General features: G+C 67.2%; 50 protein-coding genes, 2 pseudogenes and 2 riboswitches (1 of these 54 running past the window's edge). Of the genes and pseudogenes, 23 read left to right on the top strand and 29 right to left on the bottom strand.

The features are described from left to right. Window positions 1-89: 89 nt before the first annotated feature. The 5 genes from DACI_RS21825 to gcvT all read right to left on the bottom strand — a co-directional run bounded on the left by DACI_RS21825 (window position 90) and on the right by gcvT (window position 7813). Complete coding sequence (locus DACI_RS21825) at window positions 90-827, bottom strand: RluA family pseudouridine synthase (protein ID WP_012206133.1); 738 nt, start codon at window positions 825-827, stop codon at window positions 90-92. A 5-nt stretch (window positions 828-832) separates the two neighbouring features. After that, window positions 833-3052 carry a PAS domain-containing hybrid sensor histidine kinase/response regulator gene (locus DACI_RS21820; RefSeq protein WP_043783594.1) on the bottom strand — a complete coding sequence of 740 codons (2220 nt, stop codon included), beginning with the start codon at window positions 3050-3052 and terminating at the stop codon, window positions 833-835. 153 nt (window positions 3053-3205) lie between these two features. Next, on the bottom strand, window positions 3206-6097 hold the full coding sequence (gene gcvP, locus DACI_RS21815) for an aminomethyl-transferring glycine dehydrogenase (RefSeq protein WP_012206131.1): 2892 nt from the start codon (window positions 6095-6097) through the stop codon (window positions 3206-3208). Between the two features lie 71 nt (window positions 6098-6168). Further along, window positions 6169-6543 carry a glycine cleavage system protein GcvH gene (gcvH, locus tag DACI_RS21810; RefSeq protein ID WP_012206130.1) on the bottom strand — a complete coding sequence of 125 codons (375 nt, stop codon included), beginning with the start codon at window positions 6541-6543 and terminating at the stop codon, window positions 6169-6171. A 136-nt stretch (window positions 6544-6679) separates the two neighbouring features. Next, window positions 6680-7813: a glycine cleavage system aminomethyltransferase GcvT gene (gene gcvT, locus DACI_RS21805; protein ID WP_043782255.1), complete on the bottom strand. Its 1134-nt coding sequence runs from the start codon at window positions 7811-7813 to the stop codon at window positions 6680-6682. Between the two features lie 59 nt (window positions 7814-7872). Then, a riboswitch (glycine riboswitch) is annotated at window positions 7873-7991 on the bottom strand. A 15-nt stretch (window positions 7992-8006) separates the two neighbouring features. Continuing rightward, window positions 8007-8118: riboswitch (glycine riboswitch) on the bottom strand. Between the two features lie 169 nt (window positions 8119-8287). Here gcvT and DACI_RS21800 point away from each other — a divergent pair. After that, window positions 8288-9892 carry a fatty acid--CoA ligase gene (locus tag DACI_RS21800; protein WP_012206128.1) on the top strand — a complete coding sequence of 535 codons (1605 nt, stop codon included), beginning with the start codon at window positions 8288-8290 and terminating at the stop codon, window positions 9890-9892. A gap of 15 nt (window positions 9893-9907) precedes the next feature. Here DACI_RS21800 and DACI_RS21795 read toward each other — a convergent pair whose 3' ends face one another. Beyond that, window positions 9908-10837, bottom strand: a complete 930-nt coding sequence (locus DACI_RS21795; protein ID WP_012206127.1) for a LysR family transcriptional regulator — start codon at window positions 10835-10837, stop codon at window positions 9908-9910. Between the two features lie 98 nt (window positions 10838-10935). Here DACI_RS21795 and DACI_RS21790 point away from each other — a divergent pair, with 98 nt between their 5' ends. Continuing rightward, window positions 10936-11427, top strand: a complete 492-nt coding sequence (locus tag DACI_RS21790; protein ID WP_012206126.1) for a DMT family transporter — start codon at window positions 10936-10938, stop codon at window positions 11425-11427. 51 nt (window positions 11428-11478) lie between these two features. On the opposite strand, the gene DACI_RS21785 is transcribed toward DACI_RS21790, so the two are convergent. Then, window positions 11479-13200: a sensor histidine kinase gene (locus tag DACI_RS21785; protein WP_373785782.1), complete on the bottom strand. Its 1722-nt coding sequence runs from the start codon at window positions 13198-13200 to the stop codon at window positions 11479-11481. 367 nt (window positions 13201-13567) lie between these two features. Between DACI_RS21785 and DACI_RS21780 the strand changes: the two genes are divergently transcribed. The 3 genes from DACI_RS21780 to DACI_RS21770 all read left to right on the top strand — a co-directional run bounded on the left by DACI_RS21780 (window position 13568) and on the right by DACI_RS21770 (window position 15238). Further along, complete coding sequence (locus DACI_RS21780) at window positions 13568-14023, top strand: Lrp/AsnC family transcriptional regulator (RefSeq protein ID WP_012206124.1); 456 nt, start codon at window positions 13568-13570, stop codon at window positions 14021-14023. A gap of 5 nt (window positions 14024-14028) precedes the next feature. After that, window positions 14029-14796, top strand: coding sequence for a DUF6597 domain-containing transcriptional factor (locus DACI_RS21775; protein ID WP_012206123.1), 768 nt, complete (start codon window positions 14029-14031; stop codon window positions 14794-14796). A gap of 85 nt (window positions 14797-14881) precedes the next feature. Then, on the top strand, window positions 14882-15238 hold the full coding sequence (locus tag DACI_RS21770) for a VOC family protein (RefSeq protein WP_012206122.1): 357 nt from the start codon (window positions 14882-14884) through the stop codon (window positions 15236-15238). Window positions 15239-15291: 53 nt separating this feature from the next. Here DACI_RS21770 and DACI_RS21765 read toward each other — a convergent pair whose 3' ends face one another. After that, on the bottom strand, window positions 15292-16773 hold the full coding sequence (locus DACI_RS21765; RefSeq protein ID WP_012206121.1) for an amino acid permease: 1482 nt from the start codon (window positions 16771-16773) through the stop codon (window positions 15292-15294). Between the two features lie 255 nt (window positions 16774-17028). Beyond that, the gene (locus DACI_RS21760) at window positions 17029-17919 is read right to left on the bottom strand and encodes a LysR family transcriptional regulator (RefSeq protein ID WP_012206120.1); all 891 of its coding nucleotides are present in this window, start codon (window positions 17917-17919) and stop codon (window positions 17029-17031) included. Window positions 17920-18012: 93 nt separating this feature from the next. Here DACI_RS21760 and DACI_RS21755 point away from each other — a divergent pair, with 93 nt between their 5' ends. The 3 genes from DACI_RS21755 (at window position 18013) to DACI_RS21745 (ending at window position 20809) form a co-directional block, all read left to right on the top strand. Continuing rightward, window positions 18013-19473 carry an MFS transporter gene (locus tag DACI_RS21755; protein ID WP_012206119.1) on the top strand — a complete coding sequence of 487 codons (1461 nt, stop codon included), beginning with the start codon at window positions 18013-18015 and terminating at the stop codon, window positions 19471-19473. A gap of 60 nt (window positions 19474-19533) precedes the next feature. Then, the gene (locus DACI_RS21750) at window positions 19534-20346 is read left to right on the top strand and encodes an AraC family transcriptional regulator (protein ID WP_012206118.1); all 813 of its coding nucleotides are present in this window, start codon (window positions 19534-19536) and stop codon (window positions 20344-20346) included. A 76-nt stretch (window positions 20347-20422) separates the two neighbouring features. Further along, window positions 20423-20809, top strand: coding sequence for a cupin domain-containing protein (locus tag DACI_RS21745; RefSeq protein WP_012206117.1), 387 nt, complete (start codon window positions 20423-20425; stop codon window positions 20807-20809). A gap of 67 nt (window positions 20810-20876) precedes the next feature. Here DACI_RS21745 and DACI_RS21740 read toward each other — a convergent pair whose 3' ends face one another. From DACI_RS21740 to DACI_RS21725, 4 genes are all read right to left on the bottom strand, one after another. Beyond that, window positions 20877-21671 (bottom strand): ABC transporter ATP-binding protein, encoded by a 795-nt coding sequence (locus tag DACI_RS21740; RefSeq protein ID WP_012206116.1) that lies wholly within the window; start codon window positions 21669-21671, stop codon window positions 20877-20879. 169 nt (window positions 21672-21840) lie between these two features. After that, on the bottom strand, window positions 21841-22725 hold the full coding sequence (locus DACI_RS21735; protein ID WP_012206115.1) for an ABC transporter permease: 885 nt from the start codon (window positions 22723-22725) through the stop codon (window positions 21841-21843). A gap of 123 nt (window positions 22726-22848) precedes the next feature. Beyond that, entirely contained in the window at window positions 22849-23820 is a 972-nt protein-coding gene (locus DACI_RS21730; RefSeq protein ID WP_012206114.1) for an ABC transporter substrate-binding protein, read from the bottom strand. Between the two features lie 404 nt (window positions 23821-24224). After that, the gene (locus tag DACI_RS21725) at window positions 24225-25925 is read right to left on the bottom strand and encodes an electron transfer flavoprotein-ubiquinone oxidoreductase (RefSeq protein ID WP_012206113.1); all 1701 of its coding nucleotides are present in this window, start codon (window positions 25923-25925) and stop codon (window positions 24225-24227) included. Window positions 25926-26142: 217 nt separating this feature from the next. Between DACI_RS21725 and DACI_RS21720 the strand changes: the two genes are divergently transcribed. Then, the gene (locus tag DACI_RS21720) at window positions 26143-26580 is read left to right on the top strand and encodes an acyl-CoA thioesterase (protein WP_043782252.1); all 438 of its coding nucleotides are present in this window, start codon (window positions 26143-26145) and stop codon (window positions 26578-26580) included. Between the two features lie 148 nt (window positions 26581-26728). On the opposite strand, the gene argC is transcribed toward DACI_RS21720, so the two are convergent. Continuing rightward, on the bottom strand, window positions 26729-27703 hold the full coding sequence (argC, locus tag DACI_RS21715; RefSeq protein ID WP_012206111.1) for an N-acetyl-gamma-glutamyl-phosphate reductase: 975 nt from the start codon (window positions 27701-27703) through the stop codon (window positions 26729-26731). Window positions 27704-27822: 119 nt separating this feature from the next. Here argC and DACI_RS21710 point away from each other — a divergent pair, with 119 nt between their 5' ends. The 3 genes from DACI_RS21710 to DACI_RS21700 all read left to right on the top strand — a co-directional run bounded on the left by DACI_RS21710 (window position 27823) and on the right by DACI_RS21700 (window position 30648). Further along, complete coding sequence (locus DACI_RS21710) at window positions 27823-28707, top strand: LysR family transcriptional regulator (RefSeq protein WP_012206110.1); 885 nt, start codon at window positions 27823-27825, stop codon at window positions 28705-28707. Between the two features lie 322 nt (window positions 28708-29029). Continuing rightward, window positions 29030-29956 (top strand): NAD-dependent epimerase/dehydratase family protein, encoded by a 927-nt coding sequence (locus tag DACI_RS21705; RefSeq protein WP_012206109.1) that lies wholly within the window; start codon window positions 29030-29032, stop codon window positions 29954-29956. Next, window positions 29953-30648 carry a type 1 glutamine amidotransferase domain-containing protein gene (locus DACI_RS21700; RefSeq protein ID WP_012206108.1) on the top strand — a complete coding sequence of 232 codons (696 nt, stop codon included), beginning with the start codon at window positions 29953-29955 and terminating at the stop codon, window positions 30646-30648. The genes DACI_RS21705 and DACI_RS21700 overlap by 4 nt, the downstream gene beginning before the upstream one ends. 25 nt (window positions 30649-30673) lie before the next feature. Here the strand turns inward: DACI_RS21700 and DACI_RS21695 are convergent, their stop codons facing one another. After that, window positions 30674-31168 (bottom strand): MerR family transcriptional regulator, encoded by a 495-nt coding sequence (locus DACI_RS21695; protein WP_012206107.1) that lies wholly within the window; start codon window positions 31166-31168, stop codon window positions 30674-30676. Window positions 31169-31390: 222 nt separating this feature from the next. Between DACI_RS21695 and DACI_RS21690 the strand changes: the two genes are divergently transcribed. Continuing rightward, window positions 31391-31882, top strand: a complete 492-nt coding sequence (locus DACI_RS21690) for a hypothetical protein (RefSeq protein ID WP_012206106.1) — start codon at window positions 31391-31393, stop codon at window positions 31880-31882. A gap of 86 nt (window positions 31883-31968) precedes the next feature. Here the strand turns inward: DACI_RS21690 and DACI_RS21685 are convergent, their stop codons facing one another. The 5 genes from DACI_RS21685 to DACI_RS21670 all read right to left on the bottom strand — a co-directional run bounded on the left by DACI_RS21685 (window position 31969) and on the right by DACI_RS21670 (window position 35510). Continuing rightward, window positions 31969-32577 carry a DUF4337 domain-containing protein gene (locus DACI_RS21685; protein WP_012206105.1) on the bottom strand — a complete coding sequence of 203 codons (609 nt, stop codon included), beginning with the start codon at window positions 32575-32577 and terminating at the stop codon, window positions 31969-31971. Window positions 32578-32678: 101 nt separating this feature from the next. Then, entirely contained in the window at window positions 32679-32858 is a 180-nt protein-coding gene (locus tag DACI_RS31590) for a DUF2256 domain-containing protein (protein ID WP_013801983.1), read from the bottom strand. Between the two features lie 20 nt (window positions 32859-32878). Continuing rightward, window positions 32879-33937, bottom strand: coding sequence for an NAD(P)/FAD-dependent oxidoreductase (locus DACI_RS21680; RefSeq protein ID WP_043782249.1), 1059 nt, complete (start codon window positions 33935-33937; stop codon window positions 32879-32881). Next, window positions 33934-34566 (bottom strand): lipocalin family protein, encoded by a 633-nt coding sequence (locus tag DACI_RS21675; RefSeq protein WP_043782247.1) that lies wholly within the window; start codon window positions 34564-34566, stop codon window positions 33934-33936. The genes DACI_RS21680 and DACI_RS21675 overlap by 4 nt, the downstream gene beginning before the upstream one ends. Continuing rightward, on the bottom strand, window positions 34527-35510 hold the full coding sequence (locus DACI_RS21670) for a MerR family transcriptional regulator (RefSeq protein WP_050771865.1): 984 nt from the start codon (window positions 35508-35510) through the stop codon (window positions 34527-34529). Before DACI_RS21670 ends, DACI_RS21675 begins: the two co-directional genes overlap by 40 nt. A gap of 259 nt (window positions 35511-35769) precedes the next feature. Between DACI_RS21670 and DACI_RS32760 the strand changes: the two are divergent. Next, window positions 35770-37344, top strand: a pseudogene (locus tag DACI_RS32760) (methyl-accepting chemotaxis protein). An 85-nt stretch (window positions 37345-37429) separates the two neighbouring features. Here DACI_RS32760 and DACI_RS32755 read toward each other — a convergent pair. Beyond that, a pseudogene (locus DACI_RS32755) lies at window positions 37430-37627 on the bottom strand (hypothetical protein); the annotation flags it as partial. A 310-nt stretch (window positions 37628-37937) separates the two neighbouring features. On the opposite strand from DACI_RS32755, the gene DACI_RS21655 reads away from it, so the two are divergent. The 3 genes from DACI_RS21655 to DACI_RS21645 are packed head-to-tail and all read left to right on the top strand — an operon-like array spanning window position 37938 to window position 42515. Continuing rightward, window positions 37938-39245 (top strand): dicarboxylate/amino acid:cation symporter, encoded by a 1308-nt coding sequence (locus DACI_RS21655; protein WP_043782245.1) that lies wholly within the window; start codon window positions 37938-37940, stop codon window positions 39243-39245. 46 nt (window positions 39246-39291) lie between these two features. Beyond that, window positions 39292-41172 (top strand): sensor histidine kinase, encoded by a 1881-nt coding sequence (locus DACI_RS21650; RefSeq protein ID WP_012206097.1) that lies wholly within the window; start codon window positions 39292-39294, stop codon window positions 41170-41172. After that, window positions 41169-42515 carry a sigma-54-dependent transcriptional regulator gene (locus DACI_RS21645; RefSeq protein ID WP_012206096.1) on the top strand — a complete coding sequence of 449 codons (1347 nt, stop codon included), beginning with the start codon at window positions 41169-41171 and terminating at the stop codon, window positions 42513-42515. Before DACI_RS21650 ends, DACI_RS21645 begins: the two co-directional genes overlap by 4 nt. 47 nt (window positions 42516-42562) lie before the next feature. Here the strand turns inward: DACI_RS21645 and DACI_RS21640 are convergent, their stop codons facing one another. Both DACI_RS21640 and DACI_RS31585 read right to left on the bottom strand, forming a co-directional pair. Beyond that, the gene (locus DACI_RS21640) at window positions 42563-42895 is read right to left on the bottom strand and encodes a hypothetical protein (protein WP_225970975.1); all 333 of its coding nucleotides are present in this window, start codon (window positions 42893-42895) and stop codon (window positions 42563-42565) included. Between the two features lie 83 nt (window positions 42896-42978). Then, window positions 42979-43437, bottom strand: a complete 459-nt coding sequence (locus tag DACI_RS31585) for a T6SS effector amidase Tae4 family protein (protein ID WP_080518216.1) — start codon at window positions 43435-43437, stop codon at window positions 42979-42981. A 95-nt stretch (window positions 43438-43532) separates the two neighbouring features. Between DACI_RS31585 and DACI_RS32210 the strand changes: the two genes are divergently transcribed. Next, window positions 43533-43754 (top strand): hypothetical protein, encoded by a 222-nt coding sequence (locus tag DACI_RS32210; protein ID WP_157059692.1) that lies wholly within the window; start codon window positions 43533-43535, stop codon window positions 43752-43754. A gap of 97 nt (window positions 43755-43851) precedes the next feature. On the opposite strand, the gene DACI_RS21635 is transcribed toward DACI_RS32210, so the two are convergent. Next, entirely contained in the window at window positions 43852-45009 is a 1158-nt protein-coding gene (locus DACI_RS21635) for an L-talarate/galactarate dehydratase (protein ID WP_012206093.1), read from the bottom strand. A gap of 43 nt (window positions 45010-45052) precedes the next feature. Then, window positions 45053-46021 (bottom strand): Bug family tripartite tricarboxylate transporter substrate binding protein, encoded by a 969-nt coding sequence (locus DACI_RS21630; protein WP_012206092.1) that lies wholly within the window; start codon window positions 46019-46021, stop codon window positions 45053-45055. Window positions 46022-46250: 229 nt separating this feature from the next. Here DACI_RS21630 and DACI_RS21625 point away from each other — a divergent pair, with 229 nt between their 5' ends. Then, window positions 46251-47255 (top strand): LacI family DNA-binding transcriptional regulator, encoded by a 1005-nt coding sequence (locus DACI_RS21625; RefSeq protein WP_012206091.1) that lies wholly within the window; start codon window positions 46251-46253, stop codon window positions 47253-47255. Between the two features lie 4 nt (window positions 47256-47259). Here the strand turns inward: DACI_RS21625 and DACI_RS21620 are convergent, their stop codons facing one another. After that, window positions 47260-48054, bottom strand: coding sequence for an arylamine N-acetyltransferase family protein (locus DACI_RS21620; protein WP_012206090.1), 795 nt, complete (start codon window positions 48052-48054; stop codon window positions 47260-47262). Between the two features lie 96 nt (window positions 48055-48150). Between DACI_RS21620 and DACI_RS21615 the strand changes: the two genes are divergently transcribed. Continuing rightward, a complete protein-coding gene (locus tag DACI_RS21615) occupies window positions 48151-49644 on the top strand; it encodes an aminotransferase-like domain-containing protein (protein ID WP_012206089.1) in 1494 nt (497 codons plus the stop codon). Here the strand turns inward: DACI_RS21615 and DACI_RS21610 are convergent. Both DACI_RS21610 and DACI_RS21605 read right to left on the bottom strand, forming a co-directional pair. Then, window positions 49613-50194 (bottom strand): peroxidase-related enzyme, encoded by a 582-nt coding sequence (locus tag DACI_RS21610; protein ID WP_013801997.1) that lies wholly within the window; start codon window positions 50192-50194, stop codon window positions 49613-49615. The two genes, DACI_RS21615 and DACI_RS21610, sit on opposite strands and share 32 nt — an antisense overlap. Before the next feature lie 120 nt (window positions 50195-50314). Next, the gene (locus DACI_RS21605; protein ID WP_012206087.1) at window positions 50315-51241 is read right to left on the bottom strand and encodes a LysR family transcriptional regulator; all 927 of its coding nucleotides are present in this window, start codon (window positions 51239-51241) and stop codon (window positions 50315-50317) included. Window positions 51242-51374: 133 nt separating this feature from the next. Here DACI_RS21605 and DACI_RS21600 point away from each other — a divergent pair, with 133 nt between their 5' ends. Both DACI_RS21600 and DACI_RS21595 read left to right on the top strand, forming a co-directional pair. Continuing rightward, window positions 51375-52277: an alpha/beta fold hydrolase gene (locus DACI_RS21600; protein WP_012206086.1), complete on the top strand. Its 903-nt coding sequence runs from the start codon at window positions 51375-51377 to the stop codon at window positions 52275-52277. A gap of 431 nt (window positions 52278-52708) precedes the next feature. Next, complete coding sequence (locus tag DACI_RS21595) at window positions 52709-54262, top strand: YdgA family protein (RefSeq protein ID WP_012206085.1); 1554 nt, start codon at window positions 52709-52711, stop codon at window positions 54260-54262. A 40-nt stretch (window positions 54263-54302) separates the two neighbouring features. Here DACI_RS21595 and DACI_RS21590 read toward each other — a convergent pair whose 3' ends face one another. Beyond that, entirely contained in the window at window positions 54303-55091 is a 789-nt protein-coding gene (locus tag DACI_RS21590; RefSeq protein WP_043782242.1) for an IclR family transcriptional regulator, read from the bottom strand. A gap of 127 nt (window positions 55092-55218) precedes the next feature. On the opposite strand from DACI_RS21590, the gene DACI_RS21585 reads away from it, so the two are divergent. Continuing rightward, window positions 55219-55293, top strand: partial view of a Bug family tripartite tricarboxylate transporter substrate binding protein gene (locus tag DACI_RS21585; RefSeq protein ID WP_012206083.1) — the beginning only. Its footprint extends 927 nt past the window's final position; the window shows 75 of its 1002 coding nt (coding positions 1-75); its start codon is at window positions 55219-55221; its stop codon lies off the right edge, out of view.

Genomic DNA, 55293 nt, shown 5'->3' with positions numbered 1-55293 from the left:
ACCGACTGCAAGAAGGGGAAACACGTACACGGAATGTTGCATTGCAGCAACGCGCCAGAGGGCGCCGGTTTCCGTGTTTCTGCGGTGGATCAAAACGGCACGGCGGATTCGAAACGCAGCGTTTGGCCCGACAGGGGATGGGCCAGCTCCAGCTGGTGCGCATGCAGCAGCAGGCGCGGCGACAGGGCCTGCACGGCGGCATCGGCATAGAGCGCATCGCCCAGGATGGCATGGCCCAGCGCCGCCATGTGCACGCGCAACTGGTGGGTGCGGCCCGTCACGGGCTGCAGCTGCACCCGCGTGGTGGGTGTGTCATGGCCTTCGGTGGCTGCGGGCATGGCGCGCCACAGGGTCTGGCTGGGCTTGCCCTGCAGGGCGTCGATGATGCGCAAGGGGCGCCGCTCCCAGTCGGCGGCTATCGGCAGGTCGATGCTTTGCCAGGCGTCGGCCTGCTGCGCGGCAGGGCGGCCGGCGACCACGGCCACATAGAGCTTGTGCACGCGGCGCTGCGCAAAGGCTTCGCTCAGGAGGCGCTGGCTGGCCAGGCTGCGCGCCATGACCACCAGGCCCGAGGTGGCCTGGTCCAGCCGGTGCACGACCAGCGCATCGGGCCAGCGCTGCAAGGCGCGGCCGCTCAGGCAGTCCTGCTTGTCGGGGCCGCGCCCGGGCACGCACAGCAGGCCGGAGGGCTTGTCCAGCACCAGCAGCTCGGCGTCCTCGTACAGGCAGGAGACACCTGCATCGATATCGGCATCGGCAGCAGCACCAGCACCAGCACCAGCACCAGCACCAGCACCGATGCACTCCTGCGGCGTTTCAGTGCTCAAGCCGCTCACCGTTCATTGAGGAGCCTGTGCACGGTGGCGCACAGCTCCTCCACGTCATTGGGCTTGTGCACCAGGGCCCGGGCGCCTGCGGCCATGGCGGCCTGCTCGATCTCGGCGGTGATGTAGCCCGAGGCCAGGGCGATGGGCAGCAGGGGCTGGATGGACAGCGCCTCATACACCAGGTCGATGCCGCTGTAGCCCGGCATGTTGTAGTCGGTGACCAGCAGGTCGTAGTCCTGGGGGGCGGCGCGCAGCGCCTCGGTGGCCTCGTGCGGATCGGTGAAGCCGCTGACCTGGTAGCCGCGACGGCGCAGCAGGCGCTGCACGAGGAAGACCAGGGCCTGGTCGTCGTCCACGTACATCACATGCTGCTGTGCGGCCTGCGGGTCGGGCAGCAGGGCGAACTGCGGGCCGGTCGGGGTTTCTGCGGCTGCCAGCGGCTCCGGCAGGCTGGGCGGCGTTTCGGCCACGGACGCCTGGGCAGGTACGTACTCGGCGGGCGCCAGGGCGTCGGCCGGGGGAAAGTACAGCGTGAAGCGGCTGCCTTGTCCTGGAATGCTGTACACGTCCACGGCGCCGCCGTGGTTGCGCATGACGCCGTGCACCACGGGCAGGCCCAGGCCCGTTCCCTGGCCCACGGGCTTGGTGGTGAAGAAGGGCTCGAAGATGCGCTGCAGCGTGCGCGCATCCATGCCGGGGCCGTTGTCCTGCACCGACAGCGCCACGTAGCTGACGGGCGGCAGGCCCAGGCGCTCGCACAGGCGCTGGTCGGGGCGCACCAGGTCGGCGTCCATCTGGATCAGGCCGCGCCGTTCACCCAGGGCGTGCATGGCGTTGGTGCACAGGTTGAACAGGGCCTGCTCCACCTGCATGGCGTCGGCAAGCATGGGGGGCAGCTGCGGCGGCACATGCACCTGCAGCTCCACGGCGGGCGGCAGGGTCACGCGCAGCAGCCGCGCCGTGTCGCCCATGACTTCACGCGCCTGCACGGGCTTGCGCTGGGGTGGCTCGTTGCGGCTGAAGGTCAGGATCTGGCGCACCAGGTCGCGCGCGCGGCGGCCGGCCTTTTCGATCTCCTGCAGGCTTTCGATGGCTGCGGCATTGCCGCCGCAGTCGGCCTTGGCCAGCTCCACGTTGCCCAGGATGGCGCCCACGATGTTGTTGAAGTCGTGCGCAATGCCGCCGGCCATGGTGCCCAGGGCCTGCATCTTGTGCGATTCGCGCAGCTGGTCTTCCAGCTCGTTGCGCTGGGCCTCGGCCTTCTTGCGGCTGGTGAGGTCGCGCGCGAACACGGTGGTGGTCTCGCCGCCGCTGTGGTGCTCGAAGGAGACACTGACCTCGACCGGAATCTCGCGGCCGCTGGCCGTGCGCGCCGTCATCTCGCCCAGCACGGCCTGCGTGGTCAGCGGTGCAAAGGACAGGGCCTGTGCCGCATCGGGCAGGAAACGCTCCAGTGGGCTGCCCAGCGCGTCGTGCGGCGGGCACAGGAACAGGGCGGCGGCCGTGGGATTGAAGACGGTGATGCGCTGGTCCGAGTCCAGGCAGATGATGGCATCCAGCGCCGAGTTGATGACCGATTCCAGCCGCCGCTCGCTCAGGAACAGCTGGTGGTTGCGCTGCTGCAGCGCCAGGCGCTCGGCCAGCAGCGGGCCCTGGTCCACCACGGCGCACAGGTACTGGGCAATGGGCGGGCCGCTTTGCTGGGGGATGGCGATGCAGGCCACGTGCAGGTCGGCGCGCAGCTGGTGCTGCTCGGTGATCTCGAAGCAGACCTCGTGGGCCTCGGTGCGGCCCAGCTCGCGTGCGGCGGAGAAGGTCTCGCGCACGCGCTCGGCGTCGTCCGGGTGCACGAAGGGCGCGAAGTTCACCAGCAGCCGGTCATGCTCTGAGGGCTGGAAGGCGCTGTGCGCCATGGCGTTGGCCTGCACCACCATGTCGTGCTCGTCCACCACCAGCAGGGGCAGGGGAATGCTGGCGAACAGGGCCTCGAAGCGCTCGGAGGCGCTTTCGGCCACGGCCTGGCTGTAGTCCAGCACGCGGTTCTGGATTTCCAGTTCGCGCTGGTAGTTGCGCAGCTCGGCCACCAGAGCCTGCAGCGGGTCGTCTTCGGGCTGGAAGGGGGGGAAGCGTTCGACGGGGGGCAGGTCGGCGCCGGGCGCCAGCAGCGCATGCAGGGGCAGGTGCTCGTCGTCGCGAGGCGGATCGGAATGGTCTGGGCTGCTCATCGCGGGCTGGCGCTGGGGAAAGCGGCACATGCCGCACAAATCCTGGGGCCCGCGCCCGGCGTCCGGCAGATTACCGGCGCCCGGCGCGGGCAGGGCCGCAGTGTACGCGCGCCAGGCGGGGCGCCACAAGCGCCCCTTTCGGTGGCAGGTGCTTCAGCTCAGGTAAGCGTCCACGGGGATGCAGCTGCAGTACAGGTTGCGGTCGCCGTAGACGTTGTCCACGCGGCCCACCGGGCACCAGTACTTGGACTGGCGCAGGGCAGCCACCGGGTAGGCGGCGGCCTCGCGGCTGTAGGGGTGGGCCCATTCCGAGGCCAGCAGCGTCTCGGCCGTGTGCGGCGCGTTCTTGAGCGGGTTGTCGTCCTGGGGCAGTCGGCCCTGCTCGATGGCGCGGATTTCCTCGCGGATGGCGATCATCGCGTCAACGAAGCGGTCCAGCTCGTACAGGCTTTCGCTTTCGGTGGGCTCCACCATCAGCGTGTTGGGCACGGGGAAGGACAGCGTGGGCGCATGGAAGCCGTAGTCGATCAGGCGCTTGGCCACGTCCTCGGCCATGACGCCCGTGCTTTCCTTGAACTGGCGCAGGTCCAGAATGCACTCGTGCGCCACATGGCCGTGCTCGCCCGCGTACAGCGTGGGGTAGTGGTCGCGCAGCCGGGCGCTGATGTAGTTGGCGCTGAGGATGGCGGTCTCGGTGGCCAGGGTCAGGCCCTGGGCGCCCATCATGCGGATGTACATCCAGCTGATGGGCAGCACGGCCGCATTGCCCAGCGGTGCGGCACTGATGGCACCCGTGCCGCCCGCAAGGCCCGCCGTGGCATGGCCGGGCAGGAAGGGGACGAGGTCCTCGACCACGCAGACGGGGCCCACGCCCGGGCCGCCGCCACCGTGCGGAATGCAGAAGGTCTTGTGCAGGTTCAGGTGGCTGACATCGCCGCCGAAGCTGCCCGGCGCGGCCAGGCCCACCAGGGCGTTCATGTTGGCGCCGTCCACGTAGACGCGGCCGCCATGGTCATGCACCAGCTTGCACAGCTCCTTGACCTGGGTCTCGAACACGCCGTGCGTGCTGGGGTAGGTGATCATGATGCAGGCCAGGTTGGCACTGTGCTGCTCGCACTTGGCCGCCAGGTCCGCCATGTCGACGTTGCCGTTGGCATCGCAGGCGGTGACCACCACCTGCATGCCCACCATCTGCGCGCTGGCGGGGTTGGTGCCGTGGGCGCTGCTGGGAATCAGGCAGACGTTGCGGTGCGACTGGCCCCGGCTCGCATGCCAGCCCTTGATGGCCAGCAGGCCCGCGTACTCGCCCTGGCTGCCGGCATTGGGCTGCAGGCTGATGCCGGCGTAGCCCGTGGCCTGGCACAGCCAGTCGCGCAGCTGCTTGTCCAGTTCCGCATAGCCCTGCTGCTGGTCGGCCGGGGCAAAGGGGTGCACCTGGGCGAACTCGGGCCAGGTGATGGGAATCATCTCGCTGGTGGCGTTGAGCTTCATGGTGCAGGAGCCCAGCGGGATCATGCTGCGGTCCAGCGCCAGGTCCTTGTCCGACAGCTGGCGGATGTAGCGCAGCATGGCGGTCTCGGAGCGGTGGGTGTTGAACACCGGGTGCGTGAGGAAATCGCTGCTGCGGCGCAGGCCGTCAGGGATCAGCGGCTCCACGCCCTTTTCGAAGGCGGCGAAGCTGGGCAGGGCCTGGCCGTCCCGGGCGAAGATCTTCCACAGCAGCTCGACATCGGCGCGCGTGGTGGTCTCGTCCAGCGAGATGCACAGGTATTCCTTGAAATACACGCGCAGGTTGGCGCCCAGGGACACGGCACGCTCCACGATGGCCTGCGTGGCCGCAGCCGTGTGCAGGCTCAGCGTGTCGAAGCTGGGCACCTCGCGCAGCGGCGCGCCCAGCTCGGCCAGGCCGCGCGCCAGGATGGCCGTGTACGAGGCCACGCGGCGGGCGATGCGCTCCAGGCCCTCGGGGCCGTGGTAGACGGCGTACATGCTGGCCACCACGGCGGGCAGCACCTGGGCCGTGCAGATGTTGGAGGTGGCCTTTTCGCGGCGGATGTGCTGCTCGCGCGTCTGCAGTGCCAGGCGGTAGGCGGGCTTGCCATGCACGTCCACGCTCACGCCGACCAGGCGGCCGGGCAGGGAGCGCTTGAACTCGTCGCGGCAGGCCATGAAGGCGGCGTGCGGGCCGCCTGCGCCCATGGGCATGCCAAAGCGCTGGGTGGTGCCCACCACGATGTCGGCACCCCATTCGCCGGGCGGTGTGATCAGGGTCAGCGCCAGCAGGTCGGTGGCCACGATGAAGGCGGCCTGCTTTGCATGGGCCTTGTCCACGTCGGCACGCAGATCGTCGATGCGGCCGCTGGTGGCGGGGTACTGGGCCAGCACGGCGAAGTAGTCGCCCTCCATCAGCTGGTTCCATTCCTCCAGCGAGTTGGCCAGCAGCACCTCGATGCCCAGCGGCGCGGCGCGCGTCTGGATGACCTCGATGGTCTGCGGGTGGGCATCGCCGGCCACCACGAAACGGTTGCTCTTGCTTTTGACGGAGCGCTTGGCCAGCGTCATGGCCTCGGCGGCCGCCGTGGCCTCGTCCAGCATGGAGGCGTTGGCAATCGGCATGCCCGTCAGGTCGCAGACCATGGTCTGGAAGTTGACCAGGGCCTCCATGCGGCCTTGCGAGATCTCGGCCTGGTAGGGCGTGTAGGCCGTGTACCAGGCGGGGTTCTCCAGAATGTTGCGCAGGATGACGCCGGGCGTGTGCGTGCCGTAGTAGCCCTGGCCGATGAAGCTTTTGAGCAGCTGGTTGCGGCCTGCCAGCGCCTTGAGCTCGGCCAGCGCCTGTGCCTCGGTGGCCGCTGGCGGCAGCGCCATGGGCTGGTGGCGCCGGATGGAGGGCGGGACGATGGCGTCGATCAGCGCATCGCGCGATGCCGCGCCAATGGCGCCGAGCATGTGGGCCTCGTCTTCGGGCGCGATGCCGATATGGCGGGCCACGAATTCGGTGGCGTTCTCGAGGGCGGCAAGGGGCTGGGTGGAGGACATCAGCATGGAGGGACCTGTCTCAAAAGCTGAAAAGCGCCAGGGCGGGCCCTGGCGCCCGTCCTGGCCGGAAAGTGGCGTCAGTTGCTCTGTGCGAAGGCCGTGTAGGCGGCTTCGTCGAGCAGCGCGGCCAGCTGGCCTGCGTCGCTGAGCTTGACCTTGAAGAACCAGCCTTCGCCCAGCGGGTCGCTGTTGGCCAGGGAGGGGTCGTCGCGCAGGGCTTCGTTGACTTCGACGATCTCGCCGCTGACGGGCATGTAGACATCGGCGGCGGCCTTGACGGACTCGACCACGCCGGCCACATCGCCCTGGTTGAAGCTGGTGCCCACGGCGGGCAGATCGACGAACACCACGTCGCCCAGCGCATCCTGCGCGTGGAGGGTGATGCCGACGATGGCCGCGTCAGGGTTGGCGGCGTTGATCCATTCGTGGTCCTTGGAATACTGGATGCTCATGGCTTGCTCCGATAGAAACTGAAAAAGAAACCTGTGAAAGGCGGTTTGAGAAAGGTCAGTGCGCACTGTAGCGGCATGCGATGGCAGGAAAAACGAATCCGCCGAACTCGATCCACGCCAAGCGCGCAGGCTGTCCTCAACCGCGGTGATAGCGGGGCGCCACGAAGGGCGTGGCCTGCACCTGCATGGGCACGGCCTTGCCGCGCACCATGGCCTGCAGCGTGGTGCCGATGGCGGCGCTGCCCGGCTCCACATAGGCCAGTGCCACGGGCTGGTTCAGCGTGGGCGACAGCAGGCCGCTGGTGACCTGGCCGACCTTGCGGCCGCTGGCATCCAGCAGCTCCGTGCCTTCGCGCACGGGTACGCGCTCCAGGGCCACCAGGCCCACGCGCTTGCGCGTGAGCAGCTCGGGCGACTGCAGCTGGGCCAGCACGGTGGCCGCGCCGGGAAAGCCGCCTTCGCGTTCGCCACCAATGCGGCGGACCTTCTGCACGGCCCAGTTCAGGGCGGCCTCGGCCGGGGTGGTGGTCGTGTCCAGATCGTTGCCGTACAGGCACAGGCCGCCTTCCAGGCGCAGCGAATTGCGCGCGCCCAGGCCCACGGGCCTGACTTCGGGCTGGGCCAGCAGGGCACGGGCAAAGGCCTCGGCGTGGCTGGCGGGCAGGGAGATCTCGAAGCCGTCCTCGCCGGTATAGCCGCTGCGCGTGATGTACAGCTCGGCGCCTTCCCAGTCGAAGTAGCCGCCCGTCATGAACACCAGCCCGGCCGTGTCGGGCAGCAGGCGCTCCATGGCGGCTGCTGCCTGCGGGCCCTGCAGTGCCAGCAGGCCCCGGTCGAACTGGGGCTCGATTTCACAGCGCTGGCCGATGCGGGCCTCTATGTGCGCCAGGTCTTCGTGCTTGCAGGCGCCGTTGACGATCAGGAACAGGTCGTCCTCGCGGCGCACGAACATCAGGTCGTCCAGAATGCCGCCCGCGTCGTTGAGCAGCAGGCCGTAGCGCTGGCGGTGTTCGCCCAGGCCCAGCACGTCCATGGGCAGCAGCGATTCCAGCGCCGCGCCGGCATCCGGGCCGCGCAGGCTGATCTGGCCCATGTGCGAGACATCGAACAGGCCTGCCGCCTCGCGCGTGTGCAGGTGCTCGGCCATCAGCCCCTGCGGGTATTGCACGGGCATGGAGTAGCCGGCAAACGGCACCATGCGCGCGCCCAGTTCCTGGTGCAGGTCGAACAGCGGGGTCTTGAGCAGATCGGTGGTGGAGGCGGCGGTCAAGGAGGGACTCTCTTTTCGGCAAGGGGCAAGGCACAACGCCATCCCGGAATCCCGGGATGTCCTGCCCTGCTGTCCGCTTTACCTGAGAGATTCACCCGCACCTTCCATGCGTGGGGCTTGCTCCTTCGGTGGATGGGGCACACCGCCGTGCCCTGCATCTCTCTCCAGCTAGGAACGCCTGCGGCCGTGGCGGCAGGCGGTGCCAGTCCTTTTGCCTGAGCGTTCGGGGCGAACCCTGCGCCTTCGGCGGTGCCGCTGCCTGTGACCATTGCGGCCGGGCGGGCACTCTCTCCTGACCGGCGCATTCTAGCTGCGGCCAGCGTCCGCGCGGCTTCGGGATTTCCGCGGGCCGGCCCCAGCTCCATGCGCTTGCCTGCATGGATGCATTTGCAAATTGCATAACTGTCTAAAAAATCTCCTACATTGAGATGCATCGATATATGAAATCTCGTGAGCGAGAAGGAAGAAGCGCACATGCAGCAGACGCTGGGAGACACATTGGCCTGGCCGGCACGTTACCTGCCGAACAAGGAAGCCCTGGTCGCGTGGGAGGGCGGCGAGCGCCGCGTCTGGACCTACGCCCAGCTCGATGCCGAAGTCAACCGCCACGCGCACGGCCTGGCCGAGCTGGGCATAGGCCATGGCGACGTGGTCGCGGCCTTTCTCTACAACACGCCGGCCTTTGTCTTCACCATGCTGGCGGCCGCGCGCCTGGGCGCCATCTTCAACCCCATCAACTACCGGCTGGCGGCGCAGGAGCTGGCCTTCATCCTCAAGGACGGCGCAGCGCGCGCCCTGGTGTTCGAGCACGAGGGCGGCGAGGTGGCCGCACGCGCCCAGGCCCTGCTCAAGGCCGAAGGCGGCGGCACTGGCGCAGGCATCGAGCACTGGATCTTTGCCGACGATGCCCCGGCCGACCCGCTGCCGGTCTGGGCCACGCAGCGCCTGTCCGCCCTGGCCAGGGGCCGCAGCAGCGCGCCGCCCCAGGCCCATGTGCGCGAGAGCGATCCCTGCATCCTCATGTACACCAGCGGCACCACGGGCCGGCCCAAGGGCGTGCTGCATACGCACCGCAGCAAGCTGGCGCACAACGCCCTCATGCACCAGACCATGCAGTTCACGCGCGACGACGTGGGCCTGGCCATGGCGCCGCTCAACCACACGGCCGAGCTGCACACCAGCTTTTTGCCGCGCCTGCAGGCCGGTGCCACCCAGGTGCTGCTGCGCCGCTTCGACGTGACCGAGGCCTGGCGCCTGATCCACGAAGAGCGCGTGAGCTTCTTCTTCGCGGCGCCCACCATGGTCACCATGCTGCTGGCCGACCCCATTGCCTCGCCTGAGCAGGCGCCCGCGCTGCGGCTGGTGGAGTACGGCGGCGCCTCCATGGCGCCGCACCTGATCCGCGAATGGACACGCAAGGTCGGCAGCGACCTGGTCCAGGTCTACGGCACCACCGAGATGGGGCCCTGCATGTCCATCCTCCTGCCGCGCGAGCAACTCTCGCACGCGGGCTCGGCGGGGCTGCCCTCCATGGGCCATGACCTCATCGTGGCGCGCCTGCGCGAAGACAACGCCCCCACCGATCCGGCCGAGGCCTGCCTGCCCGGCGAGGTGGGCGAGATCCTGGTGCGCGGCCCCTGCATGATGGCCGGCTACCTCAACCGCCCCGACGCCAACACCCGCGCCCTGGCGCACGGCTGGTACCACACGGGCGACCTGGGCCACATCGACGACGACGGCTATCTCTGGATCCGTGACCGCATCGACTACATGATCAATTCGGGCGCCGAGAACGTCTATCCCCGCGAAGTGGAAGACGCGCTGGTCGAACACGCCGATGTGCTCGAGGTCGCCGTCATCGGCGAGGCCGACGAGCGCTGGGGCCAGATCGTCGCCGCCCACGTGGTCGCCAAGCCTGGCGCCACGCCCACGGCCGAGGCGCTGGACGCCTTCCTGGTCCACGGCGACCGCCTGGCCGCCTACAAGCGCCCGCGCCGCTACCACTTCCGCGAGGCCCTGCCCAAGACGGCCAGCGGGAAGATACAGAAGCAGTTGCTGCGGGTGGTGGTGGCAGCCTGAGGCTGCGGCCTGCGTTTACTTCTGTGTTTGCCCCTGCGCAGTGCAGCACTGCGCCATCGAGTTGCGCAGCCACCGGTGCATGGCATCCCCCTGCTTGCGCACATGCCAGGCCTGCTGGTAGGCAAACCGGGGCAGCTCCAGCGGCGGAGCGAAACGGCGCAGCGTTTTGTGGCGGCGCAGGTCTCCGATGGCGCGGCTGCCCACTGTCAGCACGAGGTCGGTGCCTGCCAGCACCTCCAGCGCCGCGCTCCAGTGGGGCAGGGCCAGCACTACGCGGCGGCTCAGGCCTTGGGCGGCAAGCGCCCGTTCGATTTCCTCGCTGGCGTCGGGCCGCATGGCCAGCATGACGTGCGGGCGCTGCAGCCAGTCCGGCAGTGACAGCCCGCCGCGTGCCGGCAGCACGGCCTGGTCGGCCACGCTCACGAACTGTTCCTGGAACAGATCCTGCACCTCGATGCCTTCGGGCAGGTCGGGTGCGTAGGGGAAGGGGCCCAGGGCCAGGTCCAGTTCGCCATCGGCCAGCTGGGCCAGCATCACCTCGCGCGTGGACTGGCTGATGGCCAGGTCCAGCCCGGGTGCGTGCTGGCGCAGATGCCGCATCAGCGGCGGCAGCACGATGCGCGATGCGTAGTCCGACAGCGCCAGCCGCAGCCGTCCGCGTGCGTGGGCCGGGTCGAACTCCGCCTGTGCCAGCAAGCCGTTGAGGCTGCCCAGCGCATCCGCCAGCGGTTGCACCAGGCCTTGTGCGCGTGCCGTCAGCGCCATGCGGCCGCCGCGCCGCACCAGCAACGGGTCGCCCAGGTGCTCGCGCAGCTGCGCCAGCGAATGGCTCATGGCCGGCTGGCTCTTGTGCAGCCGCAGGGCCGCGCGCGTCACATGTTTTTCGGCCAGCAGGGCGTGCAGGGCCAGCAGCAGGTTGAGGTCGATCCGGCGCAGTTCATCCATGCCATGAATATAGACCGTGCACACAAACGATTTCCATCAGCGTGCTGGATGCGAGAGCATGCAGGCATCGATTGACAGAAGAAGAAAGGTCTTGCTGCATGACAGGTAAAAGCACATTCACCGCCCTTGCTCCCGTGGCCCTGGCGCTGCTGGCGGGGGCCATCCTGCCATTCCAGGCCGCCAGCAATGCCTTGGTGGGCCGCCTGCTGGGCCACCCGCTGTGGGGCGCGCTGGTCTCGCTGGCCGTGAGCGTCATGGTCGTGGTGCCTGCACTGTGGGTGCTGCGCGCGCCCGCTCCGGCCATGGCCCAGGCGGCAGTGGGGCCATGGTGGCTATGGATAGGCGGTGTGCTGGGGGCCATCTATGTGGCCAGCGCGGCCGCCGTCACGCCCAGACTGGGCGCAGGCGGCTTCCTGGTTTGCGTGGTGGCGGGGCAGATCGTGGTCTCGGTGCTGGTGGACCACTTCGGCCTGATGGGCCTGGGTGCACGGCCGGTCAATGCGACGCGCCTGGCCGGCGTGGCCTTGATCCTGGGTGGCGTGCTGCTGGTGGTGCAGGGCGGGACGGCCCGTGCAGCGGCGGCCCCATGAGCGCCGCGAGCACGCCCTGCTTCACCGGCGAAGGCCCCGGCCTTGCCCGCGTCAGGCGGGCATGCCCGGCGGCACGGCGGCCGGCCTTGCCGCTGGTGGACGTTCCTGGCGGGCATCTGCCGTGCCGGGCAGGAACCGGCCCAGCCGGATGACAAAGCAGGCCCCGCCTCCGGCAGCCGGATGGAAGAACGCGTCGCCTGCGTGCAGCCTGGCGATGCGCCTCACCACGGACAGGCCCAGACCATGCCCGTTGACATGCCGGGTGGCGCTTGCGCGTTCATAGGGCTCGAAAACCTGTCCTGCCGCTTCGGGCGCAAGGCCCGGTCCCTGGTCGCTGACGGAAATCAGCAGGTCACCGGACGCATCGCAGCGGGCGGCCAGGGTGATGTCGCCCGCCTTGGCATATTTGATGGCGTTGCCGACAAGGTTGGAGATGGCGATGCGCACCAGGACAGGGTCGCATTGCCATTGCTGCGGGCCGTGTTCCAGATCCAGTTTCAGGCGATGCCGCCGGGACCAGCCGACGAGCTCTGCAGACTCCTCCAGGAGTTCATCCAATGGCGTCTGCTCCAGTTGCAGCCGGAACGCGCCCGCGTCCAGCCGGTCGTTGATCAGGCAGGTGTCCACCAGGGTCATCAGCCGGCGCGAAGCCCTGCGTATCTGCGACGCCTGCTCGATGAGGGAGTCCGCGTCCGTCGTCGGGAACGTCTGCAGCTCGGTCGCGGCGCCGTCCACGATGGTGAGCGGGGTGCGGAACTCGTGGTTGATCATGTTGAAGAACTGGCGCTGCTCCAGCCGCATCTTGCGCTCGCTGTGCAAGGCGGTCTGCAAGGCCTGCTGGGCCGTTTGCAGTTGTGCGGTGCGCTGCAGGACCTTGGATTCCAGCTCGCGCTCGGCAGCCTGGGCGCGTGACAGGGCCTGCATCCGCTCACTGCGCAGGGCACGCTCCGCCACCCGCGTGCGGTTGGTCACCGCCATTCCCAGCAGGATGGCCTCGGAAACACGCCCGGCAAACCACAGCATCTGGGCCGATGGCAGCGCCACATCCGGCAGCAGGCCCTGGGTTCTCAGCAGGTTCAGGATGCCCAGGGCGGAAGGCACCGCAAATGCCAGCGCGCCCGGCAGGTATTGCCACTGCCTTCGTACCACCAGCAGGTACAGCACGAAGACCGCACCGAACGATGTGGACACCAGGGCCGTGAACACCACGGCACGCGAGATCTGCGGATAGCCACCCAACAGTGCCAGGCCCAGTGCGATGGCATTCAGCCAGGCCACCACGCTGAAGAGGTGCGCAGCCCAGATCCAATAGCGACGGAACTCGAACAATTGGCTGAAAAACACCGTCGCCACCACACAGAAGCTGCAGTAGGCGATGGACAGCGCATGCTGGGGCTGGTCGGCGCCGGGCAGCCACAGGCCTTGGGGCCGGTAACGGAAGGCGGCGTAGGCAAAGCCGGCTGCCAGGAGCGCGGCGCAAAGAATGTAGAGCCTTTCCCTGAGCCAGCACCACAGGATCAGGCTCATCAGCGTGATGGCCAGGGCCGAGCCCATGTACGCGTAAAGCAGCATCGCGGCCGGCGCCATGCTCCTGCCGGGAAAGACCGCAATGCCCTGGGCGGCCTGTGGGTTGGGCAGCAAGCAGGTGAGCAGTGCCAGAAGCGCTGCAGCTGCCAGGGCTTGCGCCAGGGTCTGCACCAGCCATTGCGCTACAGCACCCGTTGGCCAGTGCCCCCGGCCGCCTTCGGTGGGGTTGTCTTGCGTGTGGATCAAGGGTCCGATTGGTTGATGTGGCGTGCGCCCGTATATGTCCGCCGTGCAGGCTTGCGGGGGGCCATTGTGCACCGGCGGCCATCGCGGGAAAGCGCTGTCTGTCGTCTGCCAGGTGCCCCAATGCAACAGGCCGCCCCGCTGCGGATAAGCGGGGCGGCCTGTAACGGGCTCCTGGTCTGGATCACGCATCCGGGCGCTGGCGGTAGTCGGCGGGGCTGGGTGAATGGTTTTGCTGCGCCGGTAAGCGTGCTCCCATGCAGACAAGTGTGCGCGTTTGGTCTCAGAAAATGCTGCTTTATTTCTTCAAAACAGGCGTTGCTACAGAAAATTATTCTGCGCCTGCCTGTTTTGCAGTAGATTGCCGGCCATGGACATCCTCGACAGAAAGATTCTTTCCGCCCTGCAGGCCAACGCGCGCGCCAGCCTGCAGGAAATCGGCGCCGCCGTGGGCCTGAGCGCTTCGCCCTGCTGGGCACGCATCAAGAAGCTGGAAGAGGCGGGGGTGATCGAGGGCTATACCGTGCGCCTGAACCCGCTGGCGCTGGGCCTGGGCGATACGGTGCTGGTGCAGGTCACGCTGGACAGCCATTCGGACAACACGCTGGAGAAATTCGGCGAGATGCTGGCGACCATTCCCGAGGTGGTGGAGGCGCATCTGGTCTCGGGCGAGTATGACTACCTGCTGCGCGTCGTCGTCAAGGACACGCGCGACTACGAGCGCCTGCTGCGCGAGAAGCTCTACAAGATCAAGGGCATACGCCACAGCCAGTCCAGCTTTGTGCTGCGCACGCTGAAGAAGGCCGACCTGCCGCTGGGGGTCTGAAGTCCATGCCCTCTGGCCAGGCGCCGCTGCCCGCCCCCTACCGCGAACACTCCCCGCCGCCTGCCCTGCAGCCGCACTTCCAGTGCCTGTGGAGCAGCACCGTGGCCCCGGACTATGCCGGTGGCTTTCTCGTGGTGCCCGATGGCTGCGTGGACATCGTCTGCAAAGGCGGGCAACTGCTGGCCGTGGGGCCTGACAGGGTGGCTGCGCGGCCCACGCTGGTGCCGGGGTCCGAGGTATGGGGGGCGCGCTTCGGCCCCGGTGCGGCCAGCGCCTGGCTGGGCTTGCCCATGGACGAGATCGTGGGGCAGGCGGTGGAACTGGGCGATCTGCTGGGGCCGCGCGCGCGGGAGTGGGTGCAACGCATCAACGATGCGCAGCCGGGCGCAGGGCAGGCCGTGTTCATCCATGGACTGGTGCAAATGGGCCGCGACGCCCCGGCGCCGGACCGGCAGGCCATGGAGCTGTTCAATGTGGCGGCTGCAGCCGGGCGGGATGAATCCGGTGTGCTGGCCGCCATGCGCGCGCAGCTGGACATGCCGGAGCGCAGCCTGCGCCGCCTGTGCCACGCGCAGTTTGGCTACGGCCCCAAGACGCTGGAGCGCGTGCTGCGCTTTCAGCGCCTGCTGGCCCTGGCGCGGTCGGACCGGCAGGCAGGTCTTGCGGCCCTGGCGGCGGACGCCGGCTATGCGGACCAGGCGCATCTGTCGCGCGAAGTGAGGGCGCTGTGCGGCATCACTCCCCGCGCTGCCCTGCAGCAACTGCTGGATTGAGTGGCCCGTCTGGCCGTTTTGTTCAAGATGCCGTGCCCCTGCGTGGCCGATGATGGCGGCCTACCGACATTCAATGGAGCATCACATGGGCATCAGGGGCAAGAACCACCAGATCGACAACATCGAGTTCAACGTGGCCGACATCGCACGCAGCAAGGCGTTCTACGGCGAGGCCTTCGGCTGGACCTTCACCGACTACGGGCCGAGCTACACCGAGTTCAGCGACGGCCGACTGACGGGCGGCTTCACCACCGGCGAGGAGGTGCGGCCCGGCGGCCCGCTGGTCATCCTCTACGCCGACGATCTGGCCGAAGCGCAGCGCCGCGTGGAGGCGGCCGGGGCCGTGATCAGCCGCGCGGTGTTCGCGTTCCCGGGTGGCCGCAGGTTCCACTTCACCGATCCGGACGGCTACGAGCTGGCCGTGTGGTCGGCCGATGCCTGAAAGCCAACAGCCCGCATCTGCGGGCTGTTTTTTCATGGGGACCGGGCCGGGCGTCAGTCGACGTTGGAGCCCAGCTGCATGTCCTTGTACTTCACGATGTGCGTGCCCTTGACCAGGCGGTAGCCGCCCCAGATCAGCAGGAACAGCGGCAGGCCGATGTAGGTGGCGACCACGCCGGTCCAGTCGATGCGGTCGGCCATGAAGGCCTCGTAGTTCTGGCCCAGCGTGATCACCATGCACAGCACGAAGGCGAAGATGGGGCCGAACGGGAACCAGGATGCGCGGTAGGGCAGCTGGTTCAGGTCCAGGCCCTGGGCCTCGAAGCCCTTGCGAAAGCGGTAGTGGCTGATGGCAATGCCCAGCCAGGCGATGAAGCCCGTCATGCCCGACAGATTCAGCAGCCAGATGTAGACCAGCTGCGGGCTGAAGATGTTGGTCAAAAAGCACAGCGCCGCCACCACGGTGGTGGCCAGCAGGGCCATCGTGGGCACGCCGCGCTTGTTGACGTACGAGAACATGCGCGGCGCCATGCGCTGGCATGCCAGCGTGTAGAGCATGCGTGTGGAGGCGTACATGCCCGAATTGCCGGCCGACAGCACCGAGGTCAGCACCACGGCGTTCATCACGGCTGCGGCCGACAGCAGGCCCGCGCGCTCGAAGACCAGGGTGAAGGGGCTCACGCTGATGTCGCCCAGATCATTCTTGAGCAGGTGCGGATCGGTGTAGGGGATCAGCAGGCTGATGACCAGAATGGCGAAGACGTAGAACAGCAAAATGCGCCAGAACACCTGGCGCACGGCGCGGGGCACGTTCTTGGCGGGGTTCTCGGATTCGCCGGCGGCAATGCCGATGAGCTCCGTGCCCTGGAAGGAAAAGCCCACGATCATGGCCACGCCGATCAGCGCCGAGAAACCGCCCGCAAAGGGCGCGTCGCCTTGGCTCCACAGGGCAAAGTTGCCCCAGACGCCTTCAGGCGCGCCACCCCGCACGATGCCCAGGATCATGAGCACGCCCACGCCGATGAAGAGGATGACGGTGGTCACCTTGATGGCGGCGAACCAGTACTCGGCCTCGCCGAAGCCTTTGACCGAGATGGCGTTGAGGCCGAACATGATGGCCAGGAACAGGGCGCTCCACAGCATGCCGTTGCCGTCGGGGAACCAGTAGGCCATGACCAACTGGGCGGCCACCAGGTCCACGGCAATGGTGACGGCCCAGTTGTACCAGTAGTTCCAGCCCAGCGCGAAGCCGAAGCCTTCGTCCACATAGCGCGCGCCGTAGGTGGCGAACGAGCCCGAGACGGGAAGATTCGCGGCCATTTCGCCGAGGCTGGTCATGAGGAAGTAGACCATCAGGCCCACGATCATGTAGGCCAGCAGGGCGCCGCCAGGGCCGGCCTGCGAGATGGTGGCGCCCGAGGCAACGAAGAGGCCGGTGCCGATGGAGCCGCCGATGGCGATCATGGACAGATGCCGCGCCTTGAGTTCGCGCCTGAGCGCGGTGGGAGCGGCATTCTTGGAGTTGTCTGCTGCCATGGATGTGTCGATTGGTGGATCAGATCCCGCGCGGCCGCTGGCCGGCGCGGGGGCAGGAATGCAAAACAGGAAAAACAAAAGAGCCGCTGTGTCGCGGCCCCATCAAGGTGCATGCACCACGAAAAGGCGTGATTGTCCGAGAACGCTGCCATCGTGGAAAGGCAGGAGTTTAATCCCCCTTCACCCACATAAGCGGAACTGAATCCGAACCCACTGTGTGCATGGCGCCACGCCGTCTGCGGCCCGCCTGCCTGCCTACCACTGTGTCTGCGCCAGCAGCAGCTGGGCCAGTGCCTTGATGCGCGGCGAGGCCTGGCGCGTGCGCGGGTAGACCAGGGACAGTTCGCGGGCGCGGCCTTCGTGCTGGGGCAGCAGCCGCACCAGCCGGCCCGCCTGCAGGTGCTCGCGCACCGCGAACTCCATGACCTGGGCCACGCCCAGGCCGCCCAGCGAGCCTTCCACCAGCGGATCGCCGCTGTCGAAGGTCACGGTCTGCGGCGCCGGCCAGTCCAGCATCTCGCCATTGCCGGCCAGGAACTGCCAGGGCACGCGCCGGCCCAGGTAGTGGTTGTACACGGCCATGCAGCTGTGCTGCGCCAGCTCCTGCAGCGTCTGCGGCGTGCCGCGCGCCGCCAGGTAGGCGGGCGAGGCCACGGTCACCCAGCGCAGCGGCGGCAGGGCGCGGGCGATCATGCGGCTGTCTGCCAGCGGGCCGATGCGCACGGCCGCGTCAAAGCCTTCCTCCACCATGTCCACCATGCGGTCGGTGAAGCTGGTGTCGATCTGCAGCTGCGGATGCTCGCGCAGCAACTGTCCCAGCAGCGGCACCAGCACGATGCGGCCCAGCATGGACGGCGCCGTCATGCGCAGCACGCCGCTGGGCGCGCAGCGCCGGTCGCTGACCAGCTGGCGCGCCTCTTCCAGCCCGGCGATCAGCGGGGCGCAGCGGTCCACCAGCGCGCAGCCATCAGGCGTGAGCGAGACGCTGCGCGTATTGCGGTGCAGCAGCCGCGTGCCCAGGTCCTTTTCCAGCTGGGCCACGGCGCGCGAGATGCGAGGCTGGCTTGTGCCCAGCAGCGTGGCGGCCTGGGTGAAGCTGCGGCTTTCGGCCACCTTGATGAGCAGGTGCACGGCGTTGAGATCCATGGCATGTCTCCAGATTCGATTAATGCAGTTTTGCATAAGAAAAATGAAAATCTGCTGTTTATCTTCACAAGTGCATTAATTAGGATCGGCGCCATGCCAATGACCGATTCCCCCGGCGCCCTGCGCCACCCGCGCGCCGCCCTGGCGCTGCTGTCCCTGTCCCAGCTGCTGATTGCGCTGGATGCCACCATCGTCTTCGTTGCGCTCGACGCCATGGGCCAGCAGCTGCAGATGGACGCGCACCATCTGCAATGGGTGGTCAGTGCCTACAGCGTGGCCTTTGGCGGCTGCCTGCTGCTGGGCGGGCGCTGCGCGGACCTGCTGGGCAAGCGGCGCATGTATGTGGCGGGCATGGCGCTGTTCGGCCTGGCCTCCCTGGTCGGCGGCTTTGCCTCGCAGCCCTGGCAACTGGTGCTGGGCCGCGCAGGGCAGGGCGTGGCCGGGGCGCTGCTGTTTCCGGCCACGCTGTCGCTGATCAACACCTTGTATGCGGCAGGGCCCGAGCGCAACCGCGCCCTGGCCGTGTGGAGCATGGCGTCGGCCGGCGGGCTGGCGGCCGGCGCGCTGCTGGGCGGCGTGCTCACGCAGACGCTGGGCTGGAACTGGGTGCTGTGGGTGCTGGTGCCCGTGGCCTGGCCGTGTGCCATGGCGGCGCTGCGCTTTCTGCCGCCCTCGGCCCAGACCGGGCGCGCCGCGCCGGGCCAGGGCTTCGATCTGGCCGGCTGCCTGAGCGTGACCGTGGGCAGCAGCCTGCTGGTGACGGCCCTGGTGCAAGGCCCTGAATGGGGCTTTGCCAGCGCCGCCACGCTGGGGACGCTGGCCGTGGCGATCGCGGCGTTGGCGCTGTTCTGGCGCATCGAGGCGCGTATTGCCTCGCCGCTGATGCCGCTGTCCCTGCTGCGCGTGCCCAGCCTGCGCGCGGCCATGCTGCTGACCATGATCTTCATGAGCAGCTTTGGCGTGCAGTACTACTTCCTGGCGCTGTACTTCCAGCAGATCTTCGGCTGGAGCCCGCTGCAGGCCGGCATGGCCTTTTTGCTGCCCACGGCGGTCTGCACGCTGGGCATCCGCTGGGCCGAACACTGGCTGCACCGCTCCACGCCGCGCGCCGTGCTGATGGGGGGCTGGGCCGCAGGCACCATCGGCCTGGCCTACATGGCCTGGGCGCTGCCGCTGGGCGGCAGCTATGTCTGGCTGGTGCCCGGCTTCGTGGTGCTCAGCCTGGGCCAGGGCGCGTGCTGGACCGCCATGTGGGTGGTGGCCGGCCAGGGCGTGGCGGCTGCGCAGCAGGGCGTGGCCTCGGGCATTGCGGCCACGGCCCAGCAAGTGGGCGCGGCACTGGGGTTGGCCCTGCTGGTCATGGTGGCCACGGCGCCGCTGGCCGGCATCACGGCGCCCGATGCGCTGCGCGAGGCCACGGCCCGGGGGCTGCAGCAGGCCGAATGGGGTGCTGCACTTATCGCGCTGCTGGGGTGGGTGGTGTCTGCGGGCATGCGCCGCGCACCGGCAAGCCAGGCCGTGCCGGGCGCGGAGCAGCCGGCCTGCTCGCCTTGAGGTCACTGGCCCGCAGTTACCATCTGCGGCTGCTTTGCACACCCCTCACCACCAACCCACATGGCAGAAACGAGCATCTCCAGCGACTGGGTCCGGCATTCGCAGCTGGGCGCTGGCCTGGAGCGCATCGAGGCCTATTTCGGCGGGCACGGCTATGCGCCCCACAGGCACGACACCTATGCACTGGGCCTGACGCTGTCCGGCGTGCAAAGCTTTGCCTACCGCCGCAGCCAGCGGCACAGCCTGCCGGGCGGTGCCATGGTGCTGCATCCCGATGAATTGCATGACGGCCACGCGGGCACCGACGCAGGTTTTCGCTACCGCATGGTCTATGTGGAGCCGGCCCTGATCCAGCAGGTGCTGGGCGGCAGGCCCTTGCCCTTTGTCGAGGGCGGGCTGTCTGCCGATCCGCGGCTCAAGGCCGCGCTGCTGCCGCTGCTGCAGGGCCTGGATGAAGACCTGGAGCCGCTGGCCCGCGACGACGCCATCTACGACCTGGCATGGGCGCTGGACGCCGTGGCGGGCCGGCGCAACGTCCGGCGCCTGCCCGACCTGGGGGCCGTGGAACGCGCCCGCGCCTGCATCCACGACGCGCTGGAGCAGGGCGTGACCCTGGAGGACCTGGCTCGGGCCAGTGGCCTGGACCGCTGGCGGCTGTGCCGTGACTTCCGCGCGCTCTACGGCACCAGCCCCTACCGCTACCTGACCATGCGCCGGCTGGACACCGTGCGGCGCCTGCTGCTGGCGGGGCAGCCCGTGGCCGATGCTGCACTACAGGCCGGCTTCTTCGATCAGAGCCACATGGCGCGCCAGTTCGCCATGGCCTATGGCGTGCCGCCCGCACGCTGGCTCAGGCGCCTTGGCGCGGCCTGAGCTGCACGATCGTGCAAGACCGGAGGGATGGCGCTTCCTAGCATGGAGGTTTCACACGCTTTCATAAGGTCTGCCCATGACGTTCCCCGTTGGAAACCGCCCCTACGAGGCCATCAACTTCCCCGAGAAATTCAGCCGCTTCACCGGTCAATGGAGCCCCCGCGTCGTTGCCGAGATGAACGACTACCAGTTCAAGATCGTGCGCGTGCAGGGCGAGTTCATCTGGCACTCGCATGCCGAAACGGATGAAGCCTTCCTGGTGCTGGATGGCGAGCTGCGCATCGACTTCCGTGATGGCCATGCGCTGCTGCGCCAGGGCGAGCTCTACGTGGTCCCCAAAGGCACGGAGCACAAGCCCAGCGCCGAGCGGGAAGCCCGCCTCATGCTGATCGAGCCGCGCGGCGTGCTGAACACCGGGGAGGAAGGCGGTGAGAGGACGGCGCCCAACGATATGTGGGTATAGCCAGCCCTTAGCCATCCCATGAACAAGGGGCGCCGCAGCGCCCCTTGTTCCCGGAAGTGCGGAGCGCTCAGCCGAGCAGCAGTGCGTCGTCGGCCAGCTTTTCGCCGCGTACCTTCTCGAACATGTGCAGCAGGTCGGGCACGTCCATGCGGGCGCGTTCCTCGCCGCTGACGTCGAGCACGACCTGGCCCTGGTGCAGCATCACCGTGCGCTCGCCCACGTCCAGCGCCTGGCGCATGCTGTGGGTGACCATCATGGTGGTGAGCTTGGCCTCGGAGACGATGCGCGCCGTCAGCTGCAGCACGAAGTCGGCCGTGCGCGGGTCGAGCGCGGCGGTGTGCTCGTCCAGCAGCAGGATGCGCGAAGGCTGCAGCGCCGCCATCAGCAGGCTCACGGCCTGGCGCTGGCCGCCAGAGAGCAGGCCGATGCGGTCGGTCAGGCGGTTTTCCAGGCCCAGGCCCAGGATGGACAGGCGCTCGCGGAAGTTGTCGCGCATCTCGGCCTTGACGGCGCGGCTCAGGCGGCGGAAGGTGCCGCGGCGCTGGGCGAGGGCCATGTTTTCCTCGATGGTCAGGTCCTCGCAGGTGCCCGCCATGGGGTCCTGGAAGACGCGGGCCACGCGTTCGGAACGTGCCCACACGGGCAGGCGCGTCATGTCCTGGCCGGCGATCTCGATGCGGCCCTTGTCCACGGACAGGTCGCCCGAGACGGCGTTCAGGAAGGTGGACTTGCCGGCGCCGTTGGAGCCGATGACGGTGACGAACTGGCCGTCGGGAATGTCCAGCGACATGCCGCGCAGCGCCCGCGTTTCGATGGGCGTGCCGGGGTTGAAGGTGATTTCGAGTTGTTGTGCGCTCAGCATGAGTGCAATCTCCGGTATTTCTTCGTTCAGTCGCTCAAGGCGTGGTGCTTGAACTGACGCGGTCCAAACTCAGGGACGCCTAGCAAGGGCCGCCCCGCAGCGATGGCGTCGTTCCCCTCCCTCGCGCAGCGAGTAGAGAGGGGGAAGCGGCATAGCCGCTCAGGGGGTGTCATTTCCTTTGCGCAAACTTGCGCTTCAGTTGGGGGATCACCAGGGCGACGGTCACCAGCAGGGCGGTGACGAGGTTCAGATCCTGGGCCTTGAGGCCGATGAAATCGCTGTTGAGGGCCGCTGCAATGAAGAAGCGGTAGACGATGGCGCCCACCACCACGGCCAGCGTGGCCCAGACGATGCGGCGCGAGGGCAGGATGGACTCGCCCACGATCACGGCAGCCAGGCCGATGACGATGGTGCCGATGCCCATGGAAATGTCCGAGCCGCCCTGGGTCTGCACGAACAGCGCGCCGGCCAGGCCGACCAGGCCGTTGGAGATCGCCATGCCCAGCAGGATCATGGCGCCTGTGTTCACGCCCTGCGAGCGTGCCATGCGGGCGTTGGAGCCCGTGGCGCGGATGGCCAGGCCCCGCTCGGTGGCGAAGAACCAGTCCAGGCCCAGCTTGGCGATCACGACGATCACGAACAGGATGACCGGGCGCATCACATAGTCAGCCACGCTGTCGGGCTGCAGCAGGGTGAACAGCGTGGTCTCGTTGATCAGCGGCACGTTGGGGCCGCCCATGATGCGCAGGTTGACCGAATACAGGCCGATCATCATCAGGATGGAGGCCAGCAGATCCATGATCTTCAGGCGCACATTGAGCCAGCCCGTGATCAGGCCTGCGACGGCGCCCGCGGCCGTGCCGGCCAGCGTGGCCAGCCAGGGATTGGTGCCCGTGGAAATCAGGATGGCGCAGACGGCGCCGCCCAGCGGAAAGCTGCCGTCCACCGTGAGGTCGGGAAAGCGCAGCAATCTGAACGAGATGAAGACGCCCAGCGCCACCAGGCTGAAGATCAGGCCGATCTCGACGGCACCGAGCAATGAGAAAAGAGACATAGGAGGAGCGACAGGCGCGTGGGACAGAAAACGACTTAAAAAAAGGGCAGGGCCATGTTGCCATGGCGCCTGCCACCGTGGGCGCACTGCCCGGGTTGGTCCCGGGCAGGCAAACCCCGGGTATTACTTGATCACCTGGGCGGCCGACTTGACCAGCGCGTCGGACAGCTTGACGCCTTGCTTCTCGGCGGCGCCGGGATTCACGAACAGCTCCATCTTGGTGCTGACTTCGGTCTTCATGTCGCCGGGCTTTTCGCCCTTGAGGATGCGCACCACCATGCGGCCGGTCTGCTCGCCCAGATCGCGGTAGTTGATGCCCAGGGCAGCCACGGCGCCGCGCTTGACGGAGTCGGTGTCCGAGGCCACCAGCGGGATCTTGGCGTCCTGGCCGACCTTGACCAGCGACTCGTAGGCCGAGACCACGTTGTTGTCGGTGTTGGTATAGATCACGTCGACCTTGCCGACCAGGCTGCGCGCGGCGCTGCTGACGTCCACGGAACGGGGTGCGGCGGCTTCCACCAGGGTCATGCCCAGCTTGGGCAGCAGGGCCTTGAGTTCCTTGACCACCACGGCGGAGTTGGCCTCGCCGGGGTTGTAGACCATGCCCACGCGCTTGGCGTTAGGCACGACCTGCTTGACCAGATCCATCTGCTTGTCCAGGGCCAGCAGGTCGGACACGCCGGTCACGTTGTTCTTGGACGGCTCCCAGCTGGGCACCAGCTTGGCGGCCACGGGGTCGGTCACGGCGGAGAACACCACGGGCACGGTCTTGGTCGATGCGACCACGGCCTGGGCCGAGGGCGTGGCGATGGCCACGATGGCGTCAGGCTTGTCGCCCACGAACTTGCGTGCGATCTGCGCGGCCGTGCCGGTGTTGCCCTGGGCACTCTGGTACTGCCACTTGAGGTTCTTGCCGGCTTCGTAGCCTGCTTCCTTGAGCGCGGCCTGCACGCCGTCGCGCACGGCGTCGAGTGCAGGGTGCTCGACGATGGCGGTCACTGCGACCGACTTCTCGTCAGCGGCGTGGGCGCCGCCCGCAATGGCGGAAATTGCCAGGGCCAGCGCGCCCAGGGGCGCCCAAGACAAGTGCTTCATACGTGTATCTCCAACGTGCTTGTGGTTGTTCCTGTTTGCTCAGCAGAAGGCCGCACAGGACGGTCGCGGCGCTTCGCGGCAAAGTCTACTGCAGCCGCCCTGTACGCCTTGGCGTTTGGACGACCCGGTTTTCACCTATAGGTTTGTATCTAAAAATTGGCATGAAATCTGCGGGGAATGCCCTAGGTGCAACTTTTTCATGCGTCTTGGATAGGTTTGGCGGTGCAGGTTTGCGTCTTCAGGGGCTTGTTTTTGGCTTTGTCGTGCATTTTTATTGCGTGCAAGTGCCTTTCGGATGGCCTTCTATGCTTTCTGGGCCTGCATGGCTTTGACGGCGCTCAAAGAAAAAGCCTGCACAAGCAGGCTTGGGCAGGCTTCAGAGGAGGGCCGGTGTGGCGTGCGGATCACATGCCCGCGTAGTTCGGCCCGCCGCCGCCTTCGGGCGTGACCCAGACGATGTTCTGCGTGGGGTCCTTGATGTCGCAGGTCTTGCAGTGCACGCAGTTCTGGGCGTTGATCTGCAGGCGCTTGCCGCCCTGGGCCGTGTCGTCCACGAACTCATAGACGCCGGCCGGGCAGTAGCGCTGCTCGGGGCCTGCGTACTTGGCCAGGTTGATGGCCACGGGCACCGAGGCGTCCTTGAGCGTCAGGTGGGCGGGCTGGTCTTCGGCGTGGTTGGTGTTGCTGATGAAGACGCTGGACAGTCGGTCGAAGGTCAGCTTGCCATCGGGCTTGGGGTAGTCGATGGGCTTGCACTCGGCAGCAGGCTTCAGGTAGGCGTGGTCGGGCTTGTCGCGGTGCAGCGTCCAGGGGATGTTGCCCTTGAGCACGAACTGCTCGATGCCGTTCATCAGCGTGGCCGTGGTCAGGCCCTTCTTGAACCAGGCCTTGAAGTTGCGCGACTTGTTCAGCTCTTCGTACAGCCAGCTGTTCTCGAAGGCCTCTACATAGGCGCCCAGCTCGTCGCCCTGGCGGCCCGCGACGATGGCGTCATACGCGGCCTCGGCGGCCAGCATGCCGGTCTTGATGGCGGCATGGCTGCCCTTGATGCGGCTGACGTTCAGGAAACCTGCGTCGCAGCCCACGAGCGCGCCGCCCGGGAACACGAACTTGGGCAGGGACAGCAGGCCGCCGGCCGTGATGGCGCGCGCGCCGTAGCCCAGGCGCTTGGCCGGCTTGATGCCCTTGGACTCGTCGCCTTCCAGGTAGTAGCGGATGTTGGGATGGGTCTTCCAGCGCTGGAATTCCTCGAAGGGGCTCAGGTAGGGGTTGGCATAGTCCAGGCCCGTGATGAAGCCCAGCGTGACCTTGCTGTCGTCCAGGTGGTAGAGGAAGGCGCCGCCGTAGGTCTTGCTGTCCATGGGCCAGCCGGCCGTATGCATCACGAAGCCGGGCTTGTGGCGTGCCGGGTCGATTTCCCACAGCTCCTTGATGCCCAGGCCGTAGCTTTGCGGGTCCTTGCCGGCGTCCAGCTGGTACTTGGCAATGATCTGCTTGCCCAGGTGGCCGCGGGAGCCTTCGGCAAAGATCGTGTACTTGGCGTGCAGCTCCATGCCCAGCTGGAACTCGCCCGTGGGCTCGCCGTCCTTGCCGATGCCCATGTTGCCGGTGGCCACGCCCTTGACCGAGCCGTCGTCGTTGTAGAGCACCTCGGCGGCAGCAAAGCCCGGGAAGATTTCAACGCCCAGTGCCTCGGCCTGCTCGCCCAGCCACTTGACCACGTAGCCCAGGCGAACGATGTAGTTGCCATGGTTCTGGAAGCAGGCCGGCAGCAGGAAGTTGGGCGTGCGCAGGGCGGATTTCTCACCCAGGAAGACCATGGCGTCGTCGGTGACGGGCTGGGTCAGGGGCGCGCCCTTTTCCTTCCAGTCAGGGATCAGCTCGGTCAGCGCACGCGGGTCCATGATCGCGCCGGACAGGATGTGGGCACCGGGCTCGGAGCCCTTTTCCAGCACGACGACGGAGACATCCTGGCCTTTTTCGGCCGCCAGCTGCTTGAGGCGGATGGCCGTGGCCAGGCCGCCGGGGCCGCCGCCAACCACCACCACGTCGTATTCCATGGCTTCGCGCGGCCCGTACTGGGCCAGGATTTCTTCGTTCGTCATCGGGGTGTCTCGCTTGGATATTGAAAAACAGGATGGTCGGCAGACCGAACGTTCGTTCGGCTGCAGCGCAAATGCCGCAATGCGGTGGATTCTATGACGTGCGTGGACCCCGTCGTTGCTGATAGGTGACAGCGCGGGAATCCGCCCTGCTGCACAGTGACCGGGGGCTGCGGGGCATGGTGCCTTGCGGTGGCGCTACAACAAGGAGACTGCAGGCATGCGCATAGAGATTCCAGAATATAAAAAATGGGTTCACGAGATGCGATTCAAAGTGCGCTGGGGCGACATGGACGCCATGGGCCATGTCAACAACGCCATGTACTTCCGCTATCTGGAGACTGCCCGCATCGACTGGATGGTCGAAGCGGGCATGGCGCCTACGCCGGGCGGGCAGGGGCCGGTCATCGTCAATGCGTTCTGCAACTTCCACCAGCAGCTGGCCTATCCCGACGAGGTGCTGCTCAAGATGTACGTCAGCGACCCCGGCCGCACCACCTTCGAGACCTGGGGAACCATGGAACGCGTTTCCGAGCCCGGCGTCATCTGCGCCGCCGGCGGCGGCACCGTGATCTGGGTGGACTTTCCCAGGCAGAAGGCCATCGAGTTGCCGGACTGGGTGCGGGAGATGGTGGGCGCAGGCACCAGTCCCGGCTGATCGCACGCCCGGATTCAGGCCGACTTGCGCAGCACCAGCTTCGGTCTGGCCAGCAATTGCTGGCGGGGCAGCCTGGATGAGCCATGCGCGCCAGCAGCGAGGCGGCGGCCTGCTCGCCGCGCTCGGCAGGGTGCGCATGCCCCTTTGCTCAGAGGGGGAGGGGAATGCGCGACGGATTCGTTGAGCCGTGGAGCATCGGCTGCAGCCCGAGCATCAGATCAAGGTTTTGCACCGCCGCGCCGGCGGCGCCCTTGCCCAGGTTGTCGAACACGGCGGTCAGCAGTACCTGCTGCTCCTGCGGCTGTCCGAACACCGCGAGCCGCATCCGGTTGCTGCCATTGAGTGCGCGCGGATCGAGCCGCTGCGCATCGGCGTCCTCCTCCAGGGGTTGCAACTCGATGCAGGGCTGGCCCTGATACCGCGCCTGCAGCGCAGCGTGCAGGCTGCGGGCGGTCACACCAGCGGGCAGCAGCCGCAGATGCAGGGCGATGGTCAGCACGATGCCTTGCCGGTAGTGGCCATAGGCCGGCACGAACACCGGCGCATGGGCCAGACCGGCATGCTGCTGGATCTCGGGCACGTGCTTGTGGTGCAGTCCCAGGCCATAGACCTGCAGGGGCACGGCAGTCGCGGCGGCAGCGCCCTCATGGTCCAGCAGTCCTGCGCGGCCCCGTCCCGAATAGCCCGATACCGCGTGAATGGCCAGCGGGTAGTCGGGGGGCAGCAGGCCCGCGTCGATCAAGGGCCTGAGCAGTGCCAGCGCACCTGTCGGATAGCAGCCGGGATTGCTGACGCGCCGGGCATGGGCGATGCGTTCAGCTTGGCCTGCCTCCAGTTCCGGCAGGCCATAGACCCAGCCCGGCGCGGTGCGATGCGCAGAACTCGCATCGATCACGCGCACGCCGGGCCGGCGCACCAGCGCCACCGCCTCGCGCGCAGCCTCGTCCGGCAGGCACAGCAAGGCGATGTCGCAGTCGTTGAGCGCCTCGGCGCGGTGCGCCGTGCTTTTGCGCTGGTCGGCCGGCAGTTGCAGCAGGCGCAGGTCGGTCCGATCCGCCAGCCATTCGCGCACCTGCAGGCCGGTGGTGCCTTGGTCGCCATCGATGAAAACAAGAGAGGTCATGGGTTGCTCCGATTGGGTGTGGAGCGCATGGTGCAGCGCCTGCCGCATGCAGGCCAGTTGAATCTGACAAACTACGGATTCATGATTCCTGAATTGCTGGCAACCTGGGATACCGCACCATGCGCGAAATCAATCTGGACCGTCTGCGCACCCTGCTGACGGTGGCCGACCTGGGCTCATTCGCTGCCGCCGCCAAGGTGCTGCACCTGGCGCCGCCCACGGTGACGCTGCATGTGGCGCAGCTCGAAGAGCGTCTGGGAACACGTCTATTGCACCGCGCACCGGCCGGCGTCACCGCCACATCGGCGGGCAGCCTGCTGATAGACAAGGCGCGCCAGCTCCTGGCCGAGGCCGACGATCTCCTGCAGACCGTGCAGCGCCAGATCGCCACGCGCGGGGGCCGCGTGCGCCTGGGCGCCTCCACTGGCGCACTCGCGCACCTCTTGCCCCAGGCACTGGAAACCCTGGCCACCCGGCATCCCGAGATCGACGTGCAAGTGGCGGTGATGACCAGCGAGGAAGCCCTGGCGCGCCTGGCCGCCGGCAGCCTGGACATCGGCATCGTTGCCTTGCCGCAGCCCGTGCTGCGCGGGCTGCAGGTGCAGGCCTGGCGCCAGGACCCGGTGCTGGCCTTCATCCCGGCCGCCTGGAAGCCGCCGCGGCACATCACGCCCGCCTGGCTTGCGGCCCGTCCGCTGATCGCCAACGACCGTGGCACCCGGCTGTCGCGCCAGACCGCCGAATGGTTCGCCGCAGGCGGCGCCCGGCCGCAGGCACGGATCGAGCTGAACTACAACGACGCAATGAAGAGCCTGGTGGCGGCGGGCTACGGCGCCGCGCTGCTGCCCCACGAGGCCGGCGCACCGCAGCCTGACCCCCGCATCACCACGCGACCCCTGCGGCCAGCACTGTCAAGGGCGTTGGGCATCGCGCATCGCAAAAGGCCGGATGACGACGCGACGACGGTGACGATTGAGGTTTTGATGGGGATGCGGGGGCGTTGACTTTGCTGATTGATGCCTGCTTGACAGCAGGAATCAATAGAGCCGGTGAGCGGACCGGAATAAACATCAGCTTCATCCCGGTCCGGTTCGGTGCCTTGTTGATGCGATGGCACCATCACCGGCTTGACACTACGCTGGAATGAAAACGCCTGTCGCGTCAACATTTGTGCCGGAGCGACCAAAGAGTCCACCCGCTGAGCGAGCCGGCGGGTTTGTCTTCGACCTGATATCAGGGACCTGTAGTTTTGCCGCTTGACCTTCAACTCAAGTTGAAGCTTAAGCTCCTTGTCCTCTCATCACACAAGATGCTGCAAGGATCGATATGCAAACCATTTTGGGCGCCAATGGCCAGATCGCGGTGGAGCTGGCGCGCGAGCTCCACCGCAACTACACGCAGAACCTGCGCCTGGTCAGCCGCAAGCCGCGCAAGGTGAACGATACGGACGAGCTGGTGTCCGCCGACCTGACGAATTCCGCGCAAACCCTGGAGGCCGTACGTGGCAGCGAGGTCGTGTACTTCACCGCCGGCCTGCCACCAGACACCGAATTATGGGAAAGGCAATTTCCTGCCATGCTGCGCAACGCACTTGATGCCACGCGGGCAGCGGGTGCCAAATTTGTCTACTTCGACAACACCTACATGTACCCGCAAACCGCGCAGCGGCAGACCGAGGAAACCGCCTTTGCCCCGGTGGGCCGCAAGGGGCGCGTGCGCGCCTTGATGGCCGAGATGGTGCTGGCCGAGATGCAGCGCGGCGATATCCCCGTCGCCATTGCCCGCGCGCCGGAGTTCTACGGCCCCGGCAAAACCCAAAGCATCACCAACACCCTGGTGATCGGCCCGCTCAAGGCGGGCCAGAAGGCCAAAGTGCCGGTCCGTGACGACAAGCTGCGCACCCTGATCTGGACGCCCGATGCAAGCCGCGCCATGGCAGCCATCGGCAATGCGCAAGATGCGTATGGCCAGACCTGGCATCTGCCTTGCTGGGACGAGCGGCTGACCTATCAGGCCTTTGTGAACCTGGCGGCTGCAACCTTTGGGGTTGAGCCGCGCTACAAGGTACTGAGCCACCTGGCCATGGTGGCTGCTGGCTGGGTCTCCAAGCCCGTGCGCGAACTGCGTGAACTGCTGCCACGCTACGCACACGACAATGTGTTTGATTCGTCCAAGTTCAAGCGCCGCTTTCCCGACTTTGCTGTCACCAGCTACGCACAGGGCCTCAAGCACATCGCGCAGGAGTCTTCATGAGTACGCCACGTGTCTTGCATGTCGTCACCAATGTCGCCCATTACGACGACCCTGCGCACGCCACAGGGCTGTGGTTGTCGGAGCTGACCCATGCCTGGGATGTGTTTGCTTTGCAAGGGTACCCGCAGCAACTGGTGAGCCCGCTGGGTGGCGCCGTACCGCTGGAGCCGCGCGCACTCCAATGGCCGCTCTTCGATGCTTCGGCCAAAGCCTGGCTCAATGATCCCGCGCGCATGGCCCTGCTGGCGAACACTGCGGCACCTGCCGATATCGTCGCGAACGATTTCGATGCCATCTACTTCACGGGAGGGCATGCGGTGATGTGGGATTTTCCCGATAGTGCGGGGCTGCAGCGCATCACACGCAGCATCTGGGAGCGTAGTGGCATCGTTGCATCGGTTTGCCACGGCTACTGCGGCCTGCTCAATACGCAGCTCAGCGACGGCTCTTTGCTGGTCGCGGGCAAACGGGTCACGGGTTTTTCATGGACGGAAGAAATCCTGGCCGGAGTGGCCCGGTCCATGCCCTACAACGCCGAGCAGGAGATGAAGATGCGCGGTGCGCGCTATCAAAAAGCCTTGCTGCCTTTTATCTCGTATGTGGTGGCCGATGGCCGCCTCATCACCGGGCAAAACCCGGGTTCGGCCAAAGCGACTGCAAAGCAGGTGGTGCAGGCTCTGGCAAGGCGCTAGGGCCGCGTTTCAAACTGGCGCAGGCCTATGCCACGCTTGCCCGCTTCTTGTGTCCTGTGCGCATGAGCTTGCCCATTTTTTCTTCGGCCGCTGCTTCAGAGGCCAGGGATTCGGATTGCTGGGCCAGTACATGGGAGAGCACGCGGCGTGCGTTGTCGTGGCAATCCATGTTGTCTGGCCGCGCTTCAATATCGGTCAACAAAGCCTGCAACTGCTTTTTGCTGGTTTGCAGCTTTTTCTCCATGGCCTTGATATCGGCAATTTTTTGGCGCAGCGCGCCCACGACGGCCTCATGGTCCCAGCCTTGCAGGCCGGGCGGCAAGAGTGCACGAATTTCATCCAGGCTGAAGCCCACGCCTTGCGCCATCGCAATCAGCTCCAGCATCTGCACCATCTCAGGCGGATAGCTGCGGTAGCCATTCAAGCCACGCTCAGCCGCTTGCAGCAGGCCGCTTTGCTCATAAAAACGAATGCGTGATGTGGACAGGCCTGTGCGTTTGCTCAGTTCACCAATGTTCATGCGCAACCTTCGGCAAGGGTTCCTTGACCTTCAACAAGACTTGAAGCTTATCGCATTCGCAAGCCCTTCGCTCCGGCGGCAATTTGCGGCGGGCGCAACGTGCAAGCGATGCAATCTGACGCAGCTCGGTCAGCCGCTGCCTGCGCAATAGACCCCCTGTGCGCGAACTGTATGGATGGACAGTAGAATTTCGGGCTCGATAGTTTCCACAAGGGTCTGGACATGTCCGCAGAACTCGAACAAGAAGTCGTCTCGATCTTCGAAGACCGCCTTTGGCATCACAACGGCTGGGAGGCCCGCGTCATCAAGAATGAAGACGACGATGGCTGGGCCGTTGCCATGACCCAGGACGGCCAGGTGGAGCCAAGCCTGGTCGGCCCTTGGACCATGGGCCGCGACAAGAAAAATCCCAAGCCGCTGGACGTTTCCGCCTTCAACACGCTCGTGAAGACGGCGCACGAGGTGATGCGCCGGCATGAGCAGCATCTGGCCGCGCAGTTGCACAAGGATGTGCAGATCGTGGTGGGCGGGTCACGCGTGACCGTATCTCTGGATATCGAGCCTGATGAAGACAATCCCAGCGCCACGCTCACCGCCACTGCCGCCGACGGCAGCGAGCTGGCCAAGGTAGGAGTCAGGCCGGACCATCAGCTCACCCGGACATCTGCGCAAGCCTGGGCAGAGGCAGGCTACCCCCGTCCCAGCGAGGACTGAGCCGCGGGCAAGGCCGGGGAATCAGGGGGCTGTTTCACAGCTGCCTTCCAAGGCGGATATGCGGCTTTGCGGCTTTGCCACAGGCTCTAGATGTGCAGCATGGCCAGCCCGCCCACGCCAAGGCCTAGCGCTGCCACGCCGAGCATGGCGTATTCCAGCCATTTCTTCTTGGTCAGCAGCGCGATGGCTGCAAGGGCAATGGCGACCTGCAGCGCGGTGGTGGCCTGCGCCCAGCGGTGATGCAGGTGCATCTGCATCTCTGACTTCTCGTCCCATTGCCGGGCCTCGGCTTCCAGGCGGTCGGCATCGCGCTTGATGTCGTCCTTTTCCTTTTCGTAGCGCTCCACCTTGGCCTGGTAGGCCGCCCGCCTGTCCTCCGTGGTCGCCAGATCACGCGCGAACTCGGACAACGATTGCTTGGTGCTCTTGGCCTGGAAGAAGGCCCATTGGTTGGCCGCTTCGGTCTTCTTGATGGCTGCGTCGTTCTTGTACAGCCCGGCATTGGCCTGGGTGGCGCCGCCCATGTACGCGAAGATGGCGCCCACCGTGGCGATGACTGCCGTGCACATGGCGATCTGGTTGGTCAGGCTGCCGCCGCCGATGCCGTGGTGGGCGGTTTGGCCATGCTCGCCCTGGGCAGCATGTTCGAGTTCGTGATCGTGTGGGCCGTGGACGTGAAAGCCGCCGGAAGACATAGGTGCCAATTCCTTGATGCAATGGGGTGGCGCATTATGGGGCCGGCCTGGCGGCAATCCAGGGCTCCCAGGATGTGCGGGGCGCATGGCCCGCTTGGAGGTCAGCGCCTTGGCTGGCGGCCTGCAGATGGGGGAGTGGGATCAGGCGGCAGTCGTGCGGTGCGGCAGCGCTGCGAGCAGTATTTGACCTCGTCCCAATCACGTGCCCATTTTTTGCGCCATGTGAACGCAAGACCGCAGCACGCACACAGCTTGGAGGGCAGGTGGGGCTTCTTGTGCATGGCGTGGGCGTTCCTGCAGTTCAGCGCGTCAGCGTGGCCAGGGCACGCCGGGCCAGCGCCCGTCCGCTGAGCCAGGCGCCTTCGACGCCTGCGCCGCACATCCAGTCGCCGCACAGGCCCAGGCCCGCAGGCGCGTCCCACCAGCAGCGGTTGACCAGGTGCGGCGCCGGCAGCGCATAGCGCCAGCGGTGGGCAGTGACGCGCAGGCCGCCTGGCAGAGAGCCGGTCAGAGAGCTGGCCAGGGCCTCGAATGCCTGCAGCAGTTGCCGGGCCACGGATTCGGCGTCCGATTCGATGTGATCCTGGCTCCACCGTGCACTGGCATGCAGCACCCAGGTCTGAGGTCCTTGCGGCACTTGCGGCCCCTGTCGCCCTGGCTTGGCGCTGTCGCTTGCCACCCAGCACAGCGGGCCATCCGTGATTTCTGCCGCATCCCAGTCCAGCGGCAGGGGGGCGTCGGTGCGCAGCATGGCCACCCAGCAAGGCTGCATGCGCGCGCTGGCAGCCAGTGCCGACGCATAGGGCGAGACCGGCCCCAGCAAGGCTGCCGCCTGCGGTGCAGGCACTGCCAGCACCAGGGCGCAGTATTCCGATCCGATCTGCCCGTGTTCGGCACAGTGCACAGTCCAGCAGGCAGATTCGTACTGCAACTGCTGAACCGTGGCTTGCAGGTGCAGCCGTGCGCCATGCCCCTGTTGTGCAAGCCGCTGGACAAGAAACGCTGCGGGAGAGGTCATGCGCGGCACGCCCACCCAGCGGTCGGGGCCCGCATCTGCTGGCACCACGTCTTTGCCCTGCAGGCGCACTGCGCGCGGACGCCAGGCGGCGACAACGCCGTGCTGCTCCCACTGGCGCACCTCCTGCACAAACTCCGGGTCCTGGGCCGCAAACGATGGAGCGCCGTGATCGCACTGCCACGCACCCTGCGGATCCTGCGCGCGCCGTGTGCTCATGCGCCCCGATGGGCCTCGGCTTTTCTCGAAGATATCCACGCGGCAGCCAGCCTCGGCCAGCAGCTGTGCACATGCCAGACCTGCCATTCCCGCGCCGATCACCGCGACGGGGGGCGCGCCGTTCACAAGGCCTCCTGGCTGTGCGCTTCCTGGTGGCGCTCATGGCTGACCCAGATCAGCGCGCCGGTATCGACGCCCAATTCCGCGGCCTTGGCGACGATGGATTGCAGGGTCTGCGGGGGCAGTTTCGGCTCCCTGGCCAGTATCCAGCAGTACTGCGTGTCCGGCCCAAGGACCAGCGCCCAGCGGTAGTCAGGGTTCAGGGCGGCCACATGGTAGCCGCCGTAGAACGGGCCGAAGAAGGAGACCTTGAGCGAAGCCGTGTCCGGCTTGCCCGTGAACAGGGCCTTGCCGACGGCACGCTGCCACTGGCCCCGGGGCACGGAAAACCCCCGGTTCACCACCTTCACGCTGCCGTCTGCCTGCGGCGTGTACTCGGCGGTCACATCGGTCATGCCCCGCTCGAAACCATGGTCCAGCCGTGCCAGTTCGTACCACAGGCCCTGGTAGCGCTGCAGATCGAACGGTGAGACGGGCGTGACCGAGCCGGGCGGGCGCATGCTGGCGCAACCGCTGGCCAGCAGGCCTGCGCCAAGGGCCGTTGCCAGCAGGGTGCGCCGCCTGGCGGTGAAGACGGGGCGGGGGGCGGGAAAGTTCATGCGGATGTCCTTGGTGTTCTTGTCGTCTGCCGCCATCGGGCGACCAGCGGTTGCAGATCCGTGAGATGGCGCACCGGCGTGATGCCCGCGACCGGGCTGGAATAAAGCGCCGGGCATGCTCCACCGGCCCACAACTCGATGGCCGGCGGCAGGTGGCTGCGCAGCTCGCCCAGGCAAGCCTGCGCCATCGCTCCGTTGTGCGAGCTGCTGAAGCTCAGCCCCACGATGTCGGCGCGATGCGCCCGCGCGGCCTGTGCCACGTCGCCGATGGGCGTCTGGGTGCCCAGCGATACGCAGTTGCAGCCTTCCAGGGCCAGCAGGGCTTCGACCATGAGCAGTCCCAGACCATGCATCTCCTGCGGCAGCGTGGTCAGCAACACCTTGGGCACGGACGGCGGGGAAGGAGGGGCGAGCGAGACGATCGCCTGCCTCAAGACGCCGGTGAGCACCTCGGTGTACAGGTGCTCTTCGAACACTTCAAAACGCCCCTGTGCCCAGAAATCGCCGACCGCCGTGGTCAGCGGGGCCACGAGCGTGGTCACGAAACCGGCCAGGCCCATGCGCGACTGGGCCAGGCTCAGGCAATGCCTGAGCTGGGCGGGATCATGTGCGGCAATGGCGTTGAGCATGGGGGCGAAGCGGTCATAGTCCGCTGCATTCTCTGAATTTGTCCTGGACAAATCCTTGCCCGGCGAGGTGTCGGCGCGGGCCAGCAGCGCCTGCAGGCCGTCCAGATCCACGCCCATCAGCTTGCTGGGGCGCAGCCCCGTATCCATGAGCCGCCGGATCAGGGTCAGTTGTCGAACCTGGTCTGCCGGATAGCGGCGATCGCCGGCCGAATCCCGTTCAGGCCTTGGAAAGCCGTAGCGTCTTTCCCAGACACGCAGGGTGTCCTTGGCAAGTCCGGTCTCGCGTTCGACGGCCGAGATGGGCAGCCCGGGGCCAGGCGCCAAAGGCAAGGGGTCAGAAAGTGGCGTCATTGATCTGAAGGGGACAAAACGTCCGGTCATGGCCGGGATGTTTTGAGGGATTTTGCGAATTGTCTAGGACAAAGATATGTTTTGTCCAATATATTACATAGAGAAACAAAGCGCAGGCCCGCTGGCCGCCACCCGGCAGCCGCTGGCGCGAGTGCTTTGTAGATCCCGGCCAGGAGATGACGGCCCCAGGCGCAGGCGAGGCTTCACACCATGATCGCCGCGCCCTTGTGCAGTCTTTCCGGCCACGCAGTTCGTACCGATGATCATCATGAATTTGTCCAACTGGCCACTGGCCCGCCGTCTCGCAGCTGCCTTCGCATGCGTCATCGCCATTTTTCTTCTTGTCATCGCGCTGGCCGTGAGCAGCCAGTCCCGGCTCAAGGAGGCCCAGCAATAGAACGAGCACACCTTCAAGGTGATGTCCCAGGGACAGCGCATGCTCACGGGCATGGTCAACATGGAGACGGCCTCGCGAGGCTATCTCCTGTCGGGCGACTCCCGTTTTCTTGCCCCCTGGGATGAAGGACTCAAGGAGTTCGAGGCCTCCTGGCAGGAGGCCGTACGCCTGACCGAGGACAACCCCGCCCAGCAGCGCCGCCTGGACGGTATCCGCCTGCGCCATCGTGAATTCGTTCAGGCGGTACAGCCGCTGCAGGCGCTGCGGCGGCAAGTTCAGGAAGGCTCGGCAACGGTCGAGGATCTGGTTCGCGAGTTCTCCCTGGGGCGCGAGAAGGCGGCCATGGATGGGCTGCGCGCACTGCAGGCGGACCTGGTGCGAGAGGAGGAGCAGCTCATGGCCGAGCGCCTGACGCGCACCGAGTCGCTGGCGGCAATGACGCTGGCGTTCGAGCTGGGGGGGGCGCTGGTGGCCGTCGTGCTGGCCGCCTTGCTGGGCACCTGGGTCACGCGCTCCATCACCGGCCCCATCGGCCGGGCCATCCAGGTGGCACGCGCGGTGGCATGCGGGGATCTGACGCAGCGGGTGGAGGCCACCACCCACGATGAAGTGGGGACCCTGCTGCGCAGCCTCGGCGAGATGAGTGATGCGCTATCGCAGGTCGTGGCCGTCGTGCGCAGCGGCAGCGAATCCGTGGCAAGTGCAAGCACGCAGATTGCCCAGGGCAACACCGACCTGTCCTCGCGAACCGAGAGCCAGGCCAGCGCGCTTGAACAGACGGCGGCCTCGATGGAGCAGCTCGGAGCGACCGTGACCCAGAACGCGGATGGCGCGGGCAAGGCCAACGCGCTCGCGCAGCAGGCCAGCGGCGTGGCCGTGCAGGCGGGCGAGGTGGTCACCCAGGTCGTGGACACGATGAAGGGCATCAGTGAAAGTTCGCGCCGCATCGCCGACATCATCAACGTCATCGACGGCATCGCATTCCAGACCAACATCCTGGCGCTGAACGCTGCGGTGGAGGCTGCGCGTGCCGGAGAACAGGGCCGTGGCTTCGCTGTGGTGGCCTCCGAGGTCCGCAGCCTGGCCGGCCGCAGCGCGGCGGCGGCCAAGGAGATCAAGGCCCTGATCTCCGACAGCGTCGAGCGGGTCGAACAGGGCTCTGTGCTGGCCGACCGCGCGGGCGGCACCATGGCTGAAGTGGTGATGAGCATACGCAGCGTCACCGACCTCATGGGAGAGATCAGCGCGGCTTCCGCCGAACAACGCAGCGGCGTTGCGCAGGTGGGCGAGGCGGTCATGCAGATGGACCAGGCGACACAGCAAAACGCGGCCCTGGTGGAGGAAATGGCGGCGGCAGCCACGAGCCTGCGGCAGCAGGCGCATGACCTTGTGCAGTCCGTGAGTGTTTTTCGCCTGGGGCCCCAGACGCAGGGTTGAGGCAGGGTTGGCGCTCGGTTGATGCACCGGTGAAGACACGGTGCGGGACCCTGGGAGAGCGGGCCCCTCTACAGGCGCCGGAGCATCAGCTGCTGCTGCCGTCCTGCCCGGGCACCGGCCGGCGTTCAAACAGTTGCGCCATGGCTTTGGCGGCTGCCTCGGCCGCTTCGGCGCGGCGCATCTCGGCCGCGTCTTCAAACCCGCAGCTCATGGCCTGGGCCTCGGGGCCGGCGTAGTCGGCCAGCGTCTCGGCGCTGTCGCGGATGCTTTGCAGTGCGCGGGCCGGGAGGGCCGGAGGCCGCAGGTCTTGCCATCCGGTTTTCCGAACGGCGCCTGCACTTCATCGTTCGGATTTCCGTGCCACCTTATGCATGAAAGTAAGGTCGATATAGGCGAATCAAGCAGTTAGCGCGGGGTGCAGGTGCCGGATGCGGCTGGCACGGTCTGTGCACTGTCAGGCGCAGGCCACGTGCATCGTGGTTGTGTATGCAGGGAGACAAGCCCGTCTTCGCTGTGGCATCCGGCCCGTGGCCGGCAGCCGTGGTGGCCGGGCTCGCTTGCAAGACCGAAATACGTCCAACGAAAAAATCCGCATGAAATTCAACCGCTTGACCACCATGGTGCTCGTGGCCATGGTCCTCGGCGTGCTGGTGGGCTATGCCTGCAACAGCTACGCACCCACGCCCGAGGCCGCCAAGGAGATCGCCAGCTACTTCGGCATCCTCACCGATGTCTTCCTGCGCATGATCAAGATGATCATCGCGCCCCTGGTGTTCGCCACCCTGGTGTCGGGCCTGGCCAACATGGGCGACGCCAAGGCCGTGGGCCGCATCGGCGGCCGCGCGCTCGGCTGGTTCATCGTGGCCTCGTTCTGCTCGCTGGCCATCGGCCTGATCTATGCGAACGTGCTGCAGCCCGGCCATGGCCTGAGCGTGGCCCTGCCGTCGTCGGCCGAGGGCCTGAACCTCAAGACCTCGGCGCTGAACCTCAAGGACTTCATCGCCCACGTGTTCCCCAAGAACATCTTCGAGGCCATGGCGACCAACGAGGTGCTGCAGATCCTGGTGTTCGCGCTGTTCTTCGGCATTGCGCTGGGCAACCTGCACAACCAGGCCGCGCGCTCCATGGTGGGCCTGATGGACGAAGTGGTCCACATCATGCTCAAGGTCACCGACTACGTGATGCGCTTCGCCCCCGTGGGCGTGTTCGGTGCCGTGGCCGGCACCATCACCATCCATGGCCTGGGCATGCTGTCGGTGTTCGGCAAGTTCATGCTGTGCTTCTACCTGGCCCTGGCCACGCTGTGGGTGCTGCTGATCGTGGCCGGCTACTGCGTGCTGGGCCGTGACATCTTCCGCCTGCTGAGCCTGATCCGCGGCCCGCTGCTGGTGGGCTTTTCCACGGCCAGCAGCGAATCGACCTATCCCAAGCTGATGGAGCAGCTGGAGAAGTTCGGCATCAAGCCGCGCATCATCGGCTTCGTGCTGCCGCTGGGCTACTCGTTCAATCTGGATGGCTCGATGGTCTACACCACCTTCCTGGCCATCTTCATTGCCCAGGCCTACGGCATCGACATGACGCTGACGGCCCAGATCACCATGCTGCTGGTGCTGATGGTCTCCAGCAAGGGCATTGCCGGCGTGCCGCGCGCATCGCTGGTGGTGGTGGCCGCCGTGCTGCCCATGTTCGGCCTGCCCGAGGCGGGCATCCTGCTGATCCTGGGCATCGACCACTTCCTGGACATGGGCCGCACCCTGACCAATGTGCTGGGCAATGCGATCGCCACGGCCGTGGTGGCCAAGTGGGAAGGCGCCGTCGATCCGACCGCGGCCACGGATGACGACGAGTCCCTGCTGCCCACGGACCATTCCGAGCAAGGGCGGCCCGCTGTCTCGGCCTGAGGCCCAGGCGGCGCTGGGGGGCACTGATAACATCGGTGCCTTCACCATGCCCGCCCGCCGCCCCCTGCGCCAGCTCATCCTGCTTTTGCTGTGGCTTGCCCTGAGCGGGCTGAGCGGCTGGGGTGCGTACCTGCTGGCGCAGCGGCTGGGCATTGCCGATCTGCGTGCCACGGGCATGCACCGGCTGGAGCTGTACGGCGCCAGCCTGCAGCGCGAGATCGGCAAGTACGCCTTCCTGCCCGACGTGCTGGCACTGGAAGGCAATGTGCAAAGGCTGCTGGCCGAGCCCGGCGACGAGCAGCTCACCAACCGCGTCAACGCCTACCTGGAGCAGCTCAACGACCGCGCGGGCACGCTGACCGCCTACCTGGTCGATGCGCGCGGCCACGTCGTGGCCTCCAGCAACTGGCGGCGCTCCGACAGCTACATGGGCGAGGACCTGAGCTTTCGCCCCTACTACCGCACCGCCATGGCCACGGGCAGCGCGCGCTTCTTCGGCATAGGCACCACGCGCGGCGAGCCCGGCTACTACCTGGCCTCCACCCTGGGCGACGACACCCACACGCTGGGCGTGGCCGTGGTCAAGGTCAGCCTGGACCAGCTGGAGCAATCGTGGTCCACGGTGGAGGCGCCCGTGCTGGTGGGCGACGAGAACGGCGTCGTCATCCTGGGCACGGTCTCCGACTGGAAATTCACCACCTTGCGCACGCTGGACGAGGGCACGCGCGCCGCCTTCGACCACACGCGCCAGTACAACCGCCGCGCGCTGGAGCCGCTGGGCCTGCAGGTGCTGCGCGACCTGGGCCAGGGCGCGCGCCTGGTGCGCATTGCCCGCCATGGCGAGGAATCGCCAGGCTCGGTCTACCCGGTCAGCGGCCGCTTCCTGGCCCAGTCGCGCCAGCTGCCTGGCACGCCCTGGACGATCACCGTGCTCTCGCACCTGGAGCAGGTCGACCAGCTGGCCCAGAGCCGCGCGCTGGCCGCGGCCGTGGGCGCGGCCTTTGTGTTGCTGCTGGCCATGATGGTCAACGAGCGCCGCCGCCACCTGCGCGACCGGCTGGCCGCGCGCGAGGCTCTGCAGGCCGCGCACGACGAGCTCGAGCGCAAGGTGGAGCAGCGCACGGCCGACCTGTCGGCCGCCAACGAGGCGCTGCAGGCCGAGGTGGCCGAGCGCACCCACGCCGAGGCCACGCTGCGCGCCGCCCAGGACGAACTGGTGCAGGCCGGCAAGCTGGCCGTGATAGGCCAGCTGTCCACGGGCGTGGCCCATGAACTCAATCAGCCGCTGACGGCGCTGCGCACCCTGGCCGGCAACAGCCAGCGCTTTCTGGAGCGCGGCGATACCGAAACCACGCGCGTGAACCTGGAGCGCATGGCGCAGCTGGCCGACCGCATGGGCCGCATCACCGGCCAGTTGCGCAACTTCGCGCGCAAGTCCAGCGGCGCCAGCCAGGCCGTGCCGCTGGCGCATGCGCTGGACAATGCGCTGGCGGTGCTGGAGTCGCGCGTGGCCGAGACCGGCGCCCGCATCCTGCGCGATGACGGCGTGCCCGAGGCCGTGGCCTGGTGCGACCGCAACCGCATCGAGCAGGTGCTGATCAACCTGATCAACAACTCCCTGGACGCCATGCGCGGCCAGCCCGCGCCCTGCCTGGAGCTGGCCTGCGCCGTGGCCGATGGCCGCGCCCAGGTCACCGTGCGCGACCACGGCCCTGGCCTGAGCGAAGCGGCGCAGGCCCATCTGTTCCAGCCGTTCTTCACCACCAAGGAAGAGGGCGTGGGCCTGGGCCTGGGGCTGGCGCTGTCGGCCGGCATCGTGCGTGAATGCGGCGGCACGCTGACGGGCAGCAACCATCCGGGCGGCGGCGCCGTCTTCACGCTGAGCCTGGCCCTGGCACCCTCCACACCTTCTGCCGACACACCATGACCGACGCCCTCAAAGTCCTGATCATCGAGGATGACCCCGACATCGTGCTCGGCTGCGAGCAGGCGCTGCAGCTCGAAGGTATCGCCTGCGAAAGCGTGGGCAGCGCCGAGCAGGCGCGCCGGCGCCTGTCGCGCGACTTCGCGGGCATCGTGGTCAGCGACATCCGCCTGCCGCGCATGGACGGCATGGCCTTTCTGCGCGAACTGGTGGCCATGGATGCCGAGCTGCCCGTGGTGCTGATCACCGGCCACGGCGACATCTCCATGGCCGTACAGGCCATGAAGGACGGCGCCCAGGACTTCATCCAGAAACCCTTCGCCCCCGAAACCCTGGTCGGCGCCGTGCGCCGCGCCCTGGAGCGCCGGCGCCTGGTGCTGGAGGTGCGGGCGCTGCGTCAGCAGCTGGACCAGCGCGACAGCCTGGAGCACCGGCTGATAGGCCGCGCGCCCAACATGCGCCAGCTGCGCCAGATGCTCACGGGGCTGGCGCAGAGCGCGGCCGATGTGCTGATCCAGGGCGAGACCGGCACGGGCAAGGAACTGGTGGCGCGCTGCCTGCACGAGGCCAGCGCGCGGCGCGATGGCAACTTCGTGGCCGTCAACTGCGGCGGCCTGCCCGATACGCTGTTCGACAGCGAAATGTTCGGCAGCGAGGCCGGCGCCTATACCGGCGCGGGCAAGAAGCGCATCGGCAAGCTGGAGCACGCCAGCGGCGGCACGCTATTCCTGGACGAGATCGAGAGCATGCCCCTGCCCATGCAGATCAAGCTGCTGCGCGTGCTGCAGGAACGCGTGCTGGAGCGCCTGGGCTCCAACACCCTGATCCCCATCGACTGCCGCGTGATCGCGGCCACCAAGGTGGATCTGCTCGAGCTCAGCAGGCAGGGCTTGTTCCGCGCCGACCTGTACTACCGCCTGAACGTGGCCACCGTCTCGCTGCCGCCGCTGCGCGAGCGGCGCGAGGACGTGCCGCTGCTGTTCGAGCACTTCGCGCTGCAGGGCGCCGCGCGCCACCAGCGGCCCGTGCCCGAGCTGACCACGGCGCGCGTGCAGCAACTGCTGGGCTATGACTGGCCCGGCAACGTGCGCGAGCTGCGCAACGTGGCCGAGCGCACGGTGCTGGGCATCGAGACCGGCTCGCCCCCCTTCGGCCAGCCGGCCGGCACCACCGCGCAGGACGCCGTGCCCCGGCCGCTGTCCGCCGCTGTCGAGGCCTTCGAGCGCGCCCTCATCGCCGACGCCCTGCGCCGCCACGCCGGCAGCCTGGCGCGCACGGCCGAAGCCCTGTCCATGCCCAAGACCACGCTGCACGACAAGATCCGCAAGTACGGGTTGGATGGGTAGGGGCTGGTCGCCCGCCTCCAACCCGGATTTTCGGGAAACGGCCTGGCCTACCTGGATTCGTAGGACGGGCGCAGTGCCGCAATCGCCTTTTGAATCGCAGCGCGCACGTCGGGCCGGTCGATCACCTCGCCACAGTGCAGCACGGGCAATGGCTTGCCCTGCCCGGGACGGGTTTCGTCGCGCATGACCGCCACATCGCCGTTGGCGCCCTTGGTGTTCTCCCGCTGCACCTGCTCGGCAATGCCTGCCAGCACTTCGATATCCCCGTGCATGCGCTGCACGATGACGGATGCCCAGGCATCTCCTTGGTCCTTGAGATAGGGCTCGGCCTGCTGGGTCAGGCAGCTTGCGATGGCATAGCTTTCAACGTCGCGCTGCACTTGCGTGCGAGTGCCACCTGCGGGATTCGTGTCTGGGGTGCATCCGGCGATGACCAGACCACATGCCAGCAAAGCCATGCGCATCAAGTGAGCTCCCAAAATTCACCAAGTGAAGTTTTGATGGATGGGTTGTCCGGATTTGTGTAAGTGGAGTAGTTGTCATAGCCCGGTTCACGATAATGGACTCCATTCCATAAGGCGATATGACCTGTGGCGCCACTCCAGTTCACGCTGAAGGCAATGATGCCTTTCAGGCCGCGAAATTTGTCATCATATGGGCTGACGGCATCAGTGGATGGTTTGCCAAGTGATTTCAAAAGATAGGATCGAAAATCTGCTACGCCATAAATGATGCGAGAACCGTCTTTTGTTCCCAATGTCCGTGCACCAGCCGTACCCGCCAAGGCTGCGTTGATCGGCGCACCGGCCTTGTTGAAGGCAACGCTCAACCGGCTGGCACATGTGTTTCCGTTGGGACCGAAGCCTGGTAAGTAGATATTTTTCTCGGCAGCACCACCCAGTTCTGTGTATAGATCTTTCATGGTCTTGAATCTGACGTGGTCAGGAAACTCCTGCCATAGCCGATGAAAATTTGGTTTGATCAAAATTTGCCTTTCGTTGCTATACGCCAATCTTCATGTCGATCCCGCAAAGTGATGGAGAGTGTCCGGGCTGGCTGCAATCGGGATGGGGGCTTACCACTCGCATTTTTCCCTTGATCGACAGGCCGGCGTGCAGGTTTGCAATCCCCAATTGGGGCGGATCGTTGTCTGGCGGCAAGCATCGTAACAATCTTCTGTCCGACCTTTTCTTTTTTGTTTCAGGTAATTACATTTATCTCGAATGGCCGCTGGAATGAAAGTAGGTCCCATTGAGTCTGGGCCTACTCCAGTGACTGATGGCCATTTCTCTGCAGTACGGGGCGTAAGCCTTTGAGGCCTGATGCCCCAATTCCCTCAGCCCCGCTCCCCGAACTCCACGCTTTCGCGCGTCCAGCGCCGCGCCTGCTCGCTCAGGCTCAGTCCCAGGCCGGGGCGCGTGGGCACGAGCATGCGGCCATTGGCGATTTCCAGGCGTTCGTTGAACAGCGGCTCCAGCCAGTCGAAGTGTTCCACCCAGGGCTCGTTGGCGCAGGTGGCGGCCAGGTGCACGTGCAGTTCCATGGCGAAGTGGGGCGCCAGGCTCAGGTGGGCCAGTTCGGCCTGGGCCGCGATCTGCAGGAAGGGCGTGATGCCGCCCACGCGCGGCGCGTCGGGCATGAGGAAGTCGGCGCTGCGGTGGCGTATGAGATCGCCGTGCTCGGCGGCGCTGGTCAGCATCTCGCCAGTGGCGATCGGCGTGTCGAAGCGCGCGGCCAGCGCGGCATGGCCTTCGTGGTCGTAGGCGTCCAGCGGCTCCTCGATCCAGACCAGGTTGAATTCCTCGAAGACACGGCACATGCGCTGGGCCGTGGGGCGGTCCCATTGCTGGTTGGCATCAACCATGATGGGCGCGGCATCGCCCAGGTGGGTGCGCATGGCCTCCACACGCCGTATGTCCATCGCGCAGTCGGGCTGGCCCACCTTGAGCTTGATGCCGCCAATGCCGCGCTCCAGCGAGGCGCTGGCGTTGCGCTTGAGCTCATCGAGCGGCGTGTGCAGAAAGCCACCCGAGGTGTTGTAGCAGCGCACGGATTCGCGCTGCGAGCCCAGCAGCTTGGACAGCGACAGGCCCGCGCGGCGCGCCTTGATGTCGTACAGCGCCACGTCGAAGGCCGCGATGGCCTGCACGGCCAGCCCGCTGCGGCCCACGGAGGCGCCGGCCCAGCACATGCGAGTCCACAGCCGTGCGATGTCGCTGGGGTCTTCGCCCAGCAGGGTGGGCGCGATTTCGCTGGCATGGGCGAACTGGCCGGGGCCGCCTGCGCGCTTGGCGTAGCTCAGGCCCAGGCCCCGGTGGCCGTCGCGGGTCTGGATCTCGGCGAACAGCATGGCGACCTCGGTCATGGGCTTTTGGCGGCCCGTGAGCACCTTGGCATCGCTGATGGCCCGGGCCAGGGGGAGGTAGCAGGACGACAGGCGTATCCACTGGATGCGGTCCTGGCTGGTGGTTTCGGAAAGCGCGGAAGAGGTCATGGCTGCGGGAGTGCGGTGGTTGGAAAAAGGACAGGGGCAGGCATCAGTCGATGCTGATCTTTCCGGCCTCGATGACCGTCTTCCAGCGCGCGTATTCCTGGCGCTGGAACTCGGCGAACTGCTGGGGCGTGCCGGCCACCATCTCGTAGCCGATGGAGACGAACTGCTCGCGCACCCTGGGATCGTTGAGCGCCTCGACAAAGGCCGCATGGGCCTTGTCGCGCAGCGCAGGCGGCAGGCCCTTGGGCGCGACGATGGCCTGCCAGGAGGCGACCTCCACGTTCTTCACCCCGGCCTCGGCCAGCGTGGGCAGGTCCGGCAGCACGGGCGAGCGGCGCGGGCTGGTCACGGCCAGGGCGCGCATCTTGCCGGCCCGGATGTGCTGTATCACGGCATTGATGTTCTGGAACGAGGCATCGACCTGGCCGCCGATCAGGTCGGCATGGGCGGGCGCGCCACCCTTGTAGGGGATGTGCACGCCCTGGGTGCCCGTTTGCTGCCAGAACAGTTCGGCCGTCAGGTGGTCGCTGGAGCCGTGGCCGGCCGAGGCAAAGCTCATCTTGCCCGGGTGGGCCTTGAGGTGGGCGACCACGTCGGCCACGCTTTTGTGCGGCGAGCTTGCAGGCACGACCAGCACGTTGGGCGACTGCACGGCCACGGTGATCAGGTCGAAGTCCTTGAGGGCGTCGTAGGGCAGGTTCTTGATCAGGTGGGGCACGATGACCAGCGGACCCAGCGAGGTGACGAGAAAGGTCTGCCCGTCCGCTGCCGCGCGCTGCACGAAGGCCGCGCCGATGGTGCCCGTGGCGCCGGCCTTGTTCTCCACCACGAAGGACTGCCTGAGCTTCTCGCCCAGCCTGGGCGCCACGGCGCGCGCGACCTGGTCGGTGGAGCCGCCGGCAGGGAAGGGCACGACCAGGGTGACGGGCCTGTCGGGCCAGGCCTGGGCCGATGCAGAAAAGGCGGTGAGCGCGGCCAGGGCCAGCGCCATGGCACGAAGAATGTGATTCATCTTGTCTCCTGATTTGTGAATGACATCGTTGTCATTTCCGGGGGAATGAAAAAGCGCCGATGCCGTTTTTTAGATGCAAGGATTTGCGCTTTCAGCAAAATGATATCGTTGTCATTTTGGCTGTCAATCACGATTTCTGCGATGCAGGGCAGGCCTGGCGCCCGTGCGTGGAGGGCGGTCTGCTATCTTCAGGCCCGTCCCCGATACCAGCCCGCGATCGCGCTTGCCCATGAACACACCCACACCACCCAGGCCCGCCACGCTGCACGACGTGGCCGAGGCGGCCGGCGTCTCGCTGATCACGGCCTCGCGCGCACTGGGCAATCCTTCCATCGTTTCGGAGAAGACGCGCGAGCGCGTGCGCCAGGCCGTGGAGGCCACGGGCTATATCCCCAACCTGCTGGCCGGCGGGCTCAAGTCCAGGCGCAGCCGCATGGTGGCGGGCGTGGTGCCTGCGCTTTCGGTGTCGCAATTCCTGCCCACGGTGCAGTCATTGACGGCCACGCTGGCGCAGGAGGGCTATCAGCTGCTGCTGGGCCAGACCTTCTACGACGAGCAGCGCGAGGAGGAAGTGCTCAACGCCATGATCGGGCGCCAGCCCGACGGCATTGTGATGATGGGCCTGGTGCAGTCCGACAAGGCGCGCGAGCGGCTGCGCAGGACCGGCATTCCCGTGGTGGAAACCTGGGACTTCAGCGACCGGCCGCTGGACATGGTGGTGGGCTTTTCCCACCTGAAGGTGGGCAGCGCGCTGGCCGGCTATTTCCTCTCGCGCGGCCTGCAGCGCGTGGGCATGGCCACGGGCAGCGACCACCGGGCCCAGCAGCGGCGCGAGGGCTTTCTCGCAGCCTGGGGCCGCGAGGTGCCCACGGTCACCGTGTCCGCGCCCGGCAGCCTGGAGCTGGGCCGGCAGGCGCTGGGCCAGTTGCTGGCGCAGCAGCCCGATCTGCAGGCCGTGGTCTGCAGCTCGGACATGCTGGCCCACGGCATTTTGGTGGAAGCCCAGGCGCGCGGCCTGCGCGTGCCCGTGGACCTGGCCGTCTCGGGCTTCGGCAATGCCGATTTCGCGGCCCACCTGCTGCCGTCGCTGACCACCGTGCATGTGGACGGACCGGGCATAGGCCGCCTGGCCGCCGAACTCGTGCTGGCACGCTGCAAGGGCCACAGTGCCGGGCGCTCGGCGTTCGACCTGGGGTTCGAGCTGATCGAGCGGGATTCGACCCGCCGAGCTTAGAGGGTCAGCACACGGCAGCCGCCTGGCGCTCGGTTGCCAGCCCGAACAGGCTGCCCAGCACGTGCTGGATTTCATCAGGCGCGAGCTGCCTGGTCTCGGTGCCGCTGGCCGTGACGGTCTTGAGCGCGTCGCCCACCAGGATCATGCGGCCGGCCGGCTGGTGCAGCACCACCACCCGCTTTTGCACGAAGATGGCGTCCGGGTGCGTGGAGTTCAGGTAGTTGGCGGGGGCGAAATCCACCCACTCCTGAGGCGACAGGTTGAAGGCGTACTGGTTGGCCCATTCACCGTCCACGCGGGCCTGCAGCAGGTATTCGCCCTGGTCGTCCAGGCTCAGGCGGAAGGTGTCGCCGTCCTGGCGGACCTCGGTGTCCAGCACGTCCAGGGCCATGGGGGCGCGTATGCCGTAGCTGCCAAAGCCCAGGTCGCACAGCCAGCGCCGTCCCTCGACCTCGGCCACCAGGGCCATGTGGGTGCGGGGGCGGCGTGCCGGATAGAACATGGGCCGCGCCGCCACAAAGCGGTAGGCAATGCCCAGGGCCTGCAGCGCCATGGCGAACAGGCCGTTCACCTCGTAGCAGTAGCCGCCCCGGGCGCCGCCGAGGATCTTGCCCGCAATGTCTTCGGGCACCAGAGAGACGATCTTGCCGGCCTGCACGTCGAGGTTCTCGAAAGGCACGGAAAACAGCTGCTGGCGCATCAGCGCATGCAGGGTGGCGGCATTCGCCTGGGCGGAGTCCCCGGCACTGAAGCCGATGCGGCGGAAGTAGGCCTGGAGATCGAAATTGCTGGCTTGCATGGGTTTCCTCGGGTTGCTTGATGGCTGCAACGATAAATCGGGGCCATCAATGCCTGTATAAGCAGAATCCAAGAAAACTGACCTGTACAGATTGGCATGCCCACCACCAACGAACCCTTGCCCCAGTACCGCCGCATTGCCCAGGCCCTGCGCCAGACGCTGGCCTGCGGCGCACTGCGCCCTGGCGACAGGCTGATCTCCGCCCGCAGCCTGGCCGAGCGCGAGCAGGTCAGCCTGCCGACCGCACTGGAGGCGCTGCGCTGCCTGGAGGCTGAGGGCCTGATCGTCGCGCGCCCGCGCTCGGGCTACTTTGTGCGGCAGGCAACCGGCGGCGCGGCGCTGCAGGCGTCCCGCCCGTCGTCGCGCCCCGTGCCCGTGACCCTGTCGGCCCTGGCGCGCTCGCTGTTCAGCAGTCCTGACACGCGCCTGATCCCGCTGGGTGCGGCATTGCCCGATCCGGCCTGGCTGCCCACGGCCCGGCTGCAGCGCGCGCTGCAGACCGCCGGGCGCCGCCTGGACGCGCACGGGCAGACCTACAGCATGCCGCCGGGCCGTGCCGACCTGCGCGGCCAGATTGCAGCCCGGGCCGCGCAATGGGGTGCGCGCTTCGGCCCCGATGACCTGGTCCTGACGGCAGGCGCCACCCAGGCCGTGCGGCTGGCGCTGCGCGCCGTGTGCAAGCCCGGCGATGTCGTGGCCGTGGAGCGGCCCGCCTATTTCGGCAGCCTGCTGCTGCTGGAGGACCTGGGCCTGAAGGCGCTGGAGATTGCCACCGATCCCCGCGAAGGCCTGCTGCTGGAGCCGCTGGCCGAGGCCATTGCCCGCCACCGGCCGGCTGCCGTGCTGGCATCGCCCACCGTGCAGAACCCGCTGGGCGCCAGCATGCCGGTGGAGCGCAAGCAGGCCCTGGTGGCGCTGCTGGAGCGGGCGGGCATTCCCTTGATCGAAGACGATGTCTATGGCGACCTTGCAGGCGACGGCCAGCGCCCGCCGGCCTGCAAGGCCTTCGACGGCAGCGGCAACGTGCTGTATTGCGGCTCCGTGTCCAAGACCCTGGCGCCGGGCTGGCGCGTGGGCTGGATTGCGGCGGGCCGCTTCCATGCCCAGGTGCTGCAGGTGCGCCTGGCGGGCGACTGGGCCGGTGCGCCGCTGCTGGAGGCTGCCGTGAGCGAGGTGCTGGCCAGCGGCGACTACGACCGGCACCTGCGCCGTCTCAAGTCCCGCGTGCAGGCCGGGGTGCAGGCCGTCACGGCCAGGGTCGAGGCCAGCTTTCCGCCCGGCACCCGCGTCTCGGCCCCGCGCGCGGGCTTTCTGCTGTGGGTGGAACTGCCGCGCCAGGTGAATGCACTGGAGGTGCACCGCCGCGCGCTGGAGCTGGGCATTGGCGTCAGCCCCGGCCCGCTGTTCTCATCGCGCTCGGACCTGCCCAACCACCTGCGCCTGAACTGCGCCAACGAGCCCACGCCGCGCCTGCTGGGGGCCGTGGGGCAGGTGGGGGAGATATGCCTGGGTTTGGTCGAGGGTGCTGCGGCGCGCCAGGAGGCACAGGTCGGCCAGCCTACTTCTTCTCGCGCGGCACGCGCCCCATGAGGAAGAACTCGGGATTGGGCTGCATGCCGGCAAAGCTGGCCATGCGGTTGGACAGGCCGAAGAAGGCGGTGATGGCGGCGATGTCCCAGATGTCCTCGTCGTCGAAGCCATGCGGGTACAGCGCCTCGAAGTCGGCCTCGCAGATTTCATGGCTGCGTTCGCAGACCTTCATGGCGAAGTCCAGCATGGCGCGCTGGCGGGCGCTGATGTCGGCCTTGCGGTAGTTGACCGCCACCTGGTCGGCCACGTAGGGCTGCTTTTCGTAGATGCGCAGGATGGCGCCGTGGGCCACCACGCAGTACAGGCACTGGTTGGCCGCGCTGGTGGTGGTGACGATCATCTCGCGCTCGCCCTTGGTCAGGCTGCCTTCTTCCTTGAGCATGAGGGCATCGTGGTAGGCGAAAAAGGCGCGCCATTCGGCCGGGCGGCGCGCAAAGGCCAGGAAGACGTTGGGAATGAAGCCTGCCTTTTCCTGCACTTCAAGGATGCGGGTGCGGATGTCCTCGGGCAGGCTGGACAGTTCGGGCTGGGGGTAGCGGGCGGTGGCCATGTGTCTTGTCTCCTGGGTGTGGTGGTTGTCGTTGCGGGCCATGTTCGCATGGCCTGCTCTGCGCGGGGTGAACGCGCATGACAGCCTGTCTGCCGCCGAGGTTGCAGATTGCGCCCGGGCTCAGGCGGGCGCCATGTCCGGCTCAGGCCGTTGTGCAAACCAGTCGCCCAGAAAGCCGGTGAGCGCGCGGATTCTGGCCGACATCTCGCTGCGCGTGGCGTGCACCAGGTAGATGTCGGCCGCAGGCAGCTGCCATTGGGGCAGGACCTCGCGCAGCGCACCTGCGGCCAGCGGCGCGGCCACATCCCAGAGCGAGCGCTGCAGGATGCCATGCCCGTCCAGCGCCCAGGCCAGGGCCGCTGCGCCGTCGTTGGTGCTCATCACGCCGTTGACCTTGATGTTGTGCTCGCTCAGGCCCTGGCGCGTGCGCCGGCTCAGGCGCCAGCTGCCATAGGTTTCGTCGCTCTCGCGGATCACGATGCAGCGGTGGGCCTGCAGGTCGGCAGGCTGGCGCGGCTCGCCGTGGGCGTTGAGGTAGGAGGGCGCGGCGCACAGCACGCGGCGGTTGGGCAGCAGCAGGCGGGCGGTGAGGGCGGAGTCGGGCAGGGCGCCAAAGCGCACCACGGCGTCAAAGCCCTGCTCGACCAGGTTGACGGGCCTGTCCGTCAGTTGCAGTTGCACCTGCACCTCGGGATAGGCGCGGGCAAAGGCCGACAGCGCGGGCGCCAGCCGCTGGCGGCCAAAGCCCAGCGTGCAGGCAATGGACAGCGGGCCGCGCGCCGTGGCGCGCGTGCCCGAGATGCTGCGCTCCAGCGCCTCCAGGTCGGCCAGGATGCGCGCGCCGTCCAGCAGGTAGGCTTCGCCCTCGGGCGTCAGGTGGATGCGCCGTGTCGTGCGCTGCAGCAGGCGCACGCCCAGGCGCCGCTCCAGCAGGGACAGGCGGCGGCTGACGGCGGGCGGTGTCACCCCCATCTGCTGGGCCGCGGCGGCCAGGCTGCCTTCGCGGATCAGCAGCGAGAAGAAACGCAGGTCGGAAAAGCCGTCCATGGTGGATGCGGTGGATGGTTGATTCGTAAATTTAACTGATGGATCAATGCAGTATTTTGCTATTTATGCAGCCTGGTTTACTGATTAGCATGGCAGGCTGACAGTCATGAACAACGTAGAAGGAATCTCCGGGATGCACACAGATCCATGGATGCCGGGCCTGCGCCAGCAGCGCATCACGGTCGATGACGGGGTGGAGATCAACGCCTGGGTGGGCGGGCAGGGGCCGGCCTTGCTGCTGGTGCACGGCCACCCGCAGACCAGCGCCATCTGGCACCGCGTCGCGCCCCGGCTGGCGCAGCAGTTCACCGTGGTGCTGGCCGACCTGCGCGGCTATGGCGACTCCTCGCGCCCGGCCGGCGATCCCGAGCATGTGAACTACAGCAAGCGCACCATGGCCCGCGACCTGCTGCGGCTGATGGCCCGGCTGGGCCATGAGCATTTCAGCGTGCTGGCGCATGACCGGGGCGCGCGCGTGGCGCACCGGCTGGCCATGGACTATCCCGCCAGCGTGCAGCGTCTGGTGCTGCTGGACATTGCGCCCACGCTGGCCATGTACGAGCAGACCGGCGAGGCCTTTGCGCGCGCCTACTGGCACTGGTTCTTCCTGATCCAGCCCGCGCCGCTGCCCGAGCGCCTGATCGAGGCCGACCCCGCCGCCTATGTGCGCGAGATCATGGGCCGGCGCAGCGCCGGCCTGGCGCCCTTCGATCCCCGGGCGCTGGCCGAGTACCAGCGCTGCCTGGCGCTGCCGGGCAGCGCGCACGGCATGTGCGAGGACTACCGCGCCTCGGCCGGCATCGACCTCGACCATGACCGCGAAGACCGCCAGCTCGGGCGCAGGCTGTCCATGCCGCTGCTGGTGCTCTGGGGCGAGGAGGGGGTGGTGCACCGCTGCTTCGATCCGCTGCGCGAGTGGCAGCTCGTGGCCGACGATGTGCGCGGCCGGCCGCTGGCCTGCGGACACTACATCGCCGAGGAAGCGCCCGATGCGCTGCTGGACGCGGCCCTGCCTTTCTTGCTGCAGGCCGGGTGAATGCGGCCATTGCCGGCATACGACCGGCATACGACCTGCATGGGGGCGCAATGACAGGCCGCATTGACGGCAAGTGAAGACACCGCAAAAGCCGAAGAATTCCGCAAAGGCCTGATTGACGCCATATCCATGGCGGCATAGCGTACGTTGCGCATTCCATTGGCATGCCAATCATGCGCGGCAATGGTAAGCAATTGAAAAAACCGGGCGCCTGTCGCGCCTGGGCAATTCCATGGGCGCGGGCCTTGAGAACGGCGCAAGACAAGGCCTGGCAAGGGCTGCGCAAAGGCGTGCGCCCACATGGGCCTGCCACGGGTGGCTCAGATGCGCCATTGCATGGGCCATTGCCGTTCCGTGGTGAAACGCCGAACTGATACAGTCGCGCGGCCCGCCCGAGGGGGAGGGGTCTTATTCATCACGGGATATTCACAATGAGCAACAAGAAAACCGCAGTGGCCGCTGCCGTGGCATTGGCCGTCGTGGCCTATGGAGGAACCACCTGGTATACCGGCCAGCGGGCCGAGGCTGGCTACAAGGAGGCCGTGGCCGAATTGCGCAAGGTGCTGGGCGAGAAAGTCGTCGTGACCGACGAGTACCACAAGGGATTCCTCTCCTCCCAGGCCAAGCTGGTGCTGCAGTGGCCTGCGGCGGAAGCTCAGGCCGCCGATGCGGCTGGAGCGGCTGACGCGGCAAAAGCAGCCGACACAGCTGAAGCGCCCGCCGCCGCAGAGCCGGTCGCTGCGTCCAAGCCCGTGCGCCTGGTGGTGGACACCACGGTGCGCCACGGCCCGCTGGCCGGTGGCCGACTGGCGGCAGCGGTTTCCGAGACACGCTTTGCGCTCGACGGCCTGGACGAAAAGAGTACTCAGATGCTGGCCAAGGCCGCAGCCCCCACGCTGACCAGCGTGCACCACTTCACGGGTGGCCAGGATGTGCGCCTGCTGCTGCCCGCCGGCGAGCTGGGCGACCAGGAAGTCACCATGCGCTGGCAGGAAATGGTGCTGGACACGGCCCTGGGCGGTGGCAGCGTCAAGGGCACCTGGCGCTGGCCCGAGGTGGCCCTGCTGGGCCTGCCCAGCCGCGACAAGTCCATGGGCGTGGAAGAGGAAGAGGGCGACGAGGAGGAATCCGACAACGACGAGGCCCTCCCCACCCAGCCGGCCGCAGTGCCGGTGGAGCGCACCAGCATCATGCTCACGGGCCTGGAGAGCAGCTTCGAGAACAAGGTCATCGACGGCCTGTGGGGCCTGGGCCCCGGCAAGGCCAGCGTGCGCATCGCCCGCTTCGGCATGAGCAGCACGCCGGCCGAAGGCGGCGAGGCCAAGACGCTGCTGGACCTCAAGAACGTGGACGGCAGCTCGGTCATCGAGTCCGACAAGACCACGCTGGGCATGACCACCCAGGTCAAGGGCACGGGCCGCATCGGCCCCATCGATTTCGAGTCCGTGGGCTACGAGGAAAAGATCCAGCGCCTGGACATCGAGGCGCTGCGCGGCTTCCAGCGCGTCATGGTCGAGGGCTACCGCAAGGAGGGCCTGGCCAAGGCGCTGGAATCGCTGGAAGAGCAGGGCATGGGCGTGCTGATGCAGAACGCCCCGCGCCTGGTGGCGGCCCTGCCGGCCTACTCCATGAAGCTGCAGGCCACCTACCAGGGCCAGACCGGCCACCTGGAGTACGGCGCCGAAGTGCAAAGCGCGCCCACGCAGGAGCAGGTCGCCCAGGCCGGCTGGATGCCGGCGCTGCTCAAGACCTCGGCACTGCAGGCCAATGCCAGCCTGCCCAAGGCCTGGCTGGAGCCGCTGCTCAAGGCATCGGGCAAGCCCGATGTCTCGGCCGAGGATGTGGAAGGCATGCTGGGCATGGCCCAGGCCACGGGCTATGCCCGCCTGGAAGGCGACAAGCTGGTCAGCGCGCTCAAGATGCAGGCCGGCCAGGTCACGCTCAACGGCAAGCCCATCGCCCTGCCCATGGGCGCGCTGCAGTAAGCGGCCATCCACCTTCCGGGCGTCGCCCCGGAAGGTGGTCTCAGGGATGCCACTGGCTGGCGCGCACCACAGGGGCCTGTGTGCTGGCGCTTCCCGCCAGCGCATAGGACAGCTGGTTGGCCGCCGCCACCACGGTCTGCGCCATGGCTTCCAGCCGGGACTCGGGCAGGCGCGATGCCGGCCCCGAGATGCACACCGACCCCATCAGCCGCCAGTGCATGCCGAACACCGGCGCCGACACCGTGGCCACGCCCTGTTCGCGCTCGCCGATGGACCAGTGGTAGCCGCGCTGGCGGATCTGCTCGTACACCGGCCCCGGCTCGCCTGAAAACGCCAGGATCACGCGCCCTGGCGAGCCCTGGTCCAGCGGCAGCCCCTCGCCCATGCGCGCATGGTGGCGCAGGGCCTGCGGCCCTTCCACGCGCACGAGGCAGGTGCGCACATTGCCCTCGCGCACATAGAAGGCCGCGCTCTCGCCGCTGGCCTGCGTGAGCGCGCGCAGCGCGGGCTCCAGCACGTTCTGCACATCGAAGCCCGCCTGGTAGCGCGCGCCCAGCCAGCCCGCCGCCGGGCCCAGGCGCCAGTCCCCATCGTCCCTTTGCACCATGAAGCCCGACTGCGCCAGCGTGCGCGCCAGCCGCAGCACCGTGGTCTTGTGCAGCGCGCAGCGCCGGCTCAGTTCCGCCAGGGACAGGTGCGACTCCCCGAGGGCGAAGGCGCCAAGCAGCTGCAAGGCACGCGTGACGGCGATGACGCCGCCGTCCTTGGCCGGGCTGGACCTGTCATCGGGTGGCTGCGCCGGGGAAGGGGTGCTGGGGGGCTTGTTCATGGTGCAAGGCATGCAATTGGTTGCGCTGTATGAAACGGAATTGTATGGGTTGAAACGTTTTCATAAAGTTCGTCCCACGCACCGCAGACATGCGGGCGTTGGACACAACAAACGGAGACAAACCGCCATGCCGATTCCCTCGCTTTCGCGTTGCCTCAACGCACGCCTTCTTGCCGTCCTGGTCGGCGTTGCCGCCATCGTG

The sequence above is a fragment of the Delftia acidovorans SPH-1 genome, assembly GCF_000018665.1.
GTDB lineage: Bacteria > Pseudomonadota > Gammaproteobacteria > Burkholderiales > Burkholderiaceae_C > Comamonas > Comamonas acidovorans.
The sequence above is the reverse complement of the archived record's forward strand: the minus strand, read 5'-3'. Positions and strand labels throughout refer to the sequence as shown.

Excerpts from the sequence above, each read along its gene's own strand:
- DACI_RS31585 (WP_080518216.1), bottom strand. The coding sequence starts at position 43,437 with ATGAAAGATCTATACACAGAACTGGGTGGTGCTGCCGAGAAAAATATC.
- argC (WP_012206111.1), bottom strand. The coding sequence starts at position 27,703 with ATGACCTCTCTTGTTTTCATCGATGGCGACCAAGGCACCACCGGCCTG.
- DACI_RS21760 (WP_012206120.1), bottom strand. The coding sequence starts at position 17,919 with ATGGATCTCAACGCCGTGCACCTGCTCATCAAGGTGGCCGAAAGCCGC.
- DACI_RS21780 (WP_012206124.1), top strand. The coding sequence starts at position 13,568 with ATGGACATCCTCGACAGAAAGATTCTTTCCGCCCTGCAGGCCAACGCG.
- DACI_RS21740 (WP_012206116.1), bottom strand. The coding sequence starts at position 21,671 with ATGCTGAGCGCACAACAACTCGAAATCACCTTCAACCCCGGCACGCCC.
- DACI_RS21605 (WP_012206087.1), bottom strand. The coding sequence starts at position 51,241 with ATGGACGGCTTTTCCGACCTGCGTTTCTTCTCGCTGCTGATCCGCGAA.
- DACI_RS21635 (WP_012206093.1), bottom strand. The coding sequence starts at position 45,009 with ATGACCTCTTCCGCGCTTTCCGAAACCACCAGCCAGGACCGCATCCAG.
- DACI_RS21790 (WP_012206126.1), top strand. The coding sequence starts at position 10,936 with ATGACAGGTAAAAGCACATTCACCGCCCTTGCTCCCGTGGCCCTGGCG.
- DACI_RS31590 (WP_013801983.1), bottom strand. The coding sequence starts at position 32,858 with ATGCACAAGAAGCCCCACCTGCCCTCCAAGCTGTGTGCGTGCTGCGGT.
- DACI_RS21750 (WP_012206118.1), top strand. The coding sequence starts at position 19,534 with ATGGCAGAAACGAGCATCTCCAGCGACTGGGTCCGGCATTCGCAGCTG.
- DACI_RS21705 (WP_012206109.1), top strand. The coding sequence starts at position 29,030 with ATGCAAACCATTTTGGGCGCCAATGGCCAGATCGCGGTGGAGCTGGCG.
- DACI_RS21765 (WP_012206121.1), bottom strand. The coding sequence starts at position 16,773 with ATGGCAGCAGACAACTCCAAGAATGCCGCTCCCACCGCGCTCAGGCGC.
- DACI_RS21745 (WP_012206117.1), top strand. The coding sequence starts at position 20,423 with ATGACGTTCCCCGTTGGAAACCGCCCCTACGAGGCCATCAACTTCCCC.
- DACI_RS21630 (WP_012206092.1), bottom strand. The coding sequence starts at position 46,021 with ATGAATCACATTCTTCGTGCCATGGCGCTGGCCCTGGCCGCGCTCACC.
- DACI_RS21755 (WP_012206119.1), top strand. The coding sequence starts at position 18,013 with ATGCCAATGACCGATTCCCCCGGCGCCCTGCGCCACCCGCGCGCCGCC.
- DACI_RS32210 (WP_157059692.1), top strand. The coding sequence starts at position 43,533 with ATGTCGATCCCGCAAAGTGATGGAGAGTGTCCGGGCTGGCTGCAATCG.
- DACI_RS21620 (WP_012206090.1), bottom strand. The coding sequence starts at position 48,054 with ATGCAAGCCAGCAATTTCGATCTCCAGGCCTACTTCCGCCGCATCGGC.
- DACI_RS21725 (WP_012206113.1), bottom strand. The coding sequence starts at position 25,925 with ATGACGAACGAAGAAATCCTGGCCCAGTACGGGCCGCGCGAAGCCATG.
- gcvP (WP_012206131.1), bottom strand. The coding sequence starts at position 6,097 with ATGCTGATGTCCTCCACCCAGCCCCTTGCCGCCCTCGAGAACGCCACC.
- DACI_RS21695 (WP_012206107.1), bottom strand. The coding sequence starts at position 31,168 with ATGAACATTGGTGAACTGAGCAAACGCACAGGCCTGTCCACATCACGC.
- DACI_RS21775 (WP_012206123.1), top strand. The coding sequence starts at position 14,029 with ATGCCCTCTGGCCAGGCGCCGCTGCCCGCCCCCTACCGCGAACACTCC.
- DACI_RS21770 (WP_012206122.1), top strand. The coding sequence starts at position 14,882 with ATGGGCATCAGGGGCAAGAACCACCAGATCGACAACATCGAGTTCAAC.
- DACI_RS21730 (WP_012206114.1), bottom strand. The coding sequence starts at position 23,820 with ATGAAGCACTTGTCTTGGGCGCCCCTGGGCGCGCTGGCCCTGGCAATT.
- DACI_RS21685 (WP_012206105.1), bottom strand. The coding sequence starts at position 32,577 with ATGTCTTCCGGCGGCTTTCACGTCCACGGCCCACACGATCACGAACTC.
- DACI_RS21650 (WP_012206097.1), top strand. The coding sequence starts at position 39,292 with ATGCCCGCCCGCCGCCCCCTGCGCCAGCTCATCCTGCTTTTGCTGTGG.
- DACI_RS21675 (WP_043782247.1), bottom strand. The coding sequence starts at position 34,566 with ATGGCGGCAGACGACAAGAACACCAAGGACATCCGCATGAACTTTCCC.
- DACI_RS21710 (WP_012206110.1), top strand. The coding sequence starts at position 27,823 with ATGCGCGAAATCAATCTGGACCGTCTGCGCACCCTGCTGACGGTGGCC.
- DACI_RS21735 (WP_012206115.1), bottom strand. The coding sequence starts at position 22,725 with ATGTCTCTTTTCTCATTGCTCGGTGCCGTCGAGATCGGCCTGATCTTC.
- DACI_RS21795 (WP_012206127.1), bottom strand. The coding sequence starts at position 10,837 with ATGGATGAACTGCGCCGGATCGACCTCAACCTGCTGCTGGCCCTGCAC.
- DACI_RS21590 (WP_043782242.1), bottom strand. The coding sequence starts at position 55,091 with ATGAACAAGCCCCCCAGCACCCCTTCCCCGGCGCAGCCACCCGATGAC.
- DACI_RS21595 (WP_012206085.1), top strand. The coding sequence starts at position 52,709 with ATGAGCAACAAGAAAACCGCAGTGGCCGCTGCCGTGGCATTGGCCGTC.
- DACI_RS21670 (WP_050771865.1), bottom strand. The coding sequence starts at position 35,510 with ATGACGCCACTTTCTGACCCCTTGCCTTTGGCGCCTGGCCCCGGGCTG.
- DACI_RS21610 (WP_013801997.1), bottom strand. The coding sequence starts at position 50,194 with ATGGCCACCGCCCGCTACCCCCAGCCCGAACTGTCCAGCCTGCCCGAG.
- gcvH (WP_012206130.1), bottom strand. The coding sequence starts at position 6,543 with ATGAGCATCCAGTATTCCAAGGACCACGAATGGATCAACGCCGCCAAC.
- DACI_RS21800 (WP_012206128.1), top strand. The coding sequence starts at position 8,288 with ATGCAGCAGACGCTGGGAGACACATTGGCCTGGCCGGCACGTTACCTG.
- DACI_RS21655 (WP_043782245.1), top strand. The coding sequence starts at position 37,938 with ATGAAATTCAACCGCTTGACCACCATGGTGCTCGTGGCCATGGTCCTC.
- DACI_RS21625 (WP_012206091.1), top strand. The coding sequence starts at position 46,251 with ATGAACACACCCACACCACCCAGGCCCGCCACGCTGCACGACGTGGCC.
- DACI_RS21600 (WP_012206086.1), top strand. The coding sequence starts at position 51,375 with ATGCACACAGATCCATGGATGCCGGGCCTGCGCCAGCAGCGCATCACG.
- DACI_RS21720 (WP_043782252.1), top strand. The coding sequence starts at position 26,143 with ATGCGCATAGAGATTCCAGAATATAAAAAATGGGTTCACGAGATGCGA.
- DACI_RS21690 (WP_012206106.1), top strand. The coding sequence starts at position 31,391 with ATGTCCGCAGAACTCGAACAAGAAGTCGTCTCGATCTTCGAAGACCGC.
- DACI_RS21615 (WP_012206089.1), top strand. The coding sequence starts at position 48,151 with ATGCCCACCACCAACGAACCCTTGCCCCAGTACCGCCGCATTGCCCAG.
- DACI_RS21645 (WP_012206096.1), top strand. The coding sequence starts at position 41,169 with ATGACCGACGCCCTCAAAGTCCTGATCATCGAGGATGACCCCGACATC.
- DACI_RS21820 (WP_043783594.1), bottom strand. The coding sequence starts at position 3,052 with ATGAGCAGCCCAGACCATTCCGATCCGCCTCGCGACGACGAGCACCTG.
- DACI_RS21700 (WP_012206108.1), top strand. The coding sequence starts at position 29,953 with ATGAGTACGCCACGTGTCTTGCATGTCGTCACCAATGTCGCCCATTAC.